This is a genomic window from Salinicola lusitanus, from assembly GCF_038648475.1.
Taxonomy (GTDB): domain Bacteria; phylum Pseudomonadota; class Gammaproteobacteria; order Pseudomonadales; family Halomonadaceae; genus Salinicola; species Salinicola lusitanus.
Genome location: NZ_CP151919.1, coordinates 346029 through 401432 on the forward strand (window position 1 = coordinate 346029; position 55404 = coordinate 401432).

Below are 55404 nucleotides of genomic sequence, written 5' to 3' on the forward strand. Positions count from 1 at the left end.
AGGCCTGCTCACCGAACGAGCCCCCTCCCGTGATCATGGGATGTCCTGATCGACGCTCTCCTCTCCCGAACTCCCCGTCGGCTGGGCCATGCCGACACGGCCGATACCGGGCAGCTTCAGCGCCGGCGACTGACCGTCGAATCCGACCGTCAGCCCCAGCACGTTGAGCTCGAAGCCCTCGTCCCGGGCCAGCATCAGCCCGAACAGCCCGCCCAGCGAGAACTGATAGCCAGTGTGGGTGGGTGTCTGCGCCACGATCCGGCCCGGCAGATAGTCCTTGCCGATGGCGTTGGGCGGAAAGTCCACGGAGAGTTCCGGGACCTGTCTCACGACCCAGGCGATGAACGTATTGCTGTTGGGGCCCGGCCAGATCCGATAGCGATCGGATTCCGGATAGGCGGGCACGACCTCCTCGATCCCATCGATCGCTCGCGCCGCCCTCTCGCCCCGTAGCTCGGCGAGCAGCGTCGGCGGGTTGCCGTACCAGCGGCGGTCCGGCGGCGCATAGCCGGACTCCACCGTGGGCCGGCGCCAGCTCATCACCTGATAGACGCGATAGCGTTCGGCACCCTCGGCCTTGGTCGCGATCCAGGTGTGCACGCCGAAGGCGCCCCGCCATTCGAAGGCGCGCGCCGCGTAGACCTGGACCACCGCCTCGCGGACCTCGCCCGGATCGGGAGCCAATCCACTGGACGAACGATCGGCATCGTGCCAGCTGGCGTGCAGCGGCACCTGCTGGGAGGCGAGCATGTAGGCCGGCCCCGACAGCAGGGCCACGATCAGGACGATCAGTACCGTCACGCTTGCCAGAACGCGCTTGAGTGGACGGGGAAGAGGCATCGAGGAGGCAGGTTCCGAAGCTTAAGTCGATCGCTGGGGTTGAATCGATACGGGACAACCCGCATAACAGTCCCCAATCTCGAATCGAACATCAAGGGTTTTTCGCATGGCTATAGTCGATCCTCGCACCGGGCAGCCGCTGACCGGCCCGGAAGAAAGCAGTCACAATGGCGCCGGCAGCAGTGTCGCCCCGGAAGACGTCATCGTCGACGTCACGCTGGAGAACTTCCAGCAGGTCGTGCTCGAAGGTTCGATGCAACACCCGGTGCTGCTGCAGAGCTGGGCATCCTGGTGCGAACCGTGCAAGAACCTCAAGCCGGTGCTCGAGAAGCTGGCCCAGGAGTACGCCGGGGCGTTCGTGCTGGCCCGACTCGACATCGAGGCGTTCCCGCAGATCGCCTCGCAGTTGGGCGTGCGTTCGGTGCCGGACGTCAAGCTCATCTCCCAGGGCCAGCTCTACGACCAGTTCCAGGGAGCGCTACCGGAAAAGCAGGTACGCGAATGGCTGGGGAAATATCTGGAAGCGCCCGCAGAGGCATCCCAGAGCCCGGAAGAGATGGCAGAGGCAGCGCTGGCCTCCGGCGACAACGAGACCGCCCAGGCCATCTATCGGGAACTGATTCAGCAGTACCCGGAGCATTACGACTACCAGATCGATCTGGCCGGCGCGCTGGTGGCCGCGGGTCAGGTCGACGATGCCAAGCTCACTCTGGACGCGCTGCCGCCGGAACATCGCGACGCCGCCAAGGCCCGCGGCGTGCGGGCCCGCATCGAGTTTGGCGAGGAAGCCTTGAGCCAGGCCGAGATCGACGCTCTCGGGGAGCGCGACGACAGCGACGCACGCTATCAACGTGCGATGCGCCGGATCGCCGACGGTGACTATGAAGGCGGCCTCGAGGCACTGCTGGCGATCATGAAGAGCGACCGCGCCTACGGCGAAGACGCCGCCCGCAAGACGCTGCTGCGCGTCTTCGATGCGTTGGGCGCGAATCACCCGCTGACGGTCGCCTATCGTCGCCGGCTGTTCGCCATGCTCTATTGATCGACGCTGGCAACGGATGGCAGAACGCCCGGCGCCGAGGTCATCGGCACCGGGCGTTTTGCTGCCCGCCCCCGGGGAAAACTAGTCGGCCAGTAGACGGTCCAGGCGCAGCAGCGCCTCCTCCAGCCAGCTTCGCGGCATGCCGAAGTTGAGCCTGACAAATCCGGGCCAGCCGAAAGCCGCCCCATCGGAAAGCGCGACACGGGCCTCCTCGAGCAGCCGCTGCTGCGGGGCGTCGGCCAACGCACTCCGGCGCAGATCCAGCCACGCTAGATAAGTCGCCTGCGGCGTCGACATCGTGACCCCCGGCCAGCGCGAAACGTGCGCTTCGACCATGGCCAGGTTCCCGCGCAACTCAGCGAGAAGCGCCTGGCGCCACGCTTCGCAATCCGCATAGGCCGCCAGCGATGCGCTGAGCCCCAGCACGTTGACGCTGGGCAGGAGACCGGCCGCCGCGGCCTGGAACCGATCGCGCAGCGCATCGTCACTGATGATCGCGCAGGCCGAGGACAAGCCCGCGATATTGAATGTCTTCGACGGCGCCCAGAACGTAATCAGTCGCGATGCCAACGCCGGGCAGAGCTGTCCCAGCGGCCGGTGTGGCAATGACGGGTCGAGAATCAGATCGCAGTGCAGTTCGTCGGAGAGCACGATCAGGTCATGGCGCTCCGCCAGTTCGGCCAGGCCCTGGAGCTCGTCGGCACTCCAGACCCGCCCGGTCGGATTGTGCGGATGGCACCACAGCAGCACCCGCGTATTCGGCCTGATGGCGGCTTCGAGCGCTGCGAGATCGAGCCGCCACGGCTCGCCCGCCGCCGCCGGCTCCGCCAGCTCGAAGGTCTGGGCCTCGCGCCCGGTGTTTTTCGCCACGCTCAGGAAGGGCGGATAGATCGGTGTCGCCGTGAGCACGCCCTGCCCCGGCTCGCTGAAGGCCATGGCGGCCAGATTGAGTGCCGGTACCACGCCGGGCACCCAGTACTGCCACCCGGCTTCGATCGGCCAGTCGTAGTGATGCCGACTCCATTCGCAAAGGGTTTGCTTCAGCGCGGCGGAAACATCACCGTAGCCGAACACGCCGTGCTCGACGCGGGCCTCCAGCGCGGAGAGAATCGCCGGTGGCGAACGGAAATCCATGTCGGCCACCCACAGCGGCAGCACGTCCTCCTCATACTGCTGCCACTTCTTGGTCGGATGCTGGCGGCGATCGATACGCGTGGCAAAATCGAAATTCACGATAGTGATCTCATCATCGAAATGAATGGATTGACGAACATGTGCGAGCGGCCTGACGAGACTTCTTCCCGACCGTTCTACGCTCGGGTCCTGGCCGGCAGTTCGAAACTGGTCGGCCACTGGCTGATGCTGGGCCAGGCGAACCCGGATCGTCTGGCCATGATTCTGGCCGATACCGCGCGCATCGCCAAACTGGGCGAGCCCGAGTCGACGCCGGACGGCGTGACGCTCACCCACTGGAGCGGTGACGCCACCCCGCCGCGCTGGGCGGCCAGAACGGCGCTGTTCCTGCTGGTGCAGATGCCTGCCAAGCCGCTGCCCCGGGATCACGACGAAGCCTGCGCCTGGGCCTACTGCTGGCTGCACAATCGAGAGTTCGAGGCCTGCGAGACGGCGCATGCCAGCTTGCCGGAGCACTTGCGCGACTGCCTAGCGGCGCCGCTGGCCGAGGCCTGGCAGGACTATCGCGGCCTGCGGCTGATTTGATGCCGGTCAGCGACCGGCACCGCGCGGCGGCGACTTCGGTACGAAACCCGCGGGTTTGCTGCCCAGCCATTCGGCGAAGGCACGAATATCGGGATGCGACAGCAGCGCCTCGCGACTCGCATAATGGTCGGCGAGTTCGCGTTCGCTCAGCGTGCGGTGGAGATGGGAATGACACGGTCGACAGACCCACAGTACCGCCGCGCGCATCCGCTCGAGGCCATGACGCTTACGATAGCGCGGCTTGCGGTGCAACGTTCGGGGTATGAGATGATGACGCGTCAGCGGCGCGGAACGTTGGCACAGCGCGCAGCGCTCGGTCATCCCGGCATCCATCACCATCGACAGGGAGTCTCCATAGCGTGATCAGCTTAGAAACCTCCACGGGCTTCTCGCAACCCGTCCCGGCAACAGTGGCCGTCACGCCATGACCCCCGCGATCCGCCTGCTCGAGTCACGCGGTGTGGCCCACCAGGTTACCAGCTACGAAGTGGCGAGCGACGCCGACACCCAAGGTTCCTACGGCCTCGATGCCGCCCGGGCGCTCTCGCTACCGCCGGCCAGCGTGTTCAAGACGCTGCTCGCCCAGCTCGACGACGACCGCCTGGTGGTCGCCCTGGTGCCCGTCGATGCCACGCTGGATCTCAAGGCGCTGGCCAAGGCCGCCGGCGTCCGCAAGGCGCGGATGGCGGATGTCCCGATGGCCGAGCGTGCCACCGGCTACCTGGTCGGGGGCATCAGCCCGCTGGGCCAGAAGAAGCGCCTGCCAACCTTTCTCGACGAAAGCGCCTTGAAGCTCGAGACGCTGCACGTCAGCGGCGGCAGGCGCGGGCTGGAACTGTCGCTGGCGCGCCATGACCTGATCGCCCTGACCGCGGCCCGCACCGCGGATCTGGCGCGGCGCGGGTAGCCCTTCGCATGTCGATCGACTTCGACCTGTGGATCGACCCCGACGACCTCGATCGCCATCGCGCCGTCGAGCGCGTGCTGGAACACTACTTCATGGAGCGCCTGGCCGATTATCCCCATCTGCGTTTGCCGGGTCCCGATCCCTACGACTATGATGCGCCGTTCAATCGACTGCACACCGTGCTGGTCGAGCGCGCCCGCGACTATCTGCTGCGCGAATACCTCTACTCGCCCACGCCGATGCAACTGAGCCAGGCCTTCTATCGCGCCGTGGCTCGTTCCAACAAGGTCATACTGGATTCCCCCGATGGTGATTCACACCGATCAGAACCCGACTGACGCCCAACTGGCGATCATCGCCGAGCAGCTGGGCCGCCCTCCCCGCGGGCTCGAGGCGGTCGCCGCCACCGATGGCCAGGGGCGCCCGCTGGTCCTGCGCATGGCGCCGATCGTCGACGACGCGCCCTTTCCGACGCTCTACTGGCTCTCCTGCGAGCGCCTCAAGGTGGTGCTGTCACGCCTCGAAGCCAGCGGTGTGATCAAGGAGCTGGAGGCGCGTCTGCAGCAGGACCCGGCGTGGCTGGCCAGTTACCACCAGAGCCACGCCGATTACGTCCGCCAGCGCTGGTCCTACATGACCGCCGAACAGCGCGCGGAGATCGAGCGGCGCGGCTTCACGCAACTGATGCGCGAACGGGGTGTCGGCGGGATCACCAACTGGGATCAGGTGCGCTGCCTGCATACCCAGTACGCCCACCACCTGTGCGGCGACAACGCCATCGGCCGCTGGCTCGATGCCGAGCACGACGTGGCCGCCAGCATTCCCTGAGCGGGGACACTGGCGGTACCTTTACACTTTCCATCGGTTTTTCTCAGGAGCGATAGCGTGCAGATCTGTGTTTACCTGGGTTCACGTGAAGGCAATGACGACCGCTTCGCCGCGGCGACGGAAGCGTTGGGTGCCGCGATCGCCAGACGCGGCTGGGGGCTGGTCTACGGCGGTGCCCGCAACGGCCTGATGGGCAGGCTGGCCAACGCCTGTCTCGCCGAGGGCGGCGAGGTGATCGGGGTGATGCCCGAGCACCTGGTCCAGCGCGAGGTCTCGCACCACGGTCTGACCCGGCTGATTCGGGTCGACAACATGCACGAACGCAAGGCCGCCATGGCTGCCCACGCCGATGCCTTCATCGCCCTGCCCGGCGGGATCGGCACGCTCGAGGAGCTGTTCGAGATCTGGACCTGGCGCTACCTCGACCTCCATCACAAGCCGATCGGCGTGCTCAATGTCGCCGACTTCTACTCGCCACTGCTGACCTTTCTCGATACCACCGTCGAACATGGCTTCCTCGATGCCTCGACCCGGCGCGCGCTGGTCGCCGACGCCGATATCGAACGTTTGCTGGACCGGTTGGCGGCGGATCGCGTCCCGGCCGCCTGACGCCGGGCTCAGCCCGCGCTCAGCGCCGGCGTCACCTCGTCGGCGCCGACATAGCGGCGCCGCTTGTCGGGCTTGAGCCGGGTGACGTCGACCACCACCAGGCCATCCACGCAGAAGCCGAAGTCGGTATCCACGCCGAACCCCAGAAAACGCACCGCACCGGGTTCGGCGACCTCGCAGTACTGCTTGTAGAGCACCGGCACGCTCACCCCCATCGCCTCCAGCTGTTCGCGCAGGCGGCGGAAGTCCTCGTCGCGATCGCCACCGTCGAACAGCCGCTCCGCCTCCAGCCGCCCGGCGTCGGAGAGCACGAACGGGGCCCGCGGCCGCACGCCCTCCTCGGGATCGCCGTAGTAGTGGCGGTAGTAGCTGATCACCAGCTCGCGGGCGCGCAGCGGCAGCGTGGCCGAGAGCGAGACCGGGCCGAACAGCCAGCGCACCTGCGGATGATGGCGCAGGTAGGCGCCCAGCCCCTGCCACAGATAGTCCAGGCTGCGCCGCCCCCAGTAGCGCGGCTGGACGAAGCTGCGACCCAGCTCGAGCCCGTGGCGCAGCTCGTCCCAGGGTGCCGTCTCGAGGTGGAACAGGGTCGCGGCGTAGAAGCCGCCGGGGCCGTGGGCGTCGAGAATCGACCCCGCCTCGCCCAGGCGATAGGCGCCGGCGATCTCCAGGTCCCGGTCGTCCCACACCAGCAGGTGGCGGTAGTAGTCGTCGAAGGCGTCGAGATCGCGCCGCCGACCGGTGCCCTCGCCGACCCGGCGGAAGGCGATCTCGCGCAGCCGACCGATCTCGCGCAGCACCACCCCGTGGGGCGGCCCCTCGACCAGTAGAATCTGCTTGCCATCCTTGGTCTCGCCCAGCCGGCGCGCCTCGCGCAGCGCTTCCCGCAGCGCCTGCCGGCTCTCCGGGTGGGCGATCGCCGCCTCGCCGCGGAACAGCCCCTTGCGCCCCTGACCCAGCCGATAGACGTGCTTGCGCAGCAGCTTGAGCGTCGCCTCCGAGCGCAGGCCCCCGCGTGCCAGTTGCTCCAGCGGCAGCAGGTCGCCGATACGCACGCGGAGCTGGCGATCGCGCTGGCGAAACATCTCGTGCGGCAGCAGCAGGGTCCCGATCTCGTCGCGCAGGGCCGCCAGGGCGTAGAACAGCCAGGAGTTGCGTCCACCCACATGCAGCGGCAGCAGTGGCGCGTTGGTGCGGCGCGCCAGATGGAGGACCCCGGCCTGCCAGCGGCGATCGCGAATGCCCCGCGGCCCGGCCCGCGAGACCTCGCCGGCGGGGAACACGATCACCGCCTCCTCGCGGTCCAGCGCCGCCTCGATCGCAGCCAGGCTGCGCCGATAGCCGCGCCGGTTCAGGTTGTCCAGTGGCAGCAGACAGGGCGCCAGCGGTTCGATCTGGGCCAGGATCGAGCTCGCCACGATGCGTACGTCACTGCGCACATCGGCCACCAGGCGCAGCAGCGCCAGACCGTCGAGCGCGCCCAGCGGGTGGTTGGCGACGATCAGCACGCGCCCGAACACCGGGATGTTCTCGCGCTCCCGCGAAGAGACGGCGTAGCCGAAGCGGAAGTAGTCGAGCACCTGTTCGACGAAGGCCAGGCCACGGGTCTCGCGGTGGCGTGTCAGGAAGTCGTTGATCTCGCGCTCGTGGATCAGGCGACGCATCAGCGCCGTGGTGCAGTGCCGCAACCAGCCAGGCAGGCGACGAAAGCCGCCGAGGTGTCGTTCGAGCAGCGCGCCGGTATCGATCATGAGCCATCCCCTCTCTCACTTGGGAGGCTGCCAGCATGGCGCTGACATATGACAACGGCGTGGCCATCGCCGGGCTGCTAGAGTGAGGGGATGCCACTATCGAGGAGAGCAAATCGATGCACGCCATCGCTATCGAATCCGGCCAACTGATCTGGCGCGAGCACGACGATCCCGGCGCGCTGGGCGCCAGTGAAGTGCGCATCGAAGTCGCCTGGGCAGGCATCAACCGGGCCGACCTGATGCAGCGTGGCGGCAACTATCCGCCGCCGCCGGGTGCCTCGGAGATCCCGGGACTGGAGGTCAGTGGAACGATCATCGAGATCGGTCGCGGCGTCGAGCGCTTCCGGCGTGGCGATCGCGTCTGCGCGCTGCTTGCCGGTGGCGGCTATGCCGAGCAGGTGGCGGTGGACGAGGCCCAGGTGCTTCCCATTCCTCAGGGCCTGGGTCTGCGGGAGGCAGCGGCCCTGCCGGAAGTCTTCGCCACCGCCTGGCTCAATCTCTACATGGAGGGCGCGGTGCAGAACGGCCAACGGGTCCTGCTGCACGCCGCCGCCAGTGGCGTTGGCACCGCCGCGATCCAGCTCTGCAAGGTCTTCGGCAACCCCTGTTTCGTCACCGCGGGCAGCGCCGACAAACTGGAGACCTGCTACCAGCTCGGGGCCGACGCCGGCTGGAACCGTCACGACGGCAGTTTCGTCGACGCGGTCAAGGCCTGGGGCGGTGCCGATATGATTCTCGACCCGGTCGGCGGCGATTACATTTCGCAGGATCTGGCCGTTCTCAACCCCGACGGCCGTCTGGTGCTGATCGGGCTGATGGGTGGAGTCGAGGCACAGGTCAACCTGGGACGCATGCTGATGAAGCGCCAACGCCTGATCGGCTCCACCTTGCGCTCGCGCTCGGCCAAGGCCAAGGGCGCCATTCTCGATGCGCTCCATGCCCATGTATGGCCCAAGCTGGCCAGCGGCGAGATCAAGCCCCTGATCGCTGGCACCTGGTCGGTGCAGGAGGCGGAGAAAGCCATGCAGCATCTGTCCGACAACACCAATACCGGCAAGATCCTGCTGAGCGTCAGCGGCGAGGGGTGAGTCGGCGAGGTACGCCAGAGCGGGTACGAAGCGTCGGCGAGCAAGGGCAGTGTTCGTGCCCGCCGCTAGTCGACGCCCAGCGTCGCCTTGTAGGTCAACTGCAGCAGCCGGGCGTCGTCGCCGGCACGATGGCGGCGGATGTCGTGCTCAGCAGCGATCCGCTCCTTGGTCTGGGCCCAGCACTCGGTCTGGGCCTCGCTCAGCAGGCGCCGCAAGGCCTCCAGCCGAAACCGCGGCAGCATGCGAGCCTGATCGAAAAGCAGCGATAGCCAGGTATTGTCGTAGCCCCAGCTATCGCTGTAGGCGATGCCGCTCGCCGCCAGTTCGTCGTTGAGCCAGCGTGCGACTTCGATCGGCGGATAACCCTCGCGGATCAGGCGAGCGCGGGATATCCCGTGCAGCAGTTCGGCCTTGGGGTCCCAATGGGTCCACTCCTGCACCGGCTGGATCAGGAATGCGCAGCGGCTGCCATCGGGTCGGGCCAGGCCGACCTCGATGGGATAACTGCCGCGGCCAAAACCGGAGGCCTCGATATCTAGCAGGGTGGGCAGCAACACGTCACGGGCTCCTTCCATGATGCCGTCTCATCTTGCGACGCCGATGATGCGCCATCATGACAGTGTTGAAGCGCGACTTCATCCCGCCACCAGGCTGCAGGAGAGGTCACGCGGCGGTAGGCCCGGATAGGTGGCGTGCGTCTCAGTGCGCCGCGAGCGCGGCGGGTGCCTCGCCGGCGGGGCTCTCTTCGCTGAGCTGGCGGGTCCAGCGCTGCCAGTCGTCCGCACGAGCGGGATCACGGGGCAGGCCCAGCTCGCCGTGCCGGTAGGCATCGGCCAGCCGCTTGGCGGCCTGGACATGACCATTCTCCCCCGCGCGGGCGTACCAGGTCACCGCGTGATGCTCGTTGGGCTGGTACTGCGAACATCCCAGCTCGTAGATGCGTCCGGCCTGGTACTGCGCATGACGATCTCCCTGCTGGGCCGCCTGCAGGACGTAGCGCGCGCCAGTGGACTTGTCACGGGGAGAGATACCCCGGTGCATCAACACCCGCCCGTAGAGCGATCGCGCCGGAACATGGCCGGCATCGGCACAACGCTTGAACCAGCGCAGCATCAATCGCTGCTTGCCCGGCGACCGCGTCATCCAGCGCGTATGGCTGAGTTGCGTGGCCAGACGGAACTCGAATCGCGTAAAGAAAGAAAACGTCTGTGGCATAACTGACAGTGACCCTGGAGACTGGGACCCGTTAACGGTCCGAACTACCGTGTCGATCTGGACGCATCTTGTTTTCTATTACCGCAACACCAGGCAACGCTCTATGGCGCGTCGGAATCGACTCTTCACAGGCGCGCTCGGCCGAGGGCCGGGCGGCGAAAGGCCGCAAGGATACGCCTGCCCGCGTGGCGACTCAACCCCCCGCGCCCAGAGCCGGTTTGCCGCTTTCCGACGGCGCCAGTAACATACGATTTCCAACGGCTTTTTCGTGACGCCTCAGGCTCGTCAACATCCGTTTTCCCCATCTGGAGCGCAACATGCAGCGACGCCCCCTTGGCAAGACCGACATGCAGGTCTCGCGCCTGTGTCTAGGCACCATGACCTTCGGCGAACAGAACACCGAGGCCGAGGCGCACGAGCAGCTCGATCGCGCCATCGCCGCCGGCATCAACTTCATCGACACCGCCGAGATGTATCCGGTGCCGCCGAAGCCGGAAACCCAGGGCCGCACCGAGGCCTATATCGGCAGTTGGTTGAAGCAGCGCGGCAAGCGCGACGAGCTGATCATCGCCAGCAAGGCGGCGGGTGCCGGACGCGGCATGGCGCATCTGCGCGGTGGTCCGCGACACACCCGCGAACAGATTCACCAAGCGCTGGATGCGAGCCTCCAGCGACTGCAGACCGACTACCTCGACCTCTATCAGCTCCACTGGCCGGACCGTCACGTCAACTGCTTCGGCCAGCTCGGCTACCTGCCGGGCGACGATAGCGACGCGACGCCGCTGGAAGAGACCCTGGGCGCACTGAAAGAGGCCGTCGACGCCGGCAAGATCCGCGCCGTCGGACTCTCCAACGACACCCCCTGGGGCGTCATGCGCTGCCTGCATCTGGCCGAGACCCAGGGCCTGCCTCGCGTGGCCAGCGTTCAGAACCCCTATAACCTGCTCAACCGCAGTTTCGAGATCGGCCTCTCCGAGATCGCCCACCGCGAGTCCGTCGGCCTGCTGGCCTACTCGCCCCTGGCCTTCGGGGTGCTGTCAGGTAAGTATCTCGACGGCCAGAAACCGCCCAAGGGCCGGCTGACGCTGTTCGAGCGCTTCTCGCGTTACACGTCGGACCTGGCGCAGGAAGCAACCCAGGCCTACGTCGATATCGCCCGCCAGCACGGCCTGGACCCGGCCCAGATGGCACTGGCCTATGTGACTTCCCGGCCTTTCGTCACCAGCAACATCATCGGTGCGACCACGCTCGAGCAGCTCGATGCCAATATCGACAGCGATGGACTCGAGCTGTCCGCCGAAGTCCTCGAAGCGATCGAGGGCGTGCATCGACGAATTTCCAACCCCTGCCCATGAAACTCGGCCCTGAGACTCGTTTTCGAAACTCGGTCCTGATGGTCGCCGCCAACGACGACCGATAACGCCACCTCCAATACGGGTAAGCGCGCCATGCTCAGCATCCTCTCTCCGGCCAAGACCCTGGATTTCGAGACGCCCCCGACGACCCGGGACGTCACCCAGCCCGATTATCTCGACCTGAGTCGCGAACTGATCGACATCCTGCGCGGCTATTCCCCCCAGCAGCTGTCGGAACTCATGGGCATCAGCGACAAGCTCGCCGGGCTCAACGCCGCCCGTTACGCCGACTGGAAGACCCCGTTCTCGCTGGATAACGCCAAGCCAGCGGCGCAGGCCTTCCAGGGCGATGTCTATGTCGGGCTGGAGGCGACCGCCTTCAGCCAGGCAGACAACGCCTTCGCTCAGGATCATCTACGGATTCTATCCGGGCTCTACGGCATGCTGCGGCCGCTGGATCTGATCCAGCCCTACCGCCTGGAAATGGGCATCCCGCTGGACAATGCCGCCGGCAAGGATCTCTACGCCTACTGGCGGGAGCGGCTGACGCCCGATCTGGACCAGGCCGTCGCCGCCAGCGGCAGCTCGACGCTGGTCAACCTCGCCTCCAACGAATACAGCAAGGCGATCGACTTCAAGAGACTCCAGGCCGACGTGGTCTCGCCGGTATTCCAGGACGAGAAGAACGGCCAGTTCAAGATCATCAGCTTCTATGCCAAGAAGGCTCGTGGCCTGATGGCCGCCTGGCTGATTCGTGAACGAATCGAGGACCCTGCGGCATTGACCGGATTCGATGTCGCCGGCTACCGCCATGAACCCGACGAGTCCAGGCCGGGCAAACCCGTCTTCCGCCGCCGCGAACGGGATCGTGAGTAGAGACACACACGACCAAAGAATCGGAGCGAAGGTCACGCCGTTCAGCTTCCATTCACGCCCGTCTGCAACAATGCCCGCAGCAACGAGTGCGCGACGTCGTCACTCGACCCGCAATAACGCTGATTTCAGGAGAACGCCATGCGTCATCTGCTCGTCATGTTGATGGTCGGTATGCTCGGCTTTGCCGCCGCCGTCGACCACGCCGAGGCTCGCCGTATGGGTGGCGGCAAGAGCTTCGGTTCTTACTCGCGCTCGGTGCAGCAGCCAACCCCGACCACGACGCGCACCAACGCATCCGCCCCGCCCCGCCAGCCCAGCGCCGGACTGTCGCGCTTCGCCGGCCCGCTGGCGGGAATGCTCGCGGGTGGCCTGCTGGCGTCGCTGTTCTTCGGTGGCGCCTTCGACGGGTTCCGGATGATGGACTTCCTGCTGATCGCACTGGTCGCTTTCATCGGCTTCCGGCTGCTGGCGGGCCGTCGACGCCACGCCCCGGCCGGCCATCGCGATGACGCTCAGGCGCATCATGACACCGGCGCCCAGCCGAGCCCGTTCATGAGCACCGGCGCGTCGGGCACGAGCACCGGCGGCATCGCCTCCGAGCCGGAGTGGTTCGATCGGGAACGCTTCCTGGCCGGCGCCAAGGAGCACTTCACCACCCTGCAGCGCGCCTGGGACAACAACGACCTGAGCCGGATCCAGGAGTACGTCACCCCCGAGCTCTACAACCTGCTGAAAGCGGAGCGCATGGAGCAGCCGGCCAACAACCGCACCGAGATCGTGCGCCTGTTTGCCGAACTCGGCAGCGTGCAGGAGTTCAAGGACGAAGCCGAAGCCACGGTGCTGTTCCACGGCATCGTGGAGGAGAATGGCGAGGAGAACGAGTTCAACGAAACCTGGCACCTGAAGCGGGCGCTGCGTGACGGTGCACCGTGGTACGTCCAGGGCATCGAGCAGAATCCGAACGCCTGACAAGTTTCGCCCCATCCTCGACGAGAAGACCCGAGCCCTGCACTGACAGGCTCGGGTCTTTCTCATGGTGGCGTCACTGGCGCCATCAGCGCCGGGATGGCGACGCGCTCCCCCTCAGTCGTCGCGATCGATCGCGAACGCCGACCAGGCCTGGCGTGTCGGCATCACTTCCAGACGGTTGAAGTTGATGTGCGGGGGCAGCGTCGCGATGTAGAACATCTGCTCCGCGATGTCCTGGGCAGTCAGCGCCGTCGTGCCCCGATAGAGGTTGTCGGACGCGGTCTGATCGCCGCCAGTGCGCACCAGCGTGAACTCGGTTTCGGCAATACCCGGGGCCAGGTCGGTGACCCGCACGCCGGTACCCAGCAAGTCGCAGCGCAGGTTATAGCTGAACTGCTTCACGAACGACTTGGAAGCGCCGTAGACATGGCTGCCCGGATACGGCCACTGGCCGGCGATGGACCCCACGTTGATGATCGTCGCGCCTTCTCCCACCTCGATCAGCGTCGGCAGCAGCGCATGGGTCACGTTGACCAGCCCGGTCACATTGGTATCGATCATGGTGTGCCAGTCCTTCAGCGCGACCTTCTGGGCCGGCTGAGGCGCCAGCGCCAGGCCGGCGTTGTTGACCAGCGTGCGCACTCGCTTGAAGCCTTCGGGCAGATCGTCGACCGCCCTCTGCACGGCTTCGTCGTCGCGCACGTCGAGCACGATGGTATGCACCGCCACCTTGTCGGCCAGCTCCGCCTCGAGTGCATCGAGGCGTTCGCCACGACGCCCGGACAGCACCAGCGACCAGCCGGCTTCGGCGAAACGATGGGCCGCGGCACGCCCGAACCCGGAAGTGGCACCGGTAATGAAAGCAACATCGCTCACAGCATTCTCCTTGTCTGACTTCGAGTGACCGGACGCACGACCGCGTCCTTCGTTAACGACTGAAATTCATCCTGACACCCCCTCGCCACGCAGGGTCTACCCTGCGATCACGAGACGCGGGTGGCGGCCAGCCCTACAGGATTTCCCGAGCCAGCACCCATATCGATAGCACGATCAACAGCGGCGCCACGGTGACCTTGAGCGAGCGCGGCGGTGAACGCTCGAAGGCCCACTGCCCCAGTCCATTGCCGAGCAGGGCTGGCACCAGCAGCCACGCCGCCCGAGACAGCGTCGTCCCGTCCAACCCTCCGGCCAGCCCGAGCCCGATCAGCGACGCGCCACTGCTGGCAGCGAAGAACAGGATAGCCGTCGCTCTCAGTACCACCGGACGCATCCGCTGGTGCAGCAGATAGAGCATCAACGGGGGGCCACCGGAGGAGGCCAGGGTCATGCACAGCCCGGATATCCCCCCGGCGGCGATGCTCGATAGCCGACCGGGCGGCGGCGTTGCCCCCCCGCTCGTCGCAATATCGGTGGCCGCGAGCGCCTGGGACGGTTCACGACGCCACAGCAGCGCCAATGCCCCCGCCAGTGCCAACAGGGCGATCGAAATCCGCATGGGTGAAGCCGGGATGGAGGTGATCAGGCTCACGCCGACGACGGTCGCGACCAGCATGCCAAGCAGAAGGCGACGCAGGCGTGGCCAGTCGGCGAGACGACAGGCTCGCCGCCACAGCCCGACACTGGTGATCAGATCGAGCAGCAGCGCCAGCGGCACGGCCTCGATCGGCGGCAAGAACAGCATCAGCCCCAGCGCCATCAGCATCGCGAAACCGAATCCGCAGTAACCTCTGACGAGACCGGCAAAGCATGCCAGGGCGACGGCCGGCCACAACAGGGGCATCGATGACATCGGCGGAGCTCCCTCCTGTTGGCCGCAGGCAACCTTTCGACAAGGCAGCAACCATACTCAGCCGCTCCCGCTCTGGGTAGGGCCAGTTTCCCCGCCACCACGGGACATCCCGATGCGTCTGTCACGAGACCCGACACATTCTGGCTCTAAGAGATTCGTATGACGCCCCTTAGTCTCTGGGCTGTCAGCGCCTGGACTGTCGCTCGTGGCCGAGCGCTCACGGCTGACGGCTCTTCATCCCGACACTCATTTCAACGCCCACTTTCAACGCCCACTCACGCGCCGCCCTCCGGCACCGATAACAGGAACCCTGCCATGACCGACATTTCCAACGACATCGTCCAGCAACTCGATCGCCAGCACGTGTTTCACTCCTGGTCGACACAGGGCAGTCTCTCGCCGATGGTGATCGCGGGAGGCAAGGGCTGTCGGCTGTGGGATTACGCGGGCAAGGAGTATCTGGATTTCAGCAGCCAGCTGGTCAACACCAACATCGGTCACCAGCACTCCAAGGTCATCGCCGCGATTCAGGCCCAGGCGGAACAGCTGACCACCGTCGCCCCTGCCCACGCCAACCTGGCCCGCGGCGAAGCCGCCAAGCGCATCCTGGCCCGGGCGCCGGCGGGTTTCGGCAAGGTGTTCTTCACCAATGCCGGCGCCGACGCCAACGAGAACGCCATGCGAATGGCACGCGCCGTCACCGGTCGCGACAAGATCCTCTCGGCGTATCGCTCCTATCACGGCAATACCGGTGCCGCGATCGTCGCCACTGGCGACCCGCGCCGCGTACCCAATGAATTCGCCCGCGGCCACGCGCACTTCTTCAACCCGTTTCTCTATCGCAGCGATTTCTGGGCGGGCAACGAGGAAGAGGAGTGCCAACGTGCCCTGCAGCATCTGAAGCGGGTGATCGAGTGTGAAGGGCCGAGCGCCATCGCCGCCATTCTGCTGGAGTCGATCCCCGGCACTGCCGGCGTGCTGATCCCGCCCAAGGGTTATATGGAAGGTGTCCGCAAGCTGGCCGACCAGCACGGCATCCTGGTGATCTTCGACGAGGTCATGGCGGGTTTCGGTCGCACCGGCAAATGGTTCGCGTTGGAGCACTTTGCCGCCAAGCCGGATCTCATCGTCTTCGCCAAGGGTGTCAATTCCGGCTACGTCCCCGCTGGCGGCGTCATCATCTCCGACGAGATCTGTCGCTACTTCGACGACCACATGTTCTTCGGCGGCCTGACCTACTCCGGGCACCCGCTGGCGATGGCGTCGATCGTGGCCACGCTGGATGCGATGAGCGAGGAAGGCGTCGTGGAAAATGCCGACCGGGTCGGCAACGGCCCGCTGGCCACCGGCCTGCAGCAGCTGGCACAGCAGCACGCCGTCGTCGGTGAAACCCGTGGCCTGGGCGTTTTCCATGCGCTCGAACTGGTCAGCGATCGCGCCACCCGCGCGCCCCTGCCGGCCGCCGAGATGGGCAAGATCAAGAGTGCGCTGATCGCCAAGGGCCTGCTGCCGTTCGTGGTCGAAAACCGTATCCACGTGGTACCGCCGTGCATCGTCAGCGAGGCGGAAGTGGCCGAAGGGCTGGCGATTCTCGACACGGTGCTTGGCGAGGCCAGCGCTCGACTCGCCTGATCGTCGCTCAGTCCCGGTCCCAACGACAGACCGCCGTGGCCATGGCCACGGCGGTCTGTCGCGTTGCGGCGATCGATTGGCCATCACGCGTTGCCCCCACCGGCCGAGCGGCCGGCGCTCGCGCCTCGTCTAGCCGAAAGCCCGCGCCAGAGATCGAATCCCCGGCTCGATTCGCTCGGCATCGATAGCGCCGAACCCCAGGCGCATGTAGTTGCGCGGCGGCACCTGGTCGAAGAAGTGCTGGAACCCGGGTTCGATCAACACGCCATGCTGGGCGGCCTGCCATGCCAGCCGCTGAGTATCGACGGCCTCGGGCGCCTCGAGCCAGAACACGCTGGCATGGTCGCCGCCCACTCGGCGGCAATCGGCCAGCTCGCGGCCGATGGCGGCGTTCATGATCTCCCAACGCTGGCGCATCTCGTCGGCGAACAGCCGCAGATAGCGATCGTAGTGCCCCTGGGAGAGAAACTGTGCCAGCTGCTGCTGAAGGCCGGACGGCGGATGTCGATACATCAGTCTTCTCAGCGCGCGCAGCTCCTCGATGAGTTCCGCGTCCGCCACGACATAGCCCAACCTCAGCCCGGGCGAGAGCGGCTTCGACAGACTGCTCATGTAGATCACGCGGGAACCCGCTCGGCTCGCCTTCAGCGCCGGTTGGGCATGGCGGTCGAAGTTGACCTCTGCATCGTAGTCGTCTTCCAGCACGATCTGGTCGCGACGCTGGATCTGCTCGATCAACGCCTCGCGCCGGCGTCGGCTCATGGTCACGCCGGTCGGCCCCTGATGGCTGGGCGTCACGTAGAGATAATCGCTCTTCGCCGCCGCCGCATCCAGGCACATGCCCTCGCTGTCGATCGACTGATAGCGTAACTGCGCCCCTTGGCGCAGGAAGACGTTGGCGGCCTCGCGATAGCCGGGGTTCTCCATCGCAACCCGGGTTCGCGCATCGAACAGCAACTGGGCGATCAGGAAAAGCGCGTTCTGCGAGCCCAGCGTGATCAGGATCTCGTCACTGCGCGCATGGATGCCCCGCTTGGGCAGCACCCGGGTGCGTAGTTGCTCGATCAGCATCGGGTCGTCCTGATCGTAACGATCGCTCAGCCAGTGCCGCTCTCGGCGGCCGCCCAGCAGCAGGCGTGAGGTTTCCCGCCACTGCTCCAGCGGAAACAGGCGCGTATCCAATTGGCCGTAGACGAAAGGAAATTCGTAGTGCATCCAGTTGCTGGGCCGGAGAACACCCTGCAAATGGCTCGGTCGATGGGTAAAACGACTGCCCCAAGCGGGTGCATCGACGACCTCGTCGCGGGAACATCCGCCCGTTTCCGGTGCATCCGGCTCATGGTATGCGTCGTGGAGGTAGTAACCGCTACGCGGCCGACTGACCAGATACCCATCCTCCACCAACCCTTCGTAGACGAGCGCCACGGTGTTGCGCGAGATACCCAACTGCAGCGACAGCTTGCGACAGGAGGGCAGCGCCTCTTCGGTGGGGATCGTGCCGGTATGAATGGCATCCAGCAGCGCCTCGCGCAGCTGCTCCTGCAGGCCGCGCTGAACATCGAAATCGAGATGGAAGTAATGGTCGAGCATGCCGAGCTCCCGCTGAAAGACGACATACCACTCCTGCAAGATTCGCGCCATCGCCAGCAGCGACGCGGGCGGGGAAGGCAGAGGCACCATCAACTGTCTCGACCACGAGGAGAATCTGTCCTGTAGCACCACGATGACGGACTTTAGTATGACATCCACAACGTCACCCAGCCGACGCCGGGGTCATCGCAGCGCCGCCGAAGTGGCTCGGATATCCGACATAACAACATCAATCACGAGGACAAGATCATGGGCAGTACCTTCCACGGCGTCATCGCCTTCGCGCTGATCGCCGCCCTGCTGGTCGCCGGCAGCCTGCTGCGCAGCCGCCTCCCGTGGCTAAGAGCGAGCCTGGTCCCGGGCAGTATCGTCGCCGGCATCCTCGGCTTTGTCTGCCTCTCCACGGGGCTGATCCCCGGCTACGGGCCTTCCGACTTTACCGCCCTGGCCTTCCATTTCTTCACCCTGAGCTTCATGTCGCTGTGTCTGACGGGCAGCCCAAAGCCGGCGGCGGGCGAAAAACGTCACGGCATCGTCGGCGGCGGGCTGTGGCTGACGCTGATCTGGACCGCCAGCCTCGGGGCGCAGGCCGTGATCGGTTACGGCGTGATGGCGGGCTACGATCTGATCACCGGCAGCGATCTCAGCCCGCTGCTCGGCGCCATCGTCACCCACGGGTTCACGCAGGGACCCGGGCAGGCGCTGACCTACGGCACGATCTGGGAGAATGACTACGGGATCGCCAACGCCGCCCAGGTCGGCGTGATCTTCGCGTCGCTGGGCTTCGTGGCCGCCTTCGCCGTCGGCGTACCCGCCGCGCGCTACTTTCTCAAGCGAGGCCTCAACGCCAATCGCACCTCGACGCTCGACGACGACTTCATCCGCGGTTTCCACACTCCACGGACCCAACCCTCCGCCGGCAAGCAGGTCTCGCACTCGGGCACCGTGGACTCGCTGGCCTGGCATCTCGGCCTGCTGGGCGTGGCCTACGTCGTCACCTACGCCTGGCTGACCATGATGCAGCCGCTGGTGGCGGGCAACCAGGTGCTCTCGGTCTTCTTCAGCTACAACCTGTTCTTCATCCACGGCCTGACGGTGTGCGTATTGATGCGCATGGCGATCGATCGCTGCGGCTGGACGGACAAGGTCGATGACGACACGCTCAAGCGGATCACCAGCGGCTCGGTGGATTTCATGGTCGTCGCCACGTTGATGAGCATCCAGATCGCGGTGCTCTCCGCCCTGCTGATTCCGATCCTACTGGTCGCGGTGGTCGTGACGCTGGTCACCTTCCTCGGCGCGATGGCGATCGGCAAGCTCAGTGGCCGGCTCGGACCGGAGCGTGCCGTCACCGCCTTTGGCTGCTGCTGCGGCTCGACCGGCACTGGCCTCTTGTTGCTGCGCATGCTGGACGCGGACTTCAGCACCTCGGTGCCCAAGGAGCTGGCGTTCTTCAACATTGCCATCATCGTGGTCAATATCCCGACGCTGTTCTTCGTTGCCCCCATCGCCCCGACGCTCGGCACCTGGAGCTATCTGGCGATCTTCGGCGGCTACCTGCTGCTGATGCTGATCTGCATCCCGCTGCTGCTGAAATGGCAGCGCCGCCGGGACGACCGGACACCTTCCGTTCAGGAGTCGACTCCCTCATGAAGCCTCGTATCTTCTCCGCCCGGCGCATTCTGACCATGAATCCCTCACTGCCGGAGGCTACCCACGTCGCGGTGCGAGACGGTCGGATTCTCGGCGTCGGCTCGCTGGAAACGCTGGCCGATCTGGGCGAGTGCGAGCTCGACGAGCGCTTCGCCGACAAGGTGATTCTGCCCGGCTTCGTCGAGGGCCACAGTCACGCCCTCGAAGGAGTGCTGTGGGAATACCCCTACGCGGGATTCTTCCCACGCCAGGATCCCGACGGCCACACCTGGCCGGGACTGACCGATATCGCCCGGCTCCAGCGACATCTCCGGGAACAGCTGGCCAAGCTCGACGACGCCACGCCGCTGATCGCCTGGGGCTTCGATCCCATCTACTTCCCGGATCGGCGCCTGGATCGCAACGACCTCGACGCCGTCGACGACCAACGGCCGATCGTCGTGATCCACGCCAACCTGCACATGATGACCGTCAACAGCGCCATGCTGCGTCTTTCCGGACTCGAGTCTCATGCCGATATCGAGGGCGTGGTCACCTTCGACGACGGCCGCCCCAACGGAGAGCTGCGCGAGATGGCGGCGATGTTCGCGATCTTCGACACGCTCGACCTGGATCTCTTCGATCGCGGCAGCGAAGCGGCGACGCTGGAACGCTACGCGCGCATCGGCCAGCGCCACGGGGTGACCACGCTGACCGACCTCTATAACCCGCTCAGCGAGACCGGCGTCGAGAGCATGCAGCGCACCTGCCGCCGGGACGACGTACCGATGCGTCTGGCGCCGGCCATGAGCGCACTGACCTATACGCCGGACGACGGCATCGAACGGGTGCTGGGCTGTCGCGAAAAGAGCAGCGACAAGCTGCAGTTCGGCCTGGTCAAGCTGATGACCGATGGCTCCATCCAGGGCTATACCGCGAGGCTGATGTGGCCGGGTTATCACGACGGCTCGCCGAACGGGATGTGGAACGCCGAGCCGGAGCGACTGACCGAGATCGTCCACCGCTACCATCAGGCCGGGCTGCAACTGCATATCCATACCAACGGCGACGAGGCTGTCGAGCTGATGCTGGATGCCATCGAGTCGGCGCTGGAGCTCTGGCCCCGTGCCGATCACCGCCACACCCTGCAGCACTGCCAGATCATCAGCCACGCCCAGTTGAAGCGCGCGGCACGGCTCGGGGTGTGTCTCAACATGTTCGCCAACCACCTCTACTACTGGGGCGACATTCACCGCAGCCGCACGCTGGGGTTCGAACGCTGCCAGCGCCTCGAACCGCTGGCCTCGGCGGACCGCCTGGGTATCCCCATCGCCGCCCACTGCGATGCCCCGGTCACGCCTCTGGCGCCGCTGTTCACGGCGTGGTGCGCCGTCGCACGCCAGACCGCCGACGGCGAGGTGCTGGGGCCCAACGAGGCGCTGAGCGTGGACCGCGCCCTGCGCCTGATCACGCTGGATGCCGCCTACACCCTGAAGCTCGACGATCGCGTCGGCAGCCTGGAAGTGGGCAAGTTTGCCGACATGGCCGTGCTCGACGAGGACCCGCGCGACGTCCCGCTGGATCGGCTGGCATCGATCCGCGTGGCGGCCACGGTCGTCGGCGGTCATGTCTTCGACAATGTCTGAGCCGACCGCCGACCCGATACCGGTGACCCTGATCGCCGGCTATCTCGGCGCCGGCAAGACCACCTGGCTCAACGCCCACCTGCGGGACGGCGTGACGCCCGGAACCCTGGTCCTGGTCAACGATTTCGGCACCATCAACGTCGATGCCGAGCTGATCGACTACGCCGGAGAACGGCTGCTCAAGCTCAGCAGCGGCTGCCTGTGCTGCTCGCTGAGCGACGAGCTGGGAACCCAGCTCTCGCGCATCGGCCGCTGGCCGGAGCCGCCTGCCGCGCTGATCATCGAGACCAGTGGCGTGGCCCGGCCGCACCGGATCGCCGACATGATTCGGGTGGCCCGTCGCTTTCGCCTGGCGCGCACCGTGACCCTGGTCGATCTGGCAAGCCTTGGCCAGCGCCTCGCCGATGCGCGAGTCGCGGACCTGGTGGCCGGCCAGATCCAGAGTGCCGATCTCCTCTGCACCAATCGCGGCGAGCGCCTCGACGCCGACGAGCGGCAATCGCGAACGGATCGACTCCGCGCCCTCAATCCCACGGCCGCCCTCGAGGCCGGTCAACCTCTTCCAGCACGGAAGACGCCAAAGCCTTCCTCCGCGCCCGATCGAGCTACCTCAGCCTCGACGTCGGATCGTCACCCGGCGTGGCAACACCGCCCCACCGGCACCAGGGTCCACGGCAACGAACCCGAGTGGCAACGTTTTGCGATCGACCTTCCAACGTCGCTGTCGCGTTCGGCGTTGGAGGCCATCCTGGCCGATCATGCCGTCGGCCTGGCCCGGGCGAAGGGATTTCTCGAGGCCGATGGACGCCACTACGTCTTCCAGTGGAGCGGCGGTCGCGCCGAGTGGACGCCGACAACGCCACGGCCGGGCACAGGCACGCTCGTGGGCATCGGCTTCAGGGGTGAAGCCTTCGCGACCTTGATCCAGGTCCTGAAAGCGCTCGACTGATGGGCTGACGACAACGCCAATCTGGCCAGACGACTGTCGCCAACTGGCTCTATAGCCACCGCCTCGGGATTCTTTAGGGTGGAACCACGATACGCCGCCAAGGCGCCATGCCATGGCGTGTCCGGCCGATCAGCGATCGATACGGACCCGCGATCCATCAACTCCAACAACAATAGCGTTCAACAACAACATAGAGGGTGACCTACATGATGCGATTCTCCGCCCGCAAAACGACTTCCGGTTCGCGCCTGTCCCGGATGGCCGCGAAAGCCATGGCCGGCTCGCTGTTGGCCGTGTCACTGTCGAGCCTGTCGCTGACGGCACTTGCCGCCGACCTCCCGGAGATCGAGAGCCGCGGCAGCCTGAGTGTCGCGACCGAGGATAACTACGCGCCCTTCAACTATATCGAAAACGGCGACCCCGTCGGCTTCAATGCCGACATGCTGGAAGAACTGCGCCAATACGCGGACTTCGACGTCGATCAGGACATCCTGCCCTGGACCGGCCTGCTCGCGGCCGTCTCCACCGGCCAGTACGACATGGCGCTGACCGGCGCCTCCGTCTCCGACGAGCGCCTGCGCGTCTTCAACTACACCGCGCCCTATGCCTCGGCGCAGCACTTCGCGATCACCCGAGCCGGCGATGACAGCATCCAGAGCGTCGCGGACCTGAGCGGCAAGAAGCTGGGCGTGCAGGCCGGCAGCGTGCTGCTGTCCCGCCTGCCCGAACTCGAGAAGATGCTCAGGGAGAGTGGTGGCGAGCTGGGCGAGGTGGTGCAGTACGAATCCTACCCGGAGGCCTTCGCCGACCTGGCCAACGGCCGTCTCGACTTCGTCATCGACTCCGCCGTACCGGTCAATACGCTGGTGGCGTCCAAGCCGGATGTCTTTGCCAAGGGGCCAGCGGTGTCCGGTCCCGGATACGTCTCCTGGCCGATGCCGAAGTCGAGCCCGGAGCTGCTCGAGTACATGGATGGTTTCCTCGACCACATGCGTGACACCGGCCGTCTGGCCGAGCTGCAGGAGAAATGGTTCGGCGAGAGCTTCCCCGACCTGCCCACCGAGCCGCTGACCAGCGTCGACCAGTTCCACGAGCTGCAATTCAGCAACATGAAGTAAGCCATCGGCTCGTTGCGCCATCGCCAACGAACCATCGACATGACGCTGCGGCGGGCCCGCGGCGTCATTGGCTTCGAAGTCTCGTGGAGGATGCCTCATGAACGCCAGTGCCTGGCAAATGCTGCTGGACGGTGCCTGGACGACGATCTGGATCTCCGGCGTCTCCATCGCCATGGGCGTGATCGCAGGACTGCTCATCGCGCTGATCCGGATAGCCAGGATCCCCGTGGTCGACCAGATCCTGGTGCTCTACATCAGCCTGGCGCGGGCCACACCGCTGGTCACGCTGGCGCTGTTCATCTTTCTGAGCGCACCGACCTTCGGTCTCAGTCTCAATCGCAACGTCGCCGGCATTCTCGCCCTGACGCTCAACACCACCGCGTTCAACGCCGAGATCTGGCGCAGCGCGTTCCGCAACTTCTCCCGGGAACAGCGCGAAGCGGCCATGGCCACCGGCATGACCCCCTGGATCACCTTTCGTCGCATCATGCTGCCCCAGATGATGATCACGAGTCTCCCTGGGCTGATCAACGAAATGTCGTTTCTGATCAAGGGCAGCCCGGCGATCGCGGTGATCGGTATCGTCGACCTGACCCGCGTTACCAACCGCATTTCCGCGGTGACCTATGAACCTCTCCCTCCCATCCTGGTGGCCTGCGCGCTCTACATGGCGATCATCGGCTGCCTGGTCTGGCTGCAGCGGCTCGCCGAGCGCCGTGCCAATCGACTGGCCATGTGACCGGACAACGCCAAGGAGCGATCATGAGCAACTGGGAAATTCTGTGGGGCGCGCGGGAGCAGTTCTGGTCCGGTTTCGCCAGCACGATGGAGATCTTCGGCCTGTCGATCAGCGCCGCCTTCGCGATCGGCTGCGGCATGCTCTATCTGCTGGAGGGCAGTCGGCCCCGGCTCACCGTGCCGGTCCGGGTATTCATCGACGCCATGCGCATGCTGCCGTTCCTCATCCTGGTCTATCTGCTCTACTACGGCCTGCCGGCGTTCGATATCCGGCTGGACGCCTGGTGGTCCGGCGTCGGCGCGCTGGCGGTCTACCACGGCTGCTACTTTGCCGAGATATTTCGCGGCGCGCGGCTGACTTTCCCGCCCGGCCAGGTCGAAGCCGCCAAGGCCCACGGTTTCACCAAGGGCAAGATGTTCTTCCGCCTGATCCTGCCGCAGATCGTGATGCAGACCCGGCCGCTGCTCGGCAACCAGTTGATCTATGCGCTCAAGGACACCGCCTTTCTGGTGATCATCACCGTCCAGGAACTCACCGCCGCGGCCAACAGCCTGTCGGGAACCTATTTCATTCCCACGGAGGCCTTCATCGTGGTCATCGGCTTCTACTGGGCGGTCAGCGTGGTCATGGAAATCATCATCAAACAGTGTGGCCGCTTCAGCGCCAAACGGGGATTCGACCATGTTTGAGAAAAGCCCGCCGGAACCTGCCGGGTCTGGACAAACCACGCCCGAACAGAGCGCGCCCGACGACACAGCTCGCAGCGACCGGATCGCGGTCTCGATTCGCCATCTCTCGAAGAGCTTCGATGGCGTCGAGGTCCTGCGTGACGTGGACCTGGAGGTGCGCGAGGGCGACGTGGTGACGATCCTGGGCTCCTCCGGCTCCGGCAAATCGACGCTGCTGCGCTGCATCAACTGGCTGGAGCGCCCCGACAGCGGCAGCATCCATATCGGCGGCCAGCGCATCGGCGTCAACGACGCCGGCCGGCCGATGCCGGTGCGCGAGCTGGCCAAGGTTCGCGCCCGCACCGGCATGGTGTTCCAGAGTTTCAACCTGTGGCCGCATCTCAACGTGCTGCACAACGTCACCGAGGCGCCGATCCACGTGCTCGGCAAGTCGAAAGCCGAGGCCGAAGCGCTCGCCCGCGACCTGCTGGAGAAGGTCGGCATGTCGCCCAAGGCCTATGCCTATCCCAGCACCCTCTCGGGCGGGCAGAAACAGCGCGTGGCGATCGCTCGCGCCCTGGCGATGCAGCCGGAGGTGATGCTGTTCGACGAGCCTACGTCGGCGCTCGACCCGGAGCTGGTCGGCGAAGTACTGGCGGTGATCAAGGATCTCTCCGCCGAGGGCTACACCATGGTCATCGTCACCCACGAGATGGCCTTCGCCCGCGCCGTGTCCGATCAGGTGGTGTTCCTCGAGAAGGGGCTGATCATCGAGCAGGCCGACCCGGAGACCTTTTTCACCAACGCCAGTACCGAGCGGGTACGGCAGTTCCTGGAGCGCAACGAGGGTTGAATCCAGGCCGCGAAAGCGACTCGACAGCTGACGGCGAAAGTGCCAACAATGCGACAACGCCATCATTTCGAGGGAGCTGCCATGTCGATAACGGTTACGGTCTTGGACGACTATCAGGGATGCTGTGCCTTTCTCGACGCCGCCCACGAACTCGACGGCAGCGATGTGCGCCTGGACATCGAACACCGGCATCTCGATGCCGAGGCGCTGCCCGCCCGCCTGGCCGCTAGCGACGCCATCATCCTGATCCGCGAGCGCACCTCGCTGACCCGCGAACTGCTGGAACAGCTGCCCAACCTGAAGCTGGTGGTCCAGACCGGGCGGCTCTCCTCGGCCATCGACGTCGCCGCCTGCGAGGCGCTGGGCATCGCCGTTCGCGACGGCGGCGGCTCCCCGGTCGCGCCGGCAGAGCTCACCTGGCTGCTGATCATGGCCGGCTGTCGACGCCTGGGCGGCTATCTCGCCCGCCAGGCCGAAGGCGACTGGCAGCGCACCAACGAGCGCCTGGAGGCGGAGTCGCTGGGCCACGCCGTCCATGGGCGTACGCTGGGCATCTGGGGCCTGGGCAAGATCGGCAGCCGGGTCGCCGGTTACGCCCAGGCGTTCGGCATGCACGTTGTCGGCCACGGTCGCGAAAGCAGCTCCGGGCGCGCCTTCGAGCTGGGCGTCGAATTCGAGCCCGATCGACACGCCTTTCTCGCCCGCTGCGACGTGATCACGCTGCATCTCAAGCTCAACGACGACACGCGCGGCATGATCACGCCGGCGGACCTCGCCGCGATGCGCGCCGACGCCCTGCTGGTCAACACCAGCCGCGCCGAGCTGATCCGACCGGGGGCGCTGCTCGACGCGCTGGACGCCGGCCGCCCCGGCGCCGCCGCGCTGGATGTCTACGAGAACGAACCCGACGGTGCCACCGCCTATCAGGCCCACCCCCGCGTGCTGGCCACACCGCATATCGGCTTCGTCGAGAAGGACACCTACGAACTCTATTTCTCGACCGCGTTTCGCCAGGTCCGGGAATTCTTTTCACCCTGATCGGGCAAGTCAGAACCGATGGCCCAGAAACGACTCTCCCGGCCGCAGCCGGGAGGGTCGTGATCGAGTCGGATGCCTGACCGACCGGTTCGAACGCAGCGGCGTCGATGTCACCGCCCGAACAGGTGCTTGCGCGCCTCGTCGGTCATCTCGACATTGTTGGCGGGATTGATCTCCTCCGCCTTGGCGTAGGCGCGTCTCACCGCATCGCGTTCGCCGACCTGCTCGAACCAGCGCTGCAGGCTCGGGTAGTCCTCCATGTCCTGGCCCTGCTTCTCGAACGGCTTGATCCACGGCCAGATCGCCATGTCGGCGATGGAGTAGTCGTCGCCGGCCACGTAGTCGTTGGCATCGAGCTGCTTGTCCAATACGCGGTAGAGCCGCGACGTCTCGTTCATGTAGCGCTCGACGGCGTAGTCGATCTTCTTCGGCGCATAGTGGCGAAAATGATGGTTCTGCCCCGCCATCGGCCCCAGCCCGCCCATCTGCCAGTGGAGCCACTGCAGCACGCGATAGCGCTGGCGGCCGCTCTTGGGCAGAAACTTGCCACTCTTGTCGGCCAGATACTCGAGGATCGCGCCGGATTCGAACAGCGACAGCGGCTGCCCGCCGTCGGCCGGGGCGCGATCGACGATCGCGGGGATGCGGTTGTTGGGGGCGATCTCGAGAAATTCGGGCGTGAACTGCTCGCCCTTGCCGATATCGACCGGATGGATACGGTAGTCGAGCCCCGCTTCCTCGAGGAACAGCGTGATCTTGTGACCGTTGGGGGTCGTCCAGTAGTAGAGATCGATCATCACAGGCTCCTGTCGTGACGCCCGGCGATAAGCCGGATGCTGTCAGGATAGGCTTTGCGGGGGGCGGCGTCTCGCGCGACGTCGCCCCAGGCGGTTCAAAAGCGCCTGCTCTATCGGTCAGCGCTCTAGATCAACTGGCGTAGGCGCCATCGACATCGACGATCCGCGTGGCGTTGCGGCCGACGCCATCATGGAGATCCAGCATGCGCTGGAACCAGGCGTAGACGGGATCGGCGTTGGAGACCAGGTCGGCGGCGGAGGTCACCCTCGCCCACATGAACGCGCCCACCACCAGATAGTCCGCGGCGCCGGCCTCGTCGCCGTCCAGGAACGGCGATTCGTCCAGTCGCCCGCGCATCGGCTCCAGCGCACGGTCGAGCATCGACAGCCCCTGGCTCGGCGAATGCATCTCCTCCAGGGTGCGACCGAACACCTTCTCGCGCGAGGTGCGGAAATAGTCGCGGTCGTCCGGGTGAATGGCGTTGAAGACATCCATCAGGATCGTGCGCATGACGCCCGGCGCCAGCGAACGCTCGGCGTAGAACTTGAAGAACCGCGCCCGGGCTTCGGCCGTGGCATCGCCCAGTAGCGGCTTTTCAGGGTAGGCACGGTCGAGATAGCGGAAGATTTCATAGCTATCGACGACCGTCTGGTCACCGTCGACGAAGACCGGCACCTTCGTCTGGTCCGAGAAGGCGATCGCCTCCTTGTCGGTGAACTTCCACGGCACGAATTCGCAATCGAGCCCTTTATGCGCCAGCGCATACCTGACCCGCCAGCAGTAGGGCGAGAATCGCAGTCGCTCGTCGCGCCCGCACAGATCGAACATTTTACGGCTCATGCCACACTCCTCGTTGGATACGGCTATCACGGCTGCAGTGCTCGCAGCATGTCCAAGGGAGGGGAAACCGTCAAACCCTGAACATGTACTCGCACGGTCCAGATTGCCTCGGCGCGAATCGGAAATCGTTGCCATACTGTTACGGATAGCAGTCATACCGTGAGCCTGCGAGTCACCTTTTCCAGCAGGAGCACGGCGGGTTTACCACCTCAGATCGATCACGAAGGAGTGGATCATGGTACGCCGACTCAAGGACGACGAACTGCACGGTAGCCAGGGCAAACACGATGCACCCGGCGGCGGCTGGCAGTCGATCCAGGCCACCGAGGCGCATTTCCTGCGCGAGAAGGTGCCGTTCAAGGGCAACGGCCTGATGTTCAAGATCAACCACCCCGATGGCGGGTTCGAGTGCCCGAGCTGTGCCTGGCCCAACCCGGCCAAACCCGGCCCGGCCGAGTTCTGCGAAAACGGCGCCAAGGCGGTCGCCTGGGAAGCCACGGCGGCGCGGACCACGCCGGAGTTCTTCGCCAGCCACACCGTTGCCGAGCTGCTCGACTGGTCGGATCATGCCCTCGAGAAGCAGGGCCGCCTGACCCATCCGATGCGCTACAACCCGGCCACCGACAAGTACGATCCGATCGACTGGACGACGGCGTTCCGCGAGATCGGCGAGCGGGTGAAATCCTATGACCCGAAACGGGTCGAGCTCTACACCTCGGGACGCACCTCCAACGAAGCGGCATTCCTGTGGCAGCTCTACGGCCGGATGCTGGGCACCCACAACTTCCCCGACTGCTCCAACATGTGCCACGAGACCACCACCGTGGCCCTGCCCCAGAGCATCGGCGTGGGCAAGGCGACCACGGTGCTGGAGGATTTCGAACACGCCGACTGCATCTTCCTGTTCGGCCAGAATGCCGGCACCAACAGCCCGCGGATGATGGGCCTGCTGCACGAGGCGCGCCTGCGCGGCGCCGAGGTGATCACCTTCAACCCGCTGCGCGAGCGGGCGCTGGTCAAGTTCGCCAATCCGCAGACGCCCCGGGACATGCTGACCAACCACGGCGTGCCGATCAGCTCGCAGTATCATCAGGTCCGCATCGGCGGCGATATCGCCGCGATCCAGGGCATCTGCAAGCGTATCCTTGAGGTCGACGACGAGGCCCGCGACAGCGGTGGCGAGCGTGTCATCGACCACGACTTCACCGCGATGCACACCGACGGCTTCGAGGCGTTTGCCACTCACTGCCGCAACCTGCCGTGGGAGCGAATCGAGCGCCACAGCGGTCTCGAACGGGCGGCGATCGAGCAGGCCGCCGAAGCGTGGATCCGTGCCGAGCGGGTGATCTGCTGCTGGGGGATGGGCATCACCCAGCACATCCGTGGCGGCGACAACATCCACCAGATTCTCAACCTGCTGCTGATGGGCGGTCACATTGGCCGTCGCGGTGCCGGCGCCTGTCCGGTGCGCGGCCACTCCAACGTCCAGGGCGATCGCACCGTGGGGATCTTCCACAAGTCCGGCGAGGCGTTCCTGTCGAAGATGGACGAGGTGTTCGGCATCGAATGCCTGCGCGAGCACGGCCACGACGTGGCGCTCTGCTGCGAGGCGATCCTGCGTGACGAGGTGGATGCCTTCCTCGGCATGGGTGGCAACTTCTTCCGCGCCATCGCCGACCAGGCTCGCATCGCCCCCCACGTCGAGAACATTCCGCTGACGGTGCAGATCGCCACCAAGCTCAACCGCAGCCACCTGATTCACGGCAAGGCGGCCTACCTGCTGCCGGCGCTGGCAAGAACCGAGAAGGACGTCCAGGCCGGCGTCGAGCAGACCATCACCATCGAGGACGGCATGTGCAACGTGCAGGGCTCCAAGGGCGCGCTCGAGCCGGCGTCAGAGCACCTGCGCTCCGAAATCGCCATCGTTGCCGGCCTCGGCAAGGCGACGTTCGCCCCCAACCCCAAGGTCGACTGGGAGTGGCTCGCCGAGGATTACGCCCGCATCCGGGACAAGATCGAAGCGACCCAGCCGGAGACGTTTTACGCTTTCAATCAGCGACTGAACGACCAGGGCGTATTCCATCTCGATATCGCCGCCCGCGATCGTATCTGGAACACCGACTCCGGCAAGGCCCACTTCCTGTTCCCCGCCGACCATCTCACCGAGGATGCCTCCGAGCCGGGGGACGCCCATTTCCAGCTGCTCTCGATCCGCGGCCACGATCAGTTCAACACCACCGTCTACTCCTACGACGACCGCTATCGGGATATCTACGGGACCCGCATGGTGCTGATGATGAATCCCGCCGACATCGAGAAGCACGGTTTCGAGGCCGGCAACAAGGTCACCCTGAAAACGGTGAGCGACGATGGCATCGAGCGTCAGGTCTCGGGCTTCAAGATCATCGCCTACGATCTGCCGGAGAACTGCCTTGGCGCCTACTATCCGGAGGTCAACGACCTGATCCCCGTCGGCAACCGGGACAGGCAGAGCAACACCATTGCCGGCAAGTCGATCCCGGTGACGCTGGCGTTGATGAGCACGGAGGCGGTGGAAGCGGAGACCGGCATGCTCGCCACCGGCTGATGCCGGCCCCTCACCCGACTCACTCCTCCAGCACCGTCGCCGCCTGCCCTCCGGTAGGCGGCGATGTCCATTAGTCGCAACGCCGTCCCCGTAAACGCGCGCTATCGTCCCTTCAGTCGACCTGAAAAGGCTTCACACTCAGCCACTTGGCCAACACCCGCACTACCTGACGGTCATTGGTAATACCATTTACCCATGATTGGCAGCCCCTCCGTCTGTGGTTATCTTCCGAGTCAATCGCCGCGACCGGCCTGCGAAGCGGGACGACCGGTGCCGTCGCCACCCGGCGACGACCTTCCTGGCGACGAACGAAGCCGATAATAACGACTCAGGGGCTCTCGATATGGATCACACGCTTCTCTCTCTGTTTGCCTTCCTGCCGCTGGTGCTGGCAGGCGTCCTGCTGATCGGATTCCGGATGGCGGCACGAACGGCGATGCCGATCGTGTTCGTCGTCGCGGTACTGATCGCGCTGCTGGTCTGGGACATGACCGCGACCCGCGTGCTGGCCTCCACGCTGCAGGGCCTGATCATGACCGTCTCGCTGCTGTGGATCATCTTCGGGGCCATTCTGCTGCTCAACACGCTGAAGCACTCGGGCGGTATCATGGCGATTCGCAACGGCTTCTCCGGCATCAGCCCGGATCGCCGCGTGCAGGCGCTGATCGTCGCCTGGCTGTTCGGCTGCTTCATCGAGGGCGCCTCGGGCTTCGGCACGCCGGCCGCCGTGGCCGCGCCGCTGATGGTGGCGCTGGGCTTCCCCGCCCTGGCCGCCGTGGTCGTCGGCATGATGCTGCAGTCGACGCCGGTGTCGTTCGGCGCCGTGGGTACGCCGATCGTGGTCGGCGTCACCGGCGGCGTGAACCAGTCGGCGATCGCCGAACAGCTCACCGCCAACGGCTCGACCTGGGAGACCTATTTCCGCCTGATCACCTCCGAGGTGGTCATCACTCACGGCATCATCGGCGTGTTCATGCCGCTGATCCTGGTCGTCGTGATGGTGCGCTTCTTCGGCGAGAATCGCTCCTGGACCGAGGGGCTGTCGATCACGCCGTTCGCACTGTTCGTCGGCGTCTGTTTCGTGGTGCCGTCGATGCTGGTCGGCGTCCTGCTGGGTCCGGAGTTTCCGTCGCTGCTGGGTGGCCTGATCGGCCTGGCGATCGTGGTGCCGGCCGCGCGCAAGGGCTTTCTGCTGCCGAAGGACACCTGGGATTTCCCGGAGCGTTCGAAGTGGCCCGCCGAGTGGCTGGGCACCATCGAGATCAAGGTCGACGACGTCGCCGGTCGCGCGCCGATGTCGACGCTGCGAGGCTGGCTGCCCTACGTCATCGTCGCCATTCTGCTGGTGATCTCGCGCACCATCCCTTCGGTCAAGGCAGGCCTCTCCTCGATCAGTACCGGCTGGAGCAACATCCTCGGCGAGCAGGGCATCTCCGGTAGCGTCGAATGGCTCTACCTCCCCGGCGGCATCATCCTGATCGCGGTGATCTGCACGATCTTCCTGCATCGGATGCGCGGACCGCAGGTCACGGCAGCCTTCGCCGAGTCCTCCAAGACCATCTTCGGTGCCGGCTTCGTGCTGCTGTTCACCATTCCGATGGTGCGAATCCTGATCAACTCCGGCGTCAACGAGTCCGACCTGGTCTCGATGCCGGTCGCCATGGCACAACTGGTGGCCGATGGTGTCGGTCAGATCTATCCGCTGTTCGCCCCGGCGGTCGGCGCATTGGGCGCCTTCATTGCCGGCTCCAACACCGTCTCCAACCTGATGCTGGCGGCGTTCCAGTTCAACGTCGCCGAGGTGCTCGGCGTCTCCACCGCGATGATGGTCGCGCTGCAGGCCGTGGGGGCCGCCGCCGGCAACATGATCGCGATCCACAACGTGGTGGCAGCCTCGGCTACCGTCGGCCTGCTCGGCCGCGAGGGCACCACGCTGCGCAAGACGATCCTGCCGACGCTCTACTACTGCCTGTTCGCCGGCATCATCGGGCTGCTGGCCTTCTACGTCTTCGGCTTCACCGACCCGCTCATGGGCGGTTGAATCCATCCTCCCGGCTGCGGCCGGGAGGATCTCTCTTTTGGTCTGACCATTTTCCTGCCCATTGGGCTTTTGGCTAATAGTCGTCACCGGCGGCCTTCCACAGAATGACCGCATCGCATTGTGGAAAGACCTTCCACAAACCGGATCTTCACCACCGCCCGCGGCACCCGCCCCAGCGAGGAGACGCCATGGAACTGCTTTACGACGAGCGCATCGATGGCGAGATCGCCACCGTCGACAAGTCCGGCCTGATGGCGGCCATCATGGCGGTGGCGCCCAGGCTGACCCTGCTCGACCGCGAGGAGGACCTGCGCCCGTTCGAGTGCGATGGACTGTCCGCCTATCGCGTGCTGCCGATGCTGGTAGCCATGCCGACGACGCTGGCCGAGGTCGAGGCGTTGATGCGGGTCTGCTACGAGCATGCCGTACCGGTGGTGACACGAGGTGCGGGCACCGGGCTCTCCGGCGGCGCGTTGCCGCTGGAAAAAGGCGTACTGCTGGTGATGTCGCGTTTCAACAAGATCCTGAGCGTCGATGCCGATGCCCGCCTCGCCCGGGTCCAGCCAGGCGTCCGCAACCTGGCGATCAGCGAGGCGGCCGCACCCCATGGCCTCTACTACGCCCCCGATCCCTCCTCGCAGATCGCCTGCTCCATCGGCGGCAACGTGGCCGAGAACGCCGGCGGCGTTCACTGCCTGAAGTACGGCCTCACGGTCCATAACGTGCTGAGCGTCGAGATCGTCACCATCGAGGGCGAGCGCATGACCCTCGGCGGCGAGTCGCTGGACACCCCAGGCTACGACCTGCTGGCGCTGTTCATGGGTTCGGAAGGCATGCTCGGCGTGATCACCGAAGTGACGGTGCGACTGCTGCCGAAGCCGGAGGTGGCCAGGGTGCTGATGGCCTGCTTCGACGATGTCGAACGGGCCGGCAAGGCGGTGGGCGACATCATCGCCGCCGGCTGTATCCCAGGCGGTCTCGAGATGATGGACAACCTGGCGATTCGCGCCGCCGAGGATTTCGTGCACGCCGGCTACCCGGTCGACGCCCAGGCGATCCTGCTGTGCGAGCTCGACGGCGTGGAGAGCGACGTCCAGGCCGACTGCGAGCGAGTCCGCCAGTTGCTCGAGACGGCGGGCGCCTCTCAGATCCGGCTCGCCCGGGACGACGCCGAGCGCCAGCTGTTCTGGGCCGGTCGCAAGGCCGCGTTTCCGGCCGTCGGCCGCATGTCGCCGGACTACTACTGCATCGACGGCACCATACCCCGCCGCGAGCTGCCGCGGGTGCTCAAGGGCATCAACGATCTCTCGGCCCAATACGGGCTCCGGGTCGCCAACGTCTTCCACGCCGGCGACGGCAACCTGCATCCGCTGATCCTGTTCGACGCCAATCAGCCCGGCGAGCTGGAGTCCACGGAAGCGCTCGGCGGCAGGATTCTCGAACTCTGTGTCGATGCCGGCGGCAGCATCACCGGCGAACACGGCGTCGGCCGCGAAAAGCTCAACCAGATGTGCACCCAGTTCGCCGCCGACGAGATCACCCTGTTCCACGCGGTGAAATCCGCCTTCGACGAACGCCGTCTGCTCAACCCCGGCAAGAACATTCCGACACTGGCACGCTGCGCCGAGTTCGGCGCCATGCACGTCCATCACGGCGAACTGCCGCACCCCGAACTGCCGCGATTCTGATGTCGGCGACGGCATGAGACGCGCAAGGAGATCGCCATGACCCACCTGCAGGACCAGCGGCCGGAGTACACGCCGCCGAACGAGTCCGGCCCCGATGTTCCCGCCGGCCGAGATGACAGCGAAGCCCTCTGCGAACAGGTGGCGCGCGCCCAGGCCGAGCGCGCCACGCTGCGCATCGTCGGCGGCAACACCAAGGCGTTCTACGGCCGCCGGGTCGAAACGGCGCAAGCGCTCTCCACTACCGGCCATCACGGCATCGTCCACTACGATCCGGTGGAGCTGGTCGCCACCGTACGCGCCGGCACGCGGCTGCGGGATCTCGAGCGAACGCTTGCCGACAACGGCCAGCGCCTCGCCTTCGAGCCGCCACACTTCGGCGATGACGCCACCGTCGGCGGCATGGTCGCGGCCGGGATTTCCGGCCCTCGTCGCCCGTGGGCCGGCGCCGTGCGGGATTTCGTGCTCGGCGTGAGAATCATCACCTCTGATGGCAAGCAGTTGCGCTTTGGTGGCGAAGTCATGAAGAACGTCGCCGGCTACGATTTCTCCCGGCTCATGGTCGGCGCCCAGGGCACGCTCGGAGTACTGACCGAAGTCTCGTTCAAGGTGCTTCCCACTCCTCACGCGCACGCCTGCCTGCGCCTGGAACTGCCGCTGACCGAGGCGCTCGAGCGCTTGACGGCCTGGGGCCGCGAGCCGATGCCCATCACCGGCGCCGCCCACGATGGTGAAGCGCTGCACCTGCGCCTCGAAGGCGGCGAGGGCTCCGTCTCGGCCACGCGCCAACGCCTCGGCGGTGAAACGGAAGATTCGCGGTTCTGGTCGCAGCTGCGCGAGTTGCAACTGCCCTTCTTCGACGGCGCCTTCGATAACGACGCGCATGTCCTGTGGCGTCTGTCGCTGCCAGCGCTGGCGCGCACGCCGGCGCTCGAGGGTGACTGGCTGGTCGACTGGGCCGGTGCCCAGCGCTGGCTGAAAAGTTCCGAGGGATGCGGTTTCGAGGACGAACCGCGGGCCGACGCCCACATTCACGAGGCCGCCATTGCCGCCGGCGGCCATGCCACGCGCTTCACGCCGGACGCCAACGGCGCTTCGCCTTTCACGCCTCTGCCACCGGTGCTGGCCAAGTACCACCGCCAGCTCAAGCAGCGGCTCGATCCGCAGGCGATCTTCAACCCTGGCCGGCTCTACGCCGAGTGGTGAGGAGACCTCTACCCCATGCAGACCCATTTTTCCGAGGCCGCCCGTGCCAAGCCCCATATCCACGAGGCCGACCGCATCCTGCGTACCTGCGTGCATTGCGGCTTCTGCAATGCCACCTGCCCGACCTACCAGTTGCTGGGCGACGAACGCGACGGCCCGCGCGGGCGCATCTATCTGATCAAGGAGCTGCTGGAGAGCGACGACGGCGACGATCAGGTCACCCAGGAGACGCAGTTGCACCTGGACCGCTGCCTGAGCTGCCGCAGCTGCGAGACCACCTGCCCCTCCGGCGTGGAGTATCACAAGCTGCTGGATATCGGGCGTGCCGAAGTCGACCGTCGGGTCGGTCGCCGGCCCGGCGAGCGCGCCCTGCGACTGGGGCTGCGCGTCGCGCTGGTCGAGCCCAAGCGGTTCCAGGCGCTGCTCGCCCTGGGGCAGACGTTCCGCCCGCTGGCGCCTCACGACCTGCGCGACAAGATCCCCCCGCGCCAGCAACCTCGCCCGTCCGATCGCCGGGCGCGCCCCGACCCGACCCGGCACGCCCGTCAGATGCTGATTCTGGAGGGCTGCGTCCAGCCCGGTCTGGCGCCCAATACCAACGACGCCACGGCACGGGTGCTCGATCGTCTCGGCATCGGGGTGAGCCCCGCCCCGGAAGCGGGCTGCTGCGGCGCCATCGACTTCCACCTCAACGCCCAGGCCACCGGGCGTGATCGCATGCGCGCCAATATCGATGCCTGGTGGCCGCTGATCGAACGTCGCGGCGAGACCTCCTCCTCGTCAGCCGGAGTGGAGGCGATCATCCAGACCGCCAGCGGCTGCGGCGCCTTCGTCAAGGAGTACGGCGAGATGCTCGCCGACGATCCCGAATATGCCGCCAAGGCCAGACGCGTGAGCGAACTGGCCAAGGATCTGGTGGAAATATTGCGCGAAGAGGACCTGGAGTCGTTGGGTAAGAGTGACGCGTGCGCAGGACTGGCGTTCCACTGCCCCTGCACGCTGCAGCATGCCCAGAAGCTGGGGGGGGCCGTCGAAGGCGTGCTCGCCCGGCTGGGATTCGATCTCGCCCCGGTGCGGGATTCACACCTCTGCTGCGGCTCCGCCGGCACCTATTCGATCACCCAGCCGGCCCTGGCCCAGCGCCTGCGCGACGACAAGATGGACGCGCTGGAAGCGTCGTCGCCGCAGACCATCGTCACTGCCAACATCGGCTGCCAGAGCCACCTCAACGGCGCCGGGCGAACCCCGGTAAGACATTGGATCGAGGTCGTCGACGAAGCGCTCACGGCCTAGCGCCGGCGACTCGCTCACGACCACACAAGGCCAGCCCGCTGCGGTACCCGGCAGGTTGGCTTCTCACGTTATCTCGCAGCTCGCAGCGCTTAGCTCGACGCTGCCCTGACGATGGAACTGGAGTCCCACCATGCAGACCAAAGCCGCACTCGAACTCAGCGATGTCAATGCCATCCTCGATGCCGCCCAGACCGAAGCCGAAGCCCAGGGCTGGGCAGTCACCATCGCCGTCGCCGACGATGGCGGCCACCTGCTAGGCCTGCGAAGGATGAACGGTGCCGCTCCCTTCAGCGCCGGCGTCGCCACCGAAAAGGCGCGCAACGCGGCGATCGGCCGCAAGGAGACCCAGGTCTTCGAGGAGATGATCAACAATGGCCGCACCGCCTTCGTGACGGCACCGATGACCGCGCTGCTCTCTGGCGGTGTGCCGGTCATTCACGACGGCCAGGTGATCGGCAGTGTCGGTATCTCCGGGGTCAAGCCGGAGCAGGACGTGCAGGTGGCCAAGGCCGCGGTCAAAGCCATCGGCTGAGCGCCTGAGCTAGCGCTTCTTGCCGCTGCCGCGCGTGCGCTTGGCGGCAGGCGCCCCCGGCTTCCCGCCGCGCCCCTTGGCCGCGGGCTTGGCGCCCGGCTTGCCCTTGGTGGCAGGGCGGCCCTTGGCACCGGGTTTACCCTGGCCGACCGACTTGCCCTTGGCACCGGGTTTGCCCTTGGCGGCCGGCTTGCCATTGGCACTGGGCTTGCCCTTTGCGGCCGGCTTGCCCTTGGCGCCAGGCTTTCCACCACCGGCCGCTCTGGCCTTGGGGTGAGGCTTGCCGCCTGCCGACTGACGCCCCTTGGTCGCCGGCTTGGCGGCTTTGCCACTGCGCGCGGGCTTGGCCGCCGGCGTCGGCTCGGCCTCACCGCCGGAGTCGCGGGTCAGCGCGATCAGGGTCTCGATCTCCTTCGGCGTGAGATCCCGCCAGTCGCCCAGCGCCAGCCCCTTGAGCGAGACGTTCATGATCCGGGTGCGGATCAGCTGCGTGACCTCGTAGCCGAAATACTCGCACATGCGGCGGATCTGGCGATTGAGCCCCTGCACCAGCGTGATGGTGAAGACGAAGGTCGACTCGCGGCTGACCTGGCAGCGCTTGGTCACCTGACCGAGGATCGGCACCCCCTGCTGCATGCCCTCGATGAAGTCGTCGGTGATCGGCTTGTCGACGGTCACCCGATAGACTTTTTCGTGATGGTTGTGCGCGCGCAGGATCTTGTTGACCAGGTCGCCATCGTTGGTCAGCAGAATCAGCCCCTGGGAATCCTTGTCGAGCCGGCCGATCGGGAAGATACGCGCGCCGTGCTTGACGAACTCGACGATATTGTCCTTCTCGCTGGACTCGGTGGTACTGACGATCCCCACCGGCTTGTTCAGCGCGATCAGGACCAGATCCTCCGCCTCCCGCGGCTCGATCTCCTGACCATTGACCCTGACCCGGTCCCCCGCCGTCACCTGGTCACCGGTGGTGGCACGGCGACCGTTGATCCATACGTTGCCCTGCTCCACGAAGCGATCGGCTTCCCGGCGGGAGCACATCCCGCTCTCGCTGATGTACTTGTTGATCCGGGTCGATTGTCGTAACGCCATAAAGGGTCGTCCAGCCAGAGGAAAGGTGACTCAGCATCCGGCCGCAACCGCTGGGCCAGCACGCTGCACCAAGGGGATGATGCACCCGAATAGTTTGACGCTTCCTCGGTAACGATAAAACCGGCCGACGTTCAAAAACCACCTGATGCTCCATCGCCGAGGCGGGATTCGGTCTCCGACCGGGACGGTCTCGCTGGCCCCTCATCTTGAGTTCTGTCAAACAGAACAATATATCTACTGACGATATTCTTTAGTCGCAATTGACGGCGTCGAGATTGACCCGACACTTCGGCGGCCCTAATTTCTACTGTCGCAACACGTTCTACAAAAGAGAATAACGGAGACGCCATGAAACTGCTGTCCTTGAAGCCTTCCGCGCTGTGCCTCGCACTCTCGCTGGCGGCGCTGCCGATGCTGGTGCAGGCCGCCGGCCCGAGCGGAAAGATCGACTGCATCGCCCCTGCCAACCCCGGCGGCGGCTGGGATTTCACCTGCCGCAGCGTGGGTCAGGTGCTCAGCGAGATCGGTGCCATCAACGGCAGCGTACAGACCACCAACATGCCGGGCGCCAGCGGGGGTGTCGCGTTTTCCCACGTGGTCACCAAGCGGGCCGGACAGAACGACGTCATCGTCTCGGCGTCGACCTCGACCACCACCCGCCTGGCCCAGCATCAGTTCCCCGGCCTGAACGCCGACATGGTCAACTGGGCCGGCACCGTCGGTGCGGATTATGGCGTGATCGCCGTGAGCAAGGATTCGCCCTACCAGACCCTCGAGGAGTTGCTGAGCGCCATGGAGGACAAGCCCTCCAGCGTCAGCTTCGCCGGCGGCAGCGCCAGCGGCGGCTGGGATCACCTCAAGGTGCTGATGATGGCGCGCGCCGACGGCATCCAGCCGTTGAACAAGATCAAGTATCTGCCGTTCGACGGCGGCGGCGAGGCGATGACTCAGGTCGTCGGCGGCCATATCGACGCCTTCTCCGGAGATGCCTCGGAAATCCTCGGCTTCGTCGAATCCGGCGACCTGCGGGTGCTCGCCGTGCTTGCCGACGGTCGTCTACCCGGTACGCTGAGTGAGTTCCCCACCGCCAAGGAACAGGGCGTGGATGTCGAGGGCATCAACTGGCGCGGATTCTACCTGCCGCCGAAACTCTCCGACGAGGATGTGGCCTGGTGGGAAGAGACCCTGCACAAGGTCTACGAGAGCCCGGAGTGGAAGGAAGTCATGAGCAAGAACGGCTTGATCCCCTTCGACCGCAGCGGCGAAGCCTTCAAGACGTATGTGCATCAGCAGATCGCCGATATCGAGGAGATCTCCAAGGAGGTCGGCCTGATCCAGTAAGCCGGCACCCGCGCCTCGGATGGCTCATCGCATCGAGCCATCCGCCCCCCTGGTGCTCACTCGCGGGCGCGGACGGCCCTAGCCCCCAGTCTCTCAGGAAGCCCGCAACGCACGCGGCCACTGGCGTTCGAGACGCGGCCCGTACTGGGACAGCAGGGGGACATGGCGATCCTTGGCCGCCAGGTTGAAGCGTTCGCTGGGGCCCGATAGTGCCAGCGCGCCCATCAGCTCTCCCTCGCCGTTATAGATACCGATGGCCGCCGCCGACAACCCGGCCTGGCGCTCTCCGCTCGACACCGCCACCTGACCGCGAGGGGTTTCGTAATTGAGCACCCGCCCGGCGGCACCGCGTCCCAGCGGCAGCCTCACGCCCTCTTCCAGGTGGTGCCTGACCTCCAGCCGGCCGTTCTCGCGCAACCGACAGATCCGGTGATCGCCGTCGCGGACATAGAACGACGCCGTCTCCTCGCTGGCATCGCGCAGCGACTCGAGGATCGGGCGCACCAGATTCTCGAGCTGCGGCCCGTCACCCGCCAGCGGGGCCAGGCGCGAGACCGCCGGGCCGACCCGGTAGATGCCGCGTTCGTCGCGGGTGACATAGCCGAAATGCTCCAGCGACGCCATCAGCCGCAGGATGGTGCTCTTGTAGAACCCCGAGGCGTTGGCGAGTTCGGTCAGGGAGAACTCTCGTCGCTCCTGGGAGAAGGCTTCGAGCAGCGTCAGCGCTCGCTCGACGGCTTCGACACGTCGCTGGGCCATGGAACGCTCCTTTCGATCAGGGTCAGCAGGACTTGAACTAATGGCGAATGTTGCGACAGACAAAACAGTATTGCAACTCGCCCAGCCGAATCATATTCTCTCTAAAAGAAACCGTTTCACCAGGAGAAACAATGTCATCACCACTGACCGGTTATCGGGTGCTCGATCTGACCAATGTGCTGGCCGGGCCTTTCTGCTGTCACCAGCTGGCGCATCTCGGCGCCGAAGTGATCAAGGTCGAGCGGCCCCAGGGTGGTGACCTGGCGCGTCAATTGGGCGCCGATCCCGCACTCAATCGGGAGCTGATGGGGGTCTCGTTCCTGGCCCAGAACGCCGGCAAGCGTTCGGTGACTCTCGACTTCAAACGACCGGACGATCGGGACGCCTTCCTGGCGCTGGTGGCGACGGCAGACGTGGTGGTCGAGAACTTTCGCCCCGGCGTCATGCAGCGGCTCGGGCTCGGCTTCGAGACGTTGCGCGAGGCCAACCCCGAGCTGGTCTACTGTGCGATCTCCGGCTTCGGCCAGGATGGGCCGCTGGCCAACTATCCGGCCTACGACCAGATCATCCAGGGCATGGCCGGGGTGATGAGCATTACCGGCGCGCCGGACAACGCGCCCTATCGGGTCGGCTATCCGCTGGCCGATACGGTCGGCGGTCTGACCGCAGCGATGGCGATCAATGCCGCCCTCGCCGAACGACCGCGCAAGGCGCACTTCATCGATATCTCGATGCTCGAATCGGTGCTGGCCACCATGGGCTGGGCGGTCTCCAACCTGCTGATCGCCGGCAAGCCGCCGCAGCCCCTGGGCAACGACAACGTCACCGCCAGCCCCTCCGGCACCTTTGCCACCGCCGACGGGCTGATCAACATCGCCGCCAACAAGCAGGAGCAGTTCGAAGCGATCTGCCACCTGCTCGAACACCCTGAGTGGCTCACCGACCCGCGCTTCGCCCAGCGCCAGGCGCGCCTGGAGCATCGGCGGGCATTGAGCGACTGCCTCGAGGCGGTGCTGAAACGGGAGACGACCGAGTACTGGTGGCCACGGCTGGTCGAGGCCGGCGTGCCCGCCGGCCCGGTCTACAGCGTCGCCGAGGCCCTGGCGCACCCCCAGGTTCGCGAGCGCGGACTGATCGAGCGCTTCGACACCAGCACCCTCGGGCGGCCGCTGGAGGTGGTCAGCGGCGGTTACCGGTTCGACGGCCAGGCGCCTCGCGTCGCCTCGCCACCGCCCCGGCTCGGCCAGGACAACGACCTTCTGCTGCCCACCCACGCCGCCAACGACGAATGAATCGGAGAGACCTCATGAGCGCTAGCCAGACCCCGGAATATCAGGCCCAGCAGTGGTGGAAGACCGACATCATCGACATGCGCCCCGGCGAGATCCGCTATCGCGGCTATCCCATCGAGGAGCTGATCGGCAACGTCGGCTTTGCCGACATGGTCTGGCTGATGACTCGCGGCGAACTGCCGACGCGGCCGCAAGCCGCGCTGCTGGAAACGGCCCTGATGAGCGCGGTCGACCACGGTCCCCAGGCACCCAGCATCGCCATCGCCCGGATGGCGATGACCTGCGGCGGCAGTCTCAACAACGCCATGGCCTCCGCGGTCAACGTGCTCGATGACGTCCACGGTGGCGCCGGCGAGCAGGCGGTCGAACTCTACCAGTCGATCCTCGAGTACCAGATCGGCGGGCACCCGCTGGAGATCGCGGTTGAGGAAGGCATCGCCACCTGGCAGCGCGAGCGCACCCGGATCATCCCCGGCTTCGGCCACCGCTTTCATCCGGTCGACCCCCGTGGGCCACGACTGCTGCAACTGGTCGAGGAAGCCGCCGAACGTGGCGAGGTGGACGGCAACTTCGTCGCCATCGCCCGAGAGGTCGAGCGCCAGCTCATCGCCATGAAGGGCAAGCCGATTCCGCTCAACATCGACGGCGCCACCGCCGTCATCTACGCCGAACTGGGCTTCCCGGCCCCGCTGGCCCGCGGCTTGTTCTGTCTCTCCCGCTCGGTGGGCATCCTCGCCCACGCCTGGGAGCAGCAGTGCCAGGGCGGGCGCAACAAGGGCCCAATGCCCAAGGGCTGGCTATGGCCCTACGGCGGCCCCGCGCCGCGCCCGGTGCCCGGAAGAGACCGTCCCTGAAGCCATATCCATTTCTCCTGCATCGAACCGCATACAACACCCGCACTGCAGAACCGGAGAGACACTCATGAACACCAGCCTGACCCTACGCTCGCTGATGGCGGCTACCGTTGCCATTGGCCTGTCCACCGCGACCGTGCACGCGGACGATTTCGTCGTCAGCGCCACCTCGCAGACATCCGACGATTATGCCTTGGCCGTTGCCTGGTCCAGCGCCCTGGCCAAACAGAGCGATGAAGACCGTCTGACCGTCGTCGACAACGGCAGCGTCAATGGCTTGCGGCAGCTCGCAGCGGGCAGGCTGGACATCGCCGTCATCGGCGCCCCCCACTACCTGGATGCGGTCAACAAAAGGGGCAACTTCAGCGAAGACCCCGACCGGCTGACCGAGGCGTATGCCGGCCTGAAGAGCCTGTTCGCCATCAGCACGAGCGCCGGCCAGTACGTCGTGCGAGAGGAGAGCGGCATCAACTCCTTCGCCGACCTGAAAGGGCACAGCCTGGCCATCGGCCGCCCCGGCGGCAATGCCGGCCGGGTCAGCAGTGCCTTCCTCGAGGCTTACGACCTGGATCCCGAGGAGAGTGTCGATACGCAGTACATCGATTACACCGATGCCTTCAATCAAATGTCCAACGGCAGACTGGACGGCACCTTCGTCTGGGGCGGCCTGCCGCAAGCCGCCATCGACAACGCCTCCCGCACCATGAAACTGCGCTTCATCTCGCCGGACGAGGCTCACATGGCTGCGTTTCGCGAGCATATTACGGCGGGAGAGCACTATCGTCTGAAGCCGGTTTCGCGACAGGAAATCACCGCAGCCTACGAGGATCGCGTTTCCTCGGACGAAACGACCCATTTCTGGAGTTTTCCATACATGTTCGTCGTCAGTGGCGATATGGATGACGACACCGCCTATGAGCTGACAAAAGCGCTCTGGGGCAATCTCGATGCCATCAAACGCACCAGCGCGGCGCTCAACCTGCTGCGGCTGAACGAGGCCACGACAGGTCTGACCGCGGATCTGCACCCGGGCGCGGCACGCTATTTCCGAGAGATCGGATTGATCGAATAACGCTCGAGGAACAGTACGATGCCACGGATAACATCACTCGCATCGGGTCGGCCTCTCGAGACGCTGGGGTTGGCTGCCTGCGCCGGTCTGACCCTATTCATCATCTGGACGACGCTTGGCGTACGCTATCCGGCCCAGATCATGTATGGCGTAGCCTTGCTGCTGGGGTTGGTCGCGACGTTTGCCCTGAAGGCCGGCCCCCTGGCCCAGCGAGCCCCAAAGCTGGACCGAGCCCTGAGCGCCGTGCTGATACTGCTGGCAATTGCCACCAGCGGATACTATCTCGTCGAATATCACGCGATTGCCGCCTATCGAGAGGGACTTCCCAACCATTGGGACATGCTCTGCTACGGCGTGGGTACGCTGCTGGTGCTGGAGGCGGCGAGGCGCGTCGAAGGCTGGACGCTGGTCGCCATTACCGGCGGCGCACTCGCGTACCTGCTGTGGGGACACTTCCTACCGGGCGCCATCGGCCACCGAAAGCTGTGGCTCGATCAGGTTCTCGAGGTCAGCTACGGCTACCAGGGGATCTACGGTATCGCCCTGGGTGCGGTGGTGGATGTCGTGCTCATGTTCGTCATTCTTGGCGCAGCATTGCGCCATACTGGTGCCGGTGACTTTTTCAACTTCCTGGCGCTACGCTTGGCCAAGGGCCGCCGCTCCGGCGCCGCGCAGGCCGCCATCATCGGGTCGGCGCTGTTTGGCTCGGTCAACGGCTCGGCACCCGCCAACGTCATGTCCACCGGGGTTCTGACCATCCCGATGATGAAGCGCGCCGGCTATCAGCCGCGCTTCGCCGGTGCCGTCGAAGCGGTCGCCTCCTGCTCAGGCCAGTTGATGCCGCCCATCATGGGGGTCGGCGCCTTCATCATGGCCGAAGTCACCGGCATTCCCTACCCTACCATCGTGCTGGCGGCAGTCATCCCGGCCTTTCTCTACCTGCTCGCGCTATCGGCCGCAGTGGCGTTCGAGGCCGGTCGCCTGAACCTGGCCCCAGAAGACACCGGGAGTGAGCCATTCGACTCGCGCCGCCGTGCCCAGGGCATCGTGCTCGTCACGGGATTCGCGACCCTGATCGGATTGCTGCTGGCGGGCTACTCGCCAACCTGGTGTGGCATGTCAGCGGCCGCCGTGGTGATGGTCGTCGCGATGCTACTACCCGGCACCCGTTTGGGTATCCGCGGCTGGACGTCCGTCATTGTCGACGGAGGCCGCGACGGGCTGGCCGTGCTGATCTCATGCGCCGCCATCGGCATCGTCATCGGCGCAGTCAATGTCACCGGACTTGGGGTCACACTGAACCAGGCCATCGTCAGTCTTGGTGAAGGCAATCTACTGCTCGCACTCATTCTGGCCGCCTTCTGTTCGATTCTGCTGGGCATGGGGTTGCCCACCGCTGCCTCTTATCTCATGGTGATCTTCGTGGCGGGGCCGGCGATTCTCGACCTGGGCGTCGACAAGTTGCAGACCCACCTGTTCGTGTTCTATTACGCCGTGCTTTCGGCCATAACGCCGCCGGTGGCCCTTGCCGTTTTCGCCGCCGCCGCCATCATCGGCGCGCCCACCCTCAGTATCGCGATGAGCGCCCTGCGCCTTTCGCTGGTTGCCTTCCTACTGCCGTTTGCCTGGGTCTATCACCCCGAGATCAACCTGGAAGCGGTCAGTTGGGCTTCCCTGCCAGCATTAATGGCCACCGTTGGCATGATGATACTGGCGACCATCGGCATCAGCGCCGCCAACGTGGGTCACTATCGCCGATCGCTGCATCCGCTCGAACGCTTGATCATGCTGTTCGCCGGCATCATCGCCCTCACCCAGGGTCTGCTGCTGTCAGCCATGGCTTCGCTGGTCATCGTCGTGCTGATGATGCGCGCCCGTGGCGGGTTGCACTCCTCGACACCCAGGAGCCAGATTCCATGAGCCTGTATCCACCACCCGAAACGCGCCGGTGCGACGTCTATACCCGAATCCCCGAGCATCTGAAGCGATACGATGCCTCCTCCGAATGGATCGCCGCCAACAAGCCGGGGCAGTCGGTACCGAGCTTTCTGGAGGGCCCGCTCTTCGATGGCGACGGCAACCTGTTCGTTACCGATATCCCTCATGGCCGTATCTTCAGAATCGACGAGCAAGGCGGGTGGGAAATCATCGCCGACTACGACGGCTGGCCCAATGGCATGCGCTTCGGCCCGGACGGCCTTTTATGGATCGCCGATTACCGGCACGGCCTGATGACCCTCGACCCGGCAGGTGGAGAGCCGCAGCCCTTGCTGACCCATGTGGGCAGCGAGAGGTTCAAGGGGATCAACGATCTGTTCTTCGATCACCGCGGCCGGCTCTACTTCACCGACCAGGGTCAGACGGGGTTGCAGGATCCCTCGGGTCGCGTCTACCGCTATGACCCGGACACGCGGCGCCTGGATCGTCTGATCGATAACGGCATCAGTCCCAACGGGCTCGTCACCGACCTGGAGGAAAAGGCACTCTTCGTCGCCATGACCCGCGGCAACGGGGTCTGGCGAATTCCGTTGAAGGATGACGGCCCGGCTGGGAAAGTGGGACTCTTCGTGCCATTGGCAGGGGGCGTGTCGGGGGCGGATGGCCTGGCGCTGGATGAAGCGGGCAACCTCTTCGTATGTGACGCAGGCAATGGCTGCGTCTGGGTCTTCGATCGATACGGGCAGCCGCTCTGGCGGCTGCTATCCCAGACCGAAGGCCGCACGCTGACCAATCTGACGTTCGGCGGGCCGGACCGCAAGACGCTCTACATGACCGAATCGGCGACGGGGACTATCCTCACGATCGACATGGAGGTTCCGGGTCGCGCTCCGACCTACCTGTCTTGCTAAGCCCCACGAAACTCGCGTCCGGAGACAGCCATGGTTTATCGACTCTTCATCGCCAACAAGAACTACTCATCCTGGTCGATGCGGCCCTGGGTGCTGCTGCGGGCGCTGGACCTGCCCTTCGAGGAGGTCATGACCCCGTTCGAGGGTGACGGCCAGCAGAGCGCCTTCGCGGCGTTCTCGCCCACCGCCAAGGTCCCCTGCCTTCACGATGAAGCAGTGGTGGTGTGGGAATCGCTGGCGATCGTGGAGTACCTGGCCGAGGCTCACCCGAGCGTATGGCCGGCCGCCAGCGCTGCCCGGGCCTGGGCCCGCTGTGCCAGCGCCGAGATGCATGCCGGTTTTGCCGCCCTGCGCGACGAGTGCTCGATGAACTGCTCGCTGAGCATCGACCTGGGCGCGCCGAGTGCGGCGCTGGGGAAAGATCTGGCTCGGCTCGACGCGCTATGGCAGGAAGGACTGGATACCTTCGGCGGCCCATGGCTCGCCGGTGACGCCTTCACTGCCGTGGACGCCATGTTCGCCCCGGTCGCGGTGCGCATCCGCGGTTACGGCATCGAACTCGGCACTGCGGCCATGGCCTACACCGAGCGCCTGCTCGCGCATCCGGCGGTGACCGAATGGATCGAACAGGGCATCGCCGAGCCGTGGATCGACGGGCCGCACGAAGCCGACTGCATTCGTGGCCGGCGAGTCCGCGCGGATCGGCGCAAACCAGCCTGAAGCCGCTCCTTCGAGGGAAGACCCCGTTAGCTCGAGAGCTTTCGGGGTCGGATTGCACCGCCACGATCTCCCGCGCCGACCGGCTGCTGGACCACCCTGCGACAGGCCGAACCCGCTGCGGAGATCAAATGCGGGTCAGTACAGCTCGGTCAACGCTTCCTTGGTGAAGTCGGTCAGCGATGTCTCATCGCGGGCATGCACTTTCTTCACCCACGCCGGATCGCTCAGCAAGGCGCGACCGACGGCGATCAGATCGAACTCGTCGCGTTCCATCCGGTCCACGAGCTTTTCCAGGCTGGCCGGGGTGGAGCTCTCCCCGCTGAAGGCCCCCATGAAGTCGCCGGACAAACCGACCGAGCCGACGCTGATCGTGGGTGCACCCGTGAGTTTCTTGGCCCAGCCGGCAAAATTCAGACCTTCCGGCCCATCGAGTTCCGGATATTCCGGCTCCCAGAACCGCCGCTGCGAGCAGTGCAGGATATCCGCGCCGGCCTCCACGAGCGGGGCCAGCCAGTCGGTCATCTCATCCGGCGTGTTGGCCAGACGTACGTCGAAGTCCTGCTGTTTCCACTGGCTGACGCGCAGGATGATCGGCAGATCGGGGCCGACGGCATCGCGCACGCTCTTGACGACTTCCGCGGCGAAGCGGGAACGCTCCTTGAGCGTGGCGCCGCCGTAGCGATCGCTGCGCTGATTGGTGGCCGCCCAGAAGAACTGATCGATCAGATAGCCATGGGCCGCGTGAATTTCGACCGTGTCGAAACCGAGCCGCTTGGCGTCGGCCGCGGCGCGGGCATAGGCATCCAGCGTATCGGCGATAGCCTCTTCACTCATCGCCTCGCCGCGCGGCTGACCGGGCGCGACCAGACCGGACGGGCTCTCGACAGGGACGTCCTGCACCCAGTCCGTGAGAAAACTGGCGACCGAGCCCACGTGCCAGATCTGAGGCCCCATGCGGCCACCCGCTTCATGCACGCCATCGATGACATGTTGCCAGCCAGCCAGCGCCGCTTCGCCATGAAAGAACGGGATGTTCGGTTCATTGCGCGCCGCCGGCCGATCGATGGTGGTGCCCTCGGACAGGATCAGGCCGACCTCTTGCTCGGCCCGCCGACGATAGTAAGCGGCCACGTTGTCTCCGGGCACGCCCGACGGCGAAAACGACCGCGTCATCGGCGCCATGACGATGCGGTTCTTGAGCGATAGCGACTTCAACTGAAAGGGCCGAAACAGCGCGTCGACATTGGATGAGGCCATGACAATGCTCCAGGTGATGAGTTGGGAATCGTGGTATAGGATTTATACCTGATACCCATCGGCCACTTTCAACTCACCAGGTATCCTCGAGGAAACCACATGCTCGACTCATCGTGCCCGACAGCCGCGGCCAATTGCCCCAGCCGCGTGATTCTCGATCAGATCGCGGACAAGTGGTCGGTGCTGGTGCTGGCCGCACTGTGCCACGAACCGCTGCGCTTCAACGCGCTCAAGCGCCGGTTGGAAGGTATCACCCAGAAGGCACTGAGCCATACACTGCGTCGATTGGAACGCAATGGTATCGTCGAACGCCGCGTGATCGCGTCGGCGCCGGTGGCCGTGGAGTACCGGATCACACCGCTCGGCCGAACGCTCAAGGCGCCTTTCCAGGCGCTGCATCAATGGACGCTGCAATACCATCACCAGGTCGAAACGGCCCGAAGGGATTACGACGCGCGCCAGCAGGCGCTGGAGAGTGAACCCGAAGACGTTGGTGACCGGCGGGTTCTCGGCGCTCGCCGCTGATAGACGCTGCTAGGGACCCCTCCAGCGACGACGTCTTCGAGTGACGATCGTCGGTCGGTGCTTATCACCGATTCAACCGTCACTCCCTATCAGCGCCTGCAGGGAATCGATCGGCGAAGTGACGATGTTGCTGAGCGACTCGGTCAGCGCCTGCCACACCACCTTGCTCATATCCACCTGGGTGTTCCCGTCGATGGTCGTCTCGATGGGAATGTCCAGGTTGATCACTCCCGTCTCGGCCTGCAGCAGCCCGATCAAATTCTTCAGCGGCAGCGAGGTCGCGTCTTCGTCGATCTCCTTGCCCAGGTCCAGCTGCTTGAGAATGATGTGATTCTGCGCGGTCAAGGTACCGCCTTGCAGACGGTAGTTGAGCTCGAGGTCCGCGGTGCCCTGTTCGATGCGATAGCCGGCGAAACGCTGGATATAGGGCGCGAACAGCGAGAGTGCCAGGTGTTGAGTGGTCAGGCGCATGCGACCGCTGGGTGCATCGCCGAGGCTGGCGCTCCCTTCGATCACCACCGGCGTACCGTCACTCTCCCTGCCATCGAAGCGATAGTGCGCCGGCTCGTCGCTGCGGGTATCGAACCGAGTGAGCTGGCCGTTCAACTCGCCGACATCGAGCGAAACGGTCGGCGACATGCGCCGATCTTCGAAATCGAACGTCCCTCCCTCGACCTCGAGACGATGCAGGGCGACGGCCGGCCCCTTGGCCTGGGCCTTCTCTCCGCCCCCGCTCTCGCCTTGATTGGAAGAATCGTCGCCTCGGGGGGCGGCGCCAGCATCGCCGCCCTCACGTTGCGAAGCGTGGGTTCCCGACTCTCGCTCGTCGTCGTTGGGGTTGGCCGTCGAATGACTGTCTTGCCCGCCGGCAAAGGACGCTGCGAGATTGAAACGTCCGTCATCGCCGATCAGCGCTGTCAGTGTCGGGGCGGCGAGATGCGACGAGTCGACTACGAGATGATCGCCGGTGGCGTAATCGACACCCTCGAAGACGCCGCGATCCAGCGAGAATAACGGCTGGTCCTGCTGGCCAACCGTGGAGAGCCCCTCGAGCGTCACCTGCCCCCGGTAGGCGACCGAGGCGCTCGCGGCTGCGCCGAAACGGAGCTGCCCATCGAGGTCGACGCGACCCTCGTCGATCCGCGCCGGCATCGCTGCCGTCAACCAGGGGTCGATGGTGGAAGCGGCCAGCCGTTGCGCCGTCACCGCCAAGTCGCCGGTCAACGGCATGATCCCGAAGCGCCCTTCGAGGTCGACCTGACCACCGCCGAGCTTGCCGGAGGCTTGGCCCTGCATTGGCGAATCGCCGGAACGCTGATAACCGTTCAGCGTGACGCTCACCTCCGTGGCAGCCAGCGACGGCTCTCCCGAAACCCGACGATCCTGCCAGTCGATCCGGCCGTGGCTCGCCTCGATGCGGTCGATGGTGAGCGATGCCCCGTCATGGGACGCGGTATCGCTCGACGACGAACGGCTGCCCAGCGTTGCCAGATTGAGCGGCCCGGATGGGGGTGAAATCAGGTGGAGACGGGGGGAATCGAGGCGCACCGCCGAGATATGAATGCCGGCGTGCCAGAGCGTCGACCACGAGAACACGACCTCGCCCGAGTCGACCGAGATCATCGGGGTGTCGGAATCGCCGATTCGCAGCGTCGAGAATGCCGCGGTCGCAGTAAACGGGTTGAAACTAACGCGTTCGATCCGGACGGGCTCCCCCAGCGATCGGGTGAAGCGACTTTCCGCCCACTTCGTCAGCGCCCAGGGCCCGACGACACAGACCGTGAATGCCAGTACGACGACTAGACAGAACACCCCCGCCTTCAGGCCCCGAGTCGAGTTGAACATGGATGCACTCCCTTGTGTTGAGACGGACGGTTTCTGAAAAGCGGGTCTCGCACCTCGTAGTCAGCCTGACTCGCATCGACGCTTGGCGCGGTGGATTCGCCACATGGTGACAAGGTTGGTACCCAGCGCCAGCAACTCGGCGATGAAGCCACCGATCGAACCGATGATCAGCGCGTTGGCGAGCCAGCACAGCGCCACACCCGCCAGCAGTACCCGCATCGGCAGGCCGCGCAGCAGAAACATCGCCAGGGTGCCGAAGACGGCGGCAAGCAGCGGGAAGATGTCGTACCAGGATTGCCAGGTCGCCACGGCCACGGCCCCCGTCGCGATCAGCACCAGCCACATGAGCGGCTGGCGTCGCGGAAACCGCCGCGCCAGCCAGATCCTGACGACGACCAGGACCGACATGCCGGCCGCGACCGCCTCTCCGAACAGCAGAAAATGCACGGCGAAGGCGACGTTGGCGAAAATGAGATAGAGCAGCAGCCGATCGTCCTGGCGGCTGGCAAATGCCGCGATGATGAAGCCGAGGGCGACGAACCCGCCGATTTGAGCGGCGATCCAGGTCGGGCTGTGTGCGTCCATGCGACTCCTGACGACTAGGTTCGGGATGAAGGGCGGAGCGCCTAGCGTAGGCGCAATGGCTGCACGTTTCACGCCGAGACGTTCGGCATCTCCGCTTCGTCATGTCACGAGTCGGGTTCGCGCGGCAAAGTGTCGTTGCCCTGCTAAACTTCCTCCTTCGGGCTTCACCATTCATCTCAAGTTCAGCCAACCGCCCATCAGGAGAACCCCATGTCTCAGAGCGATTCCCAGACGAACATCAAGACCGAATGGATCGAGATCACCGCCGAAGACGGCAAGACCTTCAAGGCGTACCAGGCCCTTCCACACAAGGGCAAGGGCCCCGGGATCCTGTTGATCCAGGAGATCTTCGGCGTCAATGGCCATATTCGCGGCGTCGCAGAGCAGTACGCCATGGATGGCTATACCGTGATCGCACCGGACATGTTCTGGCGCGACGAGCCGGGGGTGGAACTCGGCTACGACGGTGACGACTGGAAGGCGGCGGTAGCCCACAAGCAGGCGCTGGACTACCCCACGGCGATCAGCGATCTCCGCGCCGCGGTCAAGGCGCTGCGCGCAAGCCCCACCTGCGACGGCCCGATCGCCTCGGTCGGCTACTGCATGGGCGGCGTGCTCTCCTACCTCTGCGGCCTGGATGCCGGCGTCGATGCGGCGATCTGCTACTACGCCGGCGGAGTGACCGAATACCTGCCGCGTGCCGACGAGCTCAAGGTCCCGGCCCAGTTCCACTTCGGCGCCGAGGATGACCATATCCCGCTGGAACACGTCGAACAGACCCGCCAGGCCTTTGCCGGTAACACGGATATCGAGGTCCACCTCTACGGCGGTGCGGAACACGGCTTCAACTGCTGGTCGCGGGCCAGCTACAACCAGCATGCGTCCGCGCTGGCCCATGGCCGCACGCTGACGTTCCTGGCCAGCCACTCCGAATAGGGCCGCACCCGGGCGTTCCGGCGCGACGCTTGAACGGTCGGAGGCTGATGAGCCAAGGCCGATGTATCAGGGCCGATGAAAGTGCGGCAGCACGTGAGCGGCCAGCTCTTCGATGATGGCGTCGGCCGGCCACTCCTCGAGACCTAGATTCAGCGCCACGTGGTGAACGCCCATCTCTCTGAGCGCGTCCAGCACCTCGACGAGGGCGTCACGGCCGGCACGGTAGCCCAGCTCGATCGGCGTCGCCGGCGCGCCCGGATCGGCGTCGAGCTCGAGACGCATCGCCTCGCCGAATCCGCGGAACTCGCCAGGCACGCTCCGCTCTACCGCCGCACGCCACATCCGGTAGCGATCGAGCTGCTGGGCCGGTTCACGATGATAGGTCATCCAGCCGATCGCGTGGCGGGCAATCCAGTTGACGCTCTGGCCACCCGAACCGACCGCCAGTAGCGGCACGGGCACCGGTGGCTGCGGTCGCAGCTGGAATTCGGGAGAACCTGCCTCGCGGCGGTCGGGGATGACTTGCTGCGGCGAGCCCAGCGCTTCCGCCACGACTTGCCAGTGATCCGCGAACAGCCGCCGCCGCTCGCCGACGTCCTCGCCGAAGGCGGCAAACTCGGGCGGCCGATCGCCGGACCCCAACCCCAGGATGAAGCGACCCTCCGAGAGCGTGGCGACCGATGCGGCCGCCTTGGCGATATGCAGGGGGTGCCGCAGCGTGAGCACGATGGCGCCACTGATCAGTGCGACCCGACTCGTTTCCACCGCCAACGCACCCAACCAGCTCCACGGGTCCAGATGGCCGACCGGATCGGGATAGTCGCGACTGTTGAGCGGCACGTCTCGAATCCACAGCGCGCGAAACCCGGCATCGTCGGCGAGTCTGGCCAGACGCCGCTGTTCGACGACATCGACCACTGCCTGGCCGCGCGGCATCAGCGGCAGCGTCAATCCGATCGACAACCGATCCGGCGTCCACACCCGCCGAACGATCGCCTGTTCGACTCCGCCTGCAGACATGACTCCCTCCCCGTCGATTGGCACTTGGAGGTGCCTCCCGCCAGCGCGACCTCTGCACCATGATGCCCGGAAACCGAGCGCAGAACATGATGATAGCCACGATCTCGCTTGTCGTTTCGCCGATCTACGACTAGGTTCCGAGAAGGCATGTCAGGATGGCATGCCGCTGGCATGAAAGACTTACCATGAATCAACAGGGATAGACGCCATGGGAATTATTGCGTGGATCATCTTCGGCCTGATCGCCGGGGCCATTGCCAAACTGATCATGCCGGGCAAGGATCCGGGTGGCTTCATCGTCACGATCATCCTCGGGATTCTGGGCGCGGTCGTCGGCGGCTGGATCGGTACCGCTCTCGGTTTCGGTGACGTTTCCGGTTTCAACTTCGGCAGTTTCGTGATCGCCGTGATCGGCGCGATCGTGCTGCTCGGCATCTATCGTATCGTGCGCAAGTGACCAGCCTGCGCCCGTGAAACCGAAGTCCGGTCGGTGGCGTTCATCGCCACCGACCGTCGTTTGCCCAGACTCGCCCCTCAATGACAGCCTACCCTCAGTAAAAGACGTCCGATGCCTACCGATGCTCACTTCTACGAACCCAGCCGTGGCCATGGCCTGCCCCACGATCCGTTCAACGCCATCGTCGGCCCCCGCCCCATCGGCTGGATTTCCTCCCGCAGTGCCGCGGGCCATCTGAACCTCGCGCCGTACAGCTTCTTCAACGGCTTCAACTACACGCCGCCGATCGTCGGCTTCGCCAGCGTCGGTTACAAGGACAGCGTGCGCAATATCGAAGCGACCGGCGAGTTCTGCTGGCAGCTGGCGACCCGGGCGCTGGCGGAGCCAATGAACGCCAGCTGCGCGGCGGTGGAACCCGAGGTGGATGAATTCCAACTCGCCGGGCTGACGCCGGCCGAGTCGCGCGTGGTGAGCGTCCCGCACGTGAAGGAAGCCCAGGTCGTGTTCGAGTGCCGCCTGACCCAGACGCTGCAGCTCCAGTCCGCCGCTGGCGACAAGCTGGAAACCTGGATGGTGCTGGGTGAGGTGGTCGGCGTGCATATCGATCCGACACTCCTCGAAGACGGCGTCTATCAAACCGCCGCCGCCCGGCCGATCCTGCGCGGCGGCGGCCCGGCGGACTACTTCGAGATCAGCCAGGAGCAGAACTTCAAGATGTACCGGCCGAGCTGACGGGCGGTGGCCAAGGGGAACGTCGTGAATCCCGGCAGTTGGTGATTCTGGCCCGGGAATGAATCAGGACTGGGTGACGGGCTCGTAGAACCGCCAGGTATTGCGACCGGCACGCTTGGCGGCATACATCGCGATGTCGGAGAATCGAACCGCCTGCTCGGCATCCTCGGTATCCAGCCCCACCATGGCGATACCGATACTGACCCCGATCACGATCTCGATATCGCCCTCCA

54 protein-coding genes (1 of these 54 cut by a window edge) are annotated in these 55404 nt (G+C 65.5%); 36 read left to right on the top strand and 18 right to left on the bottom strand.

From position 1 onward, the window contains the following. Nucleotides 1-33: 33 nt before the first annotated feature. Complete coding sequence (locus tag AAGT95_RS01505; protein WP_342595289.1) at nucleotides 34-840, bottom strand: DUF3750 domain-containing protein; 807 nt, start codon at nucleotides 838-840, stop codon at nucleotides 34-36. 106 nt (nucleotides 841-946) lie between these two features. On the opposite strand from AAGT95_RS01505, the gene AAGT95_RS01510 reads away from it, so the two are divergent. Further along, a complete protein-coding gene (locus AAGT95_RS01510; protein WP_342595290.1) occupies nucleotides 947-1882 on the top strand; it encodes a tetratricopeptide repeat protein in 936 nt (311 codons plus the stop codon). A gap of 81 nt (nucleotides 1883-1963) precedes the next feature. Here the strand turns inward: AAGT95_RS01510 and AAGT95_RS01515 are convergent, their stop codons facing one another. Then, nucleotides 1964-3115: a PatB family C-S lyase gene (locus AAGT95_RS01515; RefSeq protein ID WP_342595291.1), complete on the bottom strand. Its 1152-nt coding sequence runs from the start codon at nucleotides 3113-3115 to the stop codon at nucleotides 1964-1966. Between the two features lie 39 nt (nucleotides 3116-3154). Between AAGT95_RS01515 and AAGT95_RS01520 the strand changes: the two genes are divergently transcribed. Beyond that, nucleotides 3155-3601, top strand: coding sequence for a hypothetical protein (locus AAGT95_RS01520; RefSeq protein ID WP_342595292.1), 447 nt, complete (start codon nucleotides 3155-3157; stop codon nucleotides 3599-3601). Between the two features lie 6 nt (nucleotides 3602-3607). On the opposite strand, the gene AAGT95_RS01525 is transcribed toward AAGT95_RS01520, so the two are convergent. Then, the gene (locus AAGT95_RS01525; RefSeq protein ID WP_110707820.1) at nucleotides 3608-3940 is read right to left on the bottom strand and encodes a hypothetical protein; all 333 of its coding nucleotides are present in this window, start codon (nucleotides 3938-3940) and stop codon (nucleotides 3608-3610) included. An 85-nt stretch (nucleotides 3941-4025) separates the two neighbouring features. Here AAGT95_RS01525 and ybaK point away from each other — a divergent pair, with 85 nt between their 5' ends. The 4 genes from ybaK to AAGT95_RS01545 are packed head-to-tail and all read left to right on the top strand — an operon-like array spanning nucleotide 4026 to nucleotide 5945. After that, entirely contained in the window at nucleotides 4026-4508 is a 483-nt protein-coding gene (gene ybaK, locus AAGT95_RS01530; protein WP_342595293.1) for a Cys-tRNA(Pro) deacylase, read from the top strand. Nucleotides 4509-4516: 8 nt separating this feature from the next. Then, a complete protein-coding gene (locus AAGT95_RS01535; RefSeq protein ID WP_110597879.1) occupies nucleotides 4517-4846 on the top strand; it encodes a hypothetical protein in 330 nt (109 codons plus the stop codon). Further along, nucleotides 4815-5336: a DUF501 domain-containing protein gene (locus tag AAGT95_RS01540; protein ID WP_342595294.1), complete on the top strand. Its 522-nt coding sequence runs from the start codon at nucleotides 4815-4817 to the stop codon at nucleotides 5334-5336. The genes AAGT95_RS01535 and AAGT95_RS01540 overlap by 32 nt, the downstream gene beginning before the upstream one ends. Before the next feature lie 57 nt (nucleotides 5337-5393). Further along, nucleotides 5394-5945: a TIGR00730 family Rossman fold protein gene (locus tag AAGT95_RS01545; RefSeq protein ID WP_342595295.1), complete on the top strand. Its 552-nt coding sequence runs from the start codon at nucleotides 5394-5396 to the stop codon at nucleotides 5943-5945. Nucleotides 5946-5953: 8 nt separating this feature from the next. Here the strand turns inward: AAGT95_RS01545 and AAGT95_RS01550 are convergent, their stop codons facing one another. Further along, a complete protein-coding gene (locus AAGT95_RS01550) occupies nucleotides 5954-7696 on the bottom strand; it encodes a lysophospholipid acyltransferase family protein (protein ID WP_342595296.1) in 1743 nt (580 codons plus the stop codon). A 116-nt stretch (nucleotides 7697-7812) separates the two neighbouring features. On the opposite strand from AAGT95_RS01550, the gene AAGT95_RS01555 reads away from it, so the two are divergent. Next, nucleotides 7813-8784 carry an NAD(P)H-quinone oxidoreductase gene (locus AAGT95_RS01555; protein ID WP_342595297.1) on the top strand — a complete coding sequence of 324 codons (972 nt, stop codon included), beginning with the start codon at nucleotides 7813-7815 and terminating at the stop codon, nucleotides 8782-8784. A 65-nt stretch (nucleotides 8785-8849) separates the two neighbouring features. On the opposite strand, the gene AAGT95_RS01560 is transcribed toward AAGT95_RS01555, so the two are convergent. Both AAGT95_RS01560 and AAGT95_RS01565 read right to left on the bottom strand, forming a co-directional pair. Further along, entirely contained in the window at nucleotides 8850-9359 is a 510-nt protein-coding gene (locus AAGT95_RS01560) for a hypothetical protein (RefSeq protein ID WP_110597883.1), read from the bottom strand. Nucleotides 9360-9483: 124 nt separating this feature from the next. Further along, nucleotides 9484-9999, bottom strand: a complete 516-nt coding sequence (locus AAGT95_RS01565; protein ID WP_110597884.1) for a tetratricopeptide repeat protein — start codon at nucleotides 9997-9999, stop codon at nucleotides 9484-9486. Nucleotides 10000-10316: 317 nt separating this feature from the next. Here AAGT95_RS01565 and AAGT95_RS01570 point away from each other — a divergent pair, with 317 nt between their 5' ends. The 3 genes from AAGT95_RS01570 (at nucleotide 10317) to AAGT95_RS01580 (ending at nucleotide 13199) form a co-directional block, all read left to right on the top strand. Further along, a complete protein-coding gene (locus AAGT95_RS01570; protein ID WP_342595298.1) occupies nucleotides 10317-11354 on the top strand; it encodes an NADP(H)-dependent aldo-keto reductase in 1038 nt (345 codons plus the stop codon). Between the two features lie 93 nt (nucleotides 11355-11447). Continuing rightward, the gene (gene yaaA / locus AAGT95_RS01575; protein WP_342595299.1) at nucleotides 11448-12230 is read left to right on the top strand and encodes a peroxide stress protein YaaA; all 783 of its coding nucleotides are present in this window, start codon (nucleotides 11448-11450) and stop codon (nucleotides 12228-12230) included. Between the two features lie 138 nt (nucleotides 12231-12368). After that, a complete protein-coding gene (locus AAGT95_RS01580) occupies nucleotides 12369-13199 on the top strand; it encodes a Tim44 domain-containing protein (RefSeq protein ID WP_342595300.1) in 831 nt (276 codons plus the stop codon). A 114-nt stretch (nucleotides 13200-13313) separates the two neighbouring features. Here AAGT95_RS01580 and AAGT95_RS01585 read toward each other — a convergent pair whose 3' ends face one another. Further along, nucleotides 13314-14075, bottom strand: coding sequence for an SDR family NAD(P)-dependent oxidoreductase (locus tag AAGT95_RS01585; RefSeq protein ID WP_110597888.1), 762 nt, complete (start codon nucleotides 14073-14075; stop codon nucleotides 13314-13316). A 133-nt stretch (nucleotides 14076-14208) separates the two neighbouring features. Further along, nucleotides 14209-14988, bottom strand: a complete 780-nt coding sequence (locus AAGT95_RS01590; RefSeq protein ID WP_342595301.1) for a sulfite exporter TauE/SafE family protein — start codon at nucleotides 14986-14988, stop codon at nucleotides 14209-14211. Between the two features lie 315 nt (nucleotides 14989-15303). Between AAGT95_RS01590 and AAGT95_RS01595 the strand changes: the two genes are divergently transcribed. Continuing rightward, nucleotides 15304-16620, top strand: coding sequence for an aspartate aminotransferase family protein (locus tag AAGT95_RS01595; protein ID WP_342595302.1), 1317 nt, complete (start codon nucleotides 15304-15306; stop codon nucleotides 16618-16620). A gap of 129 nt (nucleotides 16621-16749) precedes the next feature. Here AAGT95_RS01595 and AAGT95_RS01600 read toward each other — a convergent pair whose 3' ends face one another. Next, on the bottom strand, nucleotides 16750-18300 hold the full coding sequence (locus AAGT95_RS01600; RefSeq protein WP_342595303.1) for a PLP-dependent aminotransferase family protein: 1551 nt from the start codon (nucleotides 18298-18300) through the stop codon (nucleotides 16750-16752). 159 nt (nucleotides 18301-18459) lie between these two features. Between AAGT95_RS01600 and AAGT95_RS01605 the strand changes: the two genes are divergently transcribed. The 8 genes from AAGT95_RS01605 (at nucleotide 18460) to AAGT95_RS01640 (ending at nucleotide 26853) form a co-directional block, all read left to right on the top strand. Beyond that, nucleotides 18460-19863, top strand: coding sequence for a sodium/glutamate symporter (locus AAGT95_RS01605; protein ID WP_342595304.1), 1404 nt, complete (start codon nucleotides 18460-18462; stop codon nucleotides 19861-19863). Further along, nucleotides 19860-21488: an amidohydrolase gene (locus tag AAGT95_RS01610; RefSeq protein WP_342595305.1), complete on the top strand. Its 1629-nt coding sequence runs from the start codon at nucleotides 19860-19862 to the stop codon at nucleotides 21486-21488. The genes AAGT95_RS01605 and AAGT95_RS01610 overlap by 4 nt, the downstream gene beginning before the upstream one ends. Then, nucleotides 21481-22437: a CobW family GTP-binding protein gene (locus AAGT95_RS01615; protein WP_342595306.1), complete on the top strand. Its 957-nt coding sequence runs from the start codon at nucleotides 21481-21483 to the stop codon at nucleotides 22435-22437. Before AAGT95_RS01610 ends, AAGT95_RS01615 begins: the two co-directional genes overlap by 8 nt. 206 nt (nucleotides 22438-22643) lie before the next feature. Then, nucleotides 22644-23555 (top strand): transporter substrate-binding domain-containing protein, encoded by a 912-nt coding sequence (locus AAGT95_RS01620; RefSeq protein WP_240612263.1) that lies wholly within the window; start codon nucleotides 22644-22646, stop codon nucleotides 23553-23555. A gap of 97 nt (nucleotides 23556-23652) precedes the next feature. Next, nucleotides 23653-24294, top strand: a complete 642-nt coding sequence (locus AAGT95_RS01625; RefSeq protein ID WP_110597893.1) for an amino acid ABC transporter permease — start codon at nucleotides 23653-23655, stop codon at nucleotides 24292-24294. Between the two features lie 23 nt (nucleotides 24295-24317). Next, entirely contained in the window at nucleotides 24318-24983 is a 666-nt protein-coding gene (locus AAGT95_RS01630; RefSeq protein ID WP_110597894.1) for an amino acid ABC transporter permease, read from the top strand. After that, nucleotides 24976-25815, top strand: coding sequence for an amino acid ABC transporter ATP-binding protein (locus tag AAGT95_RS01635; RefSeq protein ID WP_342595307.1), 840 nt, complete (start codon nucleotides 24976-24978; stop codon nucleotides 25813-25815). The genes AAGT95_RS01630 and AAGT95_RS01635 overlap by 8 nt, the downstream gene beginning before the upstream one ends. Before the next feature lie 81 nt (nucleotides 25816-25896). Beyond that, nucleotides 25897-26853, top strand: coding sequence for a D-2-hydroxyacid dehydrogenase family protein (locus AAGT95_RS01640; RefSeq protein WP_342595308.1), 957 nt, complete (start codon nucleotides 25897-25899; stop codon nucleotides 26851-26853). Between the two features lie 110 nt (nucleotides 26854-26963). Here the strand turns inward: AAGT95_RS01640 and AAGT95_RS01645 are convergent, their stop codons facing one another. Together AAGT95_RS01645 and AAGT95_RS01650 are read right to left on the bottom strand one after the other, a co-directional pair. Beyond that, a complete protein-coding gene (locus AAGT95_RS01645) occupies nucleotides 26964-27650 on the bottom strand; it encodes a glutathione binding-like protein (protein WP_110597896.1) in 687 nt (228 codons plus the stop codon). A gap of 130 nt (nucleotides 27651-27780) precedes the next feature. Then, nucleotides 27781-28491: a glutathione S-transferase N-terminal domain-containing protein gene (locus AAGT95_RS01650; protein WP_110597897.1), complete on the bottom strand. Its 711-nt coding sequence runs from the start codon at nucleotides 28489-28491 to the stop codon at nucleotides 27781-27783. Between the two features lie 235 nt (nucleotides 28492-28726). Here AAGT95_RS01650 and AAGT95_RS01655 point away from each other — a divergent pair, with 235 nt between their 5' ends. From AAGT95_RS01655 to AAGT95_RS01680, 6 genes are all read left to right on the top strand, one after another. Next, nucleotides 28727-31078, top strand: coding sequence for an FdhF/YdeP family oxidoreductase (locus tag AAGT95_RS01655; RefSeq protein ID WP_342595309.1), 2352 nt, complete (start codon nucleotides 28727-28729; stop codon nucleotides 31076-31078). 343 nt (nucleotides 31079-31421) lie between these two features. Beyond that, nucleotides 31422-33119: an L-lactate permease gene (locus AAGT95_RS01660; protein ID WP_342595310.1), complete on the top strand. Its 1698-nt coding sequence runs from the start codon at nucleotides 31422-31424 to the stop codon at nucleotides 33117-33119. 188 nt (nucleotides 33120-33307) lie between these two features. After that, nucleotides 33308-34807 carry a glycolate oxidase subunit GlcD gene (glcD, locus tag AAGT95_RS01665; protein WP_110597900.1) on the top strand — a complete coding sequence of 500 codons (1500 nt, stop codon included), beginning with the start codon at nucleotides 33308-33310 and terminating at the stop codon, nucleotides 34805-34807. Nucleotides 34808-34843: 36 nt separating this feature from the next. Further along, nucleotides 34844-36010, top strand: coding sequence for a glycolate oxidase subunit GlcE (gene glcE, locus AAGT95_RS01670; RefSeq protein ID WP_342595311.1), 1167 nt, complete (start codon nucleotides 34844-34846; stop codon nucleotides 36008-36010). A gap of 15 nt (nucleotides 36011-36025) precedes the next feature. After that, entirely contained in the window at nucleotides 36026-37303 is a 1278-nt protein-coding gene (gene glcF / locus AAGT95_RS01675; protein WP_342595312.1) for a glycolate oxidase subunit GlcF, read from the top strand. 130 nt (nucleotides 37304-37433) lie between these two features. Further along, nucleotides 37434-37835: a GlcG/HbpS family heme-binding protein gene (locus tag AAGT95_RS01680; protein ID WP_342595313.1), complete on the top strand. Its 402-nt coding sequence runs from the start codon at nucleotides 37434-37436 to the stop codon at nucleotides 37833-37835. Between the two features lie 9 nt (nucleotides 37836-37844). Here AAGT95_RS01680 and rluF read toward each other — a convergent pair whose 3' ends face one another. After that, complete coding sequence (gene rluF / locus AAGT95_RS01685) at nucleotides 37845-38927, bottom strand: 23S rRNA pseudouridine(2604) synthase RluF (protein ID WP_342595314.1); 1083 nt, start codon at nucleotides 38925-38927, stop codon at nucleotides 37845-37847. A gap of 348 nt (nucleotides 38928-39275) precedes the next feature. Here rluF and AAGT95_RS01690 point away from each other — a divergent pair, with 348 nt between their 5' ends. After that, nucleotides 39276-40268, top strand: a complete 993-nt coding sequence (locus AAGT95_RS01690) for a tripartite tricarboxylate transporter substrate binding protein (protein WP_342595315.1) — start codon at nucleotides 39276-39278, stop codon at nucleotides 40266-40268. 93 nt (nucleotides 40269-40361) lie between these two features. Here AAGT95_RS01690 and AAGT95_RS01695 read toward each other — a convergent pair whose 3' ends face one another. Further along, nucleotides 40362-41027: an IclR family transcriptional regulator gene (locus tag AAGT95_RS01695; protein WP_110597905.1), complete on the bottom strand. Its 666-nt coding sequence runs from the start codon at nucleotides 41025-41027 to the stop codon at nucleotides 40362-40364. A 131-nt stretch (nucleotides 41028-41158) separates the two neighbouring features. On the opposite strand from AAGT95_RS01695, the gene AAGT95_RS01700 reads away from it, so the two are divergent. The 6 genes from AAGT95_RS01700 to AAGT95_RS01725 all read left to right on the top strand — a co-directional run bounded on the left by AAGT95_RS01700 (nucleotide 41159) and on the right by AAGT95_RS01725 (nucleotide 47814). Then, nucleotides 41159-42319, top strand: coding sequence for a CoA transferase (locus AAGT95_RS01700; RefSeq protein ID WP_342595316.1), 1161 nt, complete (start codon nucleotides 41159-41161; stop codon nucleotides 42317-42319). A 14-nt stretch (nucleotides 42320-42333) separates the two neighbouring features. Then, nucleotides 42334-43173 (top strand): citryl-CoA lyase, encoded by an 840-nt coding sequence (locus AAGT95_RS01705; protein ID WP_342595317.1) that lies wholly within the window; start codon nucleotides 42334-42336, stop codon nucleotides 43171-43173. A 67-nt stretch (nucleotides 43174-43240) separates the two neighbouring features. Further along, nucleotides 43241-44245 (top strand): TAXI family TRAP transporter solute-binding subunit, encoded by a 1005-nt coding sequence (locus AAGT95_RS01710; RefSeq protein ID WP_342595318.1) that lies wholly within the window; start codon nucleotides 43241-43243, stop codon nucleotides 44243-44245. Nucleotides 44246-44263: 18 nt separating this feature from the next. Further along, nucleotides 44264-46165 carry a TRAP transporter fused permease subunit gene (locus tag AAGT95_RS01715; RefSeq protein ID WP_342595319.1) on the top strand — a complete coding sequence of 634 codons (1902 nt, stop codon included), beginning with the start codon at nucleotides 44264-44266 and terminating at the stop codon, nucleotides 46163-46165. Further along, complete coding sequence (locus AAGT95_RS01720) at nucleotides 46162-47094, top strand: SMP-30/gluconolactonase/LRE family protein (RefSeq protein WP_342595320.1); 933 nt, start codon at nucleotides 46162-46164, stop codon at nucleotides 47092-47094. The genes AAGT95_RS01715 and AAGT95_RS01720 overlap by 4 nt, the downstream gene beginning before the upstream one ends. 30 nt (nucleotides 47095-47124) lie before the next feature. Continuing rightward, a complete protein-coding gene (locus AAGT95_RS01725; protein ID WP_342595321.1) occupies nucleotides 47125-47814 on the top strand; it encodes a glutathione S-transferase family protein in 690 nt (229 codons plus the stop codon). Between the two features lie 135 nt (nucleotides 47815-47949). Here AAGT95_RS01725 and AAGT95_RS01730 read toward each other — a convergent pair whose 3' ends face one another. After that, on the bottom strand, nucleotides 47950-49071 hold the full coding sequence (locus AAGT95_RS01730) for an NADH:flavin oxidoreductase (protein ID WP_342595322.1): 1122 nt from the start codon (nucleotides 49069-49071) through the stop codon (nucleotides 47950-47952). Between the two features lie 99 nt (nucleotides 49072-49170). Between AAGT95_RS01730 and AAGT95_RS01735 the strand changes: the two genes are divergently transcribed. Continuing rightward, nucleotides 49171-49596: a winged helix-turn-helix transcriptional regulator gene (locus AAGT95_RS01735; RefSeq protein ID WP_110707849.1), complete on the top strand. Its 426-nt coding sequence runs from the start codon at nucleotides 49171-49173 to the stop codon at nucleotides 49594-49596. 72 nt (nucleotides 49597-49668) lie between these two features. On the opposite strand, the gene AAGT95_RS01740 is transcribed toward AAGT95_RS01735, so the two are convergent. Continuing rightward, nucleotides 49669-51441 (bottom strand): DUF748 domain-containing protein, encoded by a 1773-nt coding sequence (locus AAGT95_RS01740; RefSeq protein ID WP_110707850.1) that lies wholly within the window; start codon nucleotides 51439-51441, stop codon nucleotides 49669-49671. 60 nt (nucleotides 51442-51501) lie between these two features. Next, nucleotides 51502-52026, bottom strand: coding sequence for a YgjV family protein (locus AAGT95_RS01745; RefSeq protein ID WP_110707851.1), 525 nt, complete (start codon nucleotides 52024-52026; stop codon nucleotides 51502-51504). 210 nt (nucleotides 52027-52236) lie between these two features. On the opposite strand from AAGT95_RS01745, the gene AAGT95_RS01750 reads away from it, so the two are divergent. Further along, nucleotides 52237-52962, top strand: a complete 726-nt coding sequence (locus AAGT95_RS01750; RefSeq protein WP_110597916.1) for a dienelactone hydrolase family protein — start codon at nucleotides 52237-52239, stop codon at nucleotides 52960-52962. Nucleotides 52963-53028: 66 nt separating this feature from the next. Here AAGT95_RS01750 and AAGT95_RS01755 read toward each other — a convergent pair whose 3' ends face one another. Beyond that, nucleotides 53029-53982 (bottom strand): TIGR03571 family LLM class oxidoreductase, encoded by a 954-nt coding sequence (locus AAGT95_RS01755; protein ID WP_342595323.1) that lies wholly within the window; start codon nucleotides 53980-53982, stop codon nucleotides 53029-53031. A 208-nt stretch (nucleotides 53983-54190) separates the two neighbouring features. On the opposite strand from AAGT95_RS01755, the gene AAGT95_RS01760 reads away from it, so the two are divergent. Next, on the top strand, nucleotides 54191-54439 hold the full coding sequence (locus AAGT95_RS01760) for a GlsB/YeaQ/YmgE family stress response membrane protein (RefSeq protein WP_110597918.1): 249 nt from the start codon (nucleotides 54191-54193) through the stop codon (nucleotides 54437-54439). A gap of 111 nt (nucleotides 54440-54550) precedes the next feature. Next, the gene (locus AAGT95_RS01765; protein ID WP_342595324.1) at nucleotides 54551-55171 is read left to right on the top strand and encodes a flavin reductase family protein; all 621 of its coding nucleotides are present in this window, start codon (nucleotides 54551-54553) and stop codon (nucleotides 55169-55171) included. Between the two features lie 63 nt (nucleotides 55172-55234). On the opposite strand, the gene AAGT95_RS01770 is transcribed toward AAGT95_RS01765, so the two are convergent. Continuing rightward, nucleotides 55235-55404, bottom strand: the 3' end of a protein-coding gene (locus AAGT95_RS01770; RefSeq protein ID WP_342595325.1) for a sensor domain-containing diguanylate cyclase. Its footprint extends 1426 nt past the window's final position; the window shows 170 of its 1596 coding nt (coding positions 1427-1596); its start codon lies off the right edge, out of view — the gene reads right to left on this strand; it ends in the stop codon at nucleotides 55235-55237.

What these genes read in the sequence shown, in the direction of transcription:
- AAGT95_RS01505 (WP_342595289.1), bottom strand. Translation starts at nt 840, where the DNA reads ATGCCTCTTCCCCGTCCACTCAAGCGCGTTCTGGCAAGCGTGACGGTA.
- AAGT95_RS01510 (WP_342595290.1), top strand. Translation starts at nt 947, where the DNA reads ATGGCTATAGTCGATCCTCGCACCGGGCAGCCGCTGACCGGCCCGGAA.
- AAGT95_RS01520 (WP_342595292.1), top strand. Translation starts at nt 3,155, where the DNA reads ATGTGCGAGCGGCCTGACGAGACTTCTTCCCGACCGTTCTACGCTCGG.
- AAGT95_RS01525 (WP_110707820.1), bottom strand. Translation starts at nt 3,940, where the DNA reads ATGGTGATGGATGCCGGGATGACCGAGCGCTGCGCGCTGTGCCAACGT.
- ybaK (WP_342595293.1), top strand. Translation starts at nt 4,026, where the DNA reads ATGACCCCCGCGATCCGCCTGCTCGAGTCACGCGGTGTGGCCCACCAG.
- AAGT95_RS01535 (WP_110597879.1), top strand. Translation starts at nt 4,517, where the DNA reads ATGTCGATCGACTTCGACCTGTGGATCGACCCCGACGACCTCGATCGC.
- AAGT95_RS01540 (WP_342595294.1), top strand. Translation starts at nt 4,815, where the DNA reads ATGGTGATTCACACCGATCAGAACCCGACTGACGCCCAACTGGCGATC.
- AAGT95_RS01550 (WP_342595296.1), bottom strand. Translation starts at nt 7,696, where the DNA reads ATGATCGATACCGGCGCGCTGCTCGAACGACACCTCGGCGGCTTTCGT.
- AAGT95_RS01555 (WP_342595297.1), top strand. Translation starts at nt 7,813, where the DNA reads ATGCACGCCATCGCTATCGAATCCGGCCAACTGATCTGGCGCGAGCAC.
- AAGT95_RS01560 (WP_110597883.1), bottom strand. Translation starts at nt 9,359, where the DNA reads ATGGAAGGAGCCCGTGACGTGTTGCTGCCCACCCTGCTAGATATCGAG.
- AAGT95_RS01565 (WP_110597884.1), bottom strand. Translation starts at nt 9,999, where the DNA reads ATGCCACAGACGTTTTCTTTCTTTACGCGATTCGAGTTCCGTCTGGCC.
- AAGT95_RS01570 (WP_342595298.1), top strand. Translation starts at nt 10,317, where the DNA reads ATGCAGCGACGCCCCCTTGGCAAGACCGACATGCAGGTCTCGCGCCTG.
- yaaA (WP_342595299.1), top strand. Translation starts at nt 11,448, where the DNA reads ATGCTCAGCATCCTCTCTCCGGCCAAGACCCTGGATTTCGAGACGCCC.
- AAGT95_RS01580 (WP_342595300.1), top strand. Translation starts at nt 12,369, where the DNA reads ATGCGTCATCTGCTCGTCATGTTGATGGTCGGTATGCTCGGCTTTGCC.
- AAGT95_RS01590 (WP_342595301.1), bottom strand. Translation starts at nt 14,988, where the DNA reads ATGTCATCGATGCCCCTGTTGTGGCCGGCCGTCGCCCTGGCATGCTTT.
- AAGT95_RS01595 (WP_342595302.1), top strand. Translation starts at nt 15,304, where the DNA reads ATGACCGACATTTCCAACGACATCGTCCAGCAACTCGATCGCCAGCAC.
- AAGT95_RS01600 (WP_342595303.1), bottom strand. Translation starts at nt 18,300, where the DNA reads ATGGTGCCTCTGCCTTCCCCGCCCGCGTCGCTGCTGGCGATGGCGCGA.
- AAGT95_RS01605 (WP_342595304.1), top strand. Translation starts at nt 18,460, where the DNA reads ATGGGCAGTACCTTCCACGGCGTCATCGCCTTCGCGCTGATCGCCGCC.
- AAGT95_RS01610 (WP_342595305.1), top strand. Translation starts at nt 19,860, where the DNA reads ATGAAGCCTCGTATCTTCTCCGCCCGGCGCATTCTGACCATGAATCCC.
- AAGT95_RS01615 (WP_342595306.1), top strand. Translation starts at nt 21,481, where the DNA reads ATGTCTGAGCCGACCGCCGACCCGATACCGGTGACCCTGATCGCCGGC.
- AAGT95_RS01620 (WP_240612263.1), top strand. Translation starts at nt 22,644, where the DNA reads ATGATGCGATTCTCCGCCCGCAAAACGACTTCCGGTTCGCGCCTGTCC.
- AAGT95_RS01625 (WP_110597893.1), top strand. Translation starts at nt 23,653, where the DNA reads ATGAACGCCAGTGCCTGGCAAATGCTGCTGGACGGTGCCTGGACGACG.
- AAGT95_RS01630 (WP_110597894.1), top strand. Translation starts at nt 24,318, where the DNA reads ATGAGCAACTGGGAAATTCTGTGGGGCGCGCGGGAGCAGTTCTGGTCC.
- AAGT95_RS01635 (WP_342595307.1), top strand. Translation starts at nt 24,976, where the DNA reads ATGTTTGAGAAAAGCCCGCCGGAACCTGCCGGGTCTGGACAAACCACG.
- AAGT95_RS01640 (WP_342595308.1), top strand. Translation starts at nt 25,897, where the DNA reads ATGTCGATAACGGTTACGGTCTTGGACGACTATCAGGGATGCTGTGCC.
- AAGT95_RS01645 (WP_110597896.1), bottom strand. Translation starts at nt 27,650, where the DNA reads ATGATCGATCTCTACTACTGGACGACCCCCAACGGTCACAAGATCACG.
- AAGT95_RS01650 (WP_110597897.1), bottom strand. Translation starts at nt 28,491, where the DNA reads ATGAGCCGTAAAATGTTCGATCTGTGCGGGCGCGACGAGCGACTGCGA.
- AAGT95_RS01655 (WP_342595309.1), top strand. Translation starts at nt 28,727, where the DNA reads ATGGTACGCCGACTCAAGGACGACGAACTGCACGGTAGCCAGGGCAAA.
- AAGT95_RS01660 (WP_342595310.1), top strand. Translation starts at nt 31,422, where the DNA reads ATGGATCACACGCTTCTCTCTCTGTTTGCCTTCCTGCCGCTGGTGCTG.
- glcD (WP_110597900.1), top strand. Translation starts at nt 33,308, where the DNA reads ATGGAACTGCTTTACGACGAGCGCATCGATGGCGAGATCGCCACCGTC.
- glcE (WP_342595311.1), top strand. Translation starts at nt 34,844, where the DNA reads ATGACCCACCTGCAGGACCAGCGGCCGGAGTACACGCCGCCGAACGAG.
- glcF (WP_342595312.1), top strand. Translation starts at nt 36,026, where the DNA reads ATGCAGACCCATTTTTCCGAGGCCGCCCGTGCCAAGCCCCATATCCAC.
- AAGT95_RS01680 (WP_342595313.1), top strand. Translation starts at nt 37,434, where the DNA reads ATGCAGACCAAAGCCGCACTCGAACTCAGCGATGTCAATGCCATCCTC.
- rluF (WP_342595314.1), bottom strand. Translation starts at nt 38,927, where the DNA reads ATGGCGTTACGACAATCGACCCGGATCAACAAGTACATCAGCGAGAGC.
- AAGT95_RS01690 (WP_342595315.1), top strand. Translation starts at nt 39,276, where the DNA reads ATGAAACTGCTGTCCTTGAAGCCTTCCGCGCTGTGCCTCGCACTCTCG.
- AAGT95_RS01695 (WP_110597905.1), bottom strand. Translation starts at nt 41,027, where the DNA reads ATGGCCCAGCGACGTGTCGAAGCCGTCGAGCGAGCGCTGACGCTGCTC.
- AAGT95_RS01700 (WP_342595316.1), top strand. Translation starts at nt 41,159, where the DNA reads ATGTCATCACCACTGACCGGTTATCGGGTGCTCGATCTGACCAATGTG.
- AAGT95_RS01705 (WP_342595317.1), top strand. Translation starts at nt 42,334, where the DNA reads ATGAGCGCTAGCCAGACCCCGGAATATCAGGCCCAGCAGTGGTGGAAG.
- AAGT95_RS01710 (WP_342595318.1), top strand. Translation starts at nt 43,241, where the DNA reads ATGAACACCAGCCTGACCCTACGCTCGCTGATGGCGGCTACCGTTGCC.
- AAGT95_RS01715 (WP_342595319.1), top strand. Translation starts at nt 44,264, where the DNA reads ATGCCACGGATAACATCACTCGCATCGGGTCGGCCTCTCGAGACGCTG.
- AAGT95_RS01720 (WP_342595320.1), top strand. Translation starts at nt 46,162, where the DNA reads ATGAGCCTGTATCCACCACCCGAAACGCGCCGGTGCGACGTCTATACC.
- AAGT95_RS01725 (WP_342595321.1), top strand. Translation starts at nt 47,125, where the DNA reads ATGGTTTATCGACTCTTCATCGCCAACAAGAACTACTCATCCTGGTCG.
- AAGT95_RS01730 (WP_342595322.1), bottom strand. Translation starts at nt 49,071, where the DNA reads ATGGCCTCATCCAATGTCGACGCGCTGTTTCGGCCCTTTCAGTTGAAG.
- AAGT95_RS01735 (WP_110707849.1), top strand. Translation starts at nt 49,171, where the DNA reads ATGCTCGACTCATCGTGCCCGACAGCCGCGGCCAATTGCCCCAGCCGC.
- AAGT95_RS01740 (WP_110707850.1), bottom strand. Translation starts at nt 51,441, where the DNA reads ATGTTCAACTCGACTCGGGGCCTGAAGGCGGGGGTGTTCTGTCTAGTC.
- AAGT95_RS01745 (WP_110707851.1), bottom strand. Translation starts at nt 52,026, where the DNA reads ATGGACGCACACAGCCCGACCTGGATCGCCGCTCAAATCGGCGGGTTC.
- AAGT95_RS01750 (WP_110597916.1), top strand. Translation starts at nt 52,237, where the DNA reads ATGTCTCAGAGCGATTCCCAGACGAACATCAAGACCGAATGGATCGAG.
- AAGT95_RS01755 (WP_342595323.1), bottom strand. Translation starts at nt 53,982, where the DNA reads ATGTCTGCAGGCGGAGTCGAACAGGCGATCGTTCGGCGGGTGTGGACG.
- AAGT95_RS01760 (WP_110597918.1), top strand. Translation starts at nt 54,191, where the DNA reads ATGGGAATTATTGCGTGGATCATCTTCGGCCTGATCGCCGGGGCCATT.
- AAGT95_RS01765 (WP_342595324.1), top strand. Translation starts at nt 54,551, where the DNA reads ATGCCTACCGATGCTCACTTCTACGAACCCAGCCGTGGCCATGGCCTG.